This window comes from Luteibacter jiangsuensis, assembly GCF_030812295.1.
Taxonomy (GTDB): domain Bacteria; phylum Pseudomonadota; class Gammaproteobacteria; order Xanthomonadales; family Rhodanobacteraceae; genus Luteibacter; species Luteibacter jiangsuensis_A.
Map to the genome: position 1 here is coordinate 692060 of NZ_JAUSSK010000001.1, position 57671 is coordinate 749730.

Annotated in this window: 48 protein-coding genes, 1 tRNA gene and 1 pseudogene (2 of these 50 running past the window's edge); 18 read left to right on the forward strand and 32 right to left on the reverse strand. The window is 66.8% G+C overall.

The window, feature by feature from the left end:
* From J2T07_RS03005 to J2T07_RS03050, 11 genes and pseudogenes are all read right to left on the reverse strand, one after another.
* A protein-coding gene (locus J2T07_RS03005; protein WP_306847110.1) for a hypothetical protein crosses the window boundary here: on the reverse strand, window positions 1–271 show its 5' end (the start). 422 nt of this gene lie to the left of the window's left edge; the window shows 271 of its 693 coding nt (coding positions 1–271); its start codon is at window positions 269–271; its stop codon lies beyond the left edge, outside the window.
* Between the two features lie 4 nt (window positions 272–275).
* Window positions 276–1493: a site-specific integrase gene (locus J2T07_RS03010; protein WP_306847112.1), complete on the reverse strand. Its 1218-nt coding sequence runs from the start codon at window positions 1491–1493 to the stop codon at window positions 276–278.
* Between the two features lie 21 nt (window positions 1494–1514).
* Window positions 1515–1700 (reverse strand): annotated as a pseudogene (locus tag J2T07_RS19110) (DUF6538 domain-containing protein); the annotation flags it as partial.
* 81 nt (window positions 1701–1781) lie between these two features.
* Window positions 1782–1871, reverse strand: a tRNA-Ser gene (locus J2T07_RS03015).
* A gap of 11 nt (window positions 1872–1882) precedes the next feature.
* Window positions 1883–3163, reverse strand: a complete 1281-nt coding sequence (gene serS, locus J2T07_RS03020) for a serine--tRNA ligase (RefSeq protein WP_306847114.1) — start codon at window positions 3161–3163, stop codon at window positions 1883–1885.
* A gap of 72 nt (window positions 3164–3235) precedes the next feature.
* Complete coding sequence (locus tag J2T07_RS03025) at window positions 3236–3829, reverse strand: hypothetical protein (protein ID WP_306847117.1); 594 nt, start codon at window positions 3827–3829, stop codon at window positions 3236–3238.
* 90 nt (window positions 3830–3919) lie between these two features.
* Window positions 3920–4345: a hypothetical protein gene (locus J2T07_RS03030; RefSeq protein WP_306847119.1), complete on the reverse strand. Its 426-nt coding sequence runs from the start codon at window positions 4343–4345 to the stop codon at window positions 3920–3922.
* 30 nt (window positions 4346–4375) lie between these two features.
* Complete coding sequence (locus tag J2T07_RS03035; protein WP_306847122.1) at window positions 4376–5029, reverse strand: response regulator; 654 nt, start codon at window positions 5027–5029, stop codon at window positions 4376–4378.
* Between the two features lie 138 nt (window positions 5030–5167).
* On the reverse strand, window positions 5168–6499 hold the full coding sequence (locus tag J2T07_RS03040) for a replication-associated recombination protein A (protein WP_306847123.1): 1332 nt from the start codon (window positions 6497–6499) through the stop codon (window positions 5168–5170).
* 64 nt (window positions 6500–6563) lie between these two features.
* Window positions 6564–7916: a DUF3999 family protein gene (locus J2T07_RS03045; RefSeq protein ID WP_306847125.1), complete on the reverse strand. Its 1353-nt coding sequence runs from the start codon at window positions 7914–7916 to the stop codon at window positions 6564–6566.
* Window positions 7906–10695, reverse strand: a complete 2790-nt coding sequence (locus tag J2T07_RS03050) for a DUF2339 domain-containing protein (RefSeq protein ID WP_306847127.1) — start codon at window positions 10693–10695, stop codon at window positions 7906–7908. The genes J2T07_RS03045 and J2T07_RS03050 overlap by 11 nt, the downstream gene beginning before the upstream one ends.
* Window positions 10696–10849: 154 nt before the next feature.
* Here J2T07_RS03050 and J2T07_RS03055 point away from each other — a divergent pair, with 154 nt between their 5' ends.
* The gene (locus tag J2T07_RS03055) at window positions 10850–13870 is read left to right on the forward strand and encodes a sensor histidine kinase (RefSeq protein ID WP_306847129.1); all 3021 of its coding nucleotides are present in this window, start codon (window positions 10850–10852) and stop codon (window positions 13868–13870) included.
* Here J2T07_RS03055 and lolA read toward each other — a convergent pair.
* From lolA to J2T07_RS03075, 4 genes are read right to left on the reverse strand one after another with little or no spacing between them, the layout of a single operon-like run.
* Window positions 13863–14510: an outer membrane lipoprotein chaperone LolA gene (gene lolA, locus J2T07_RS03060; RefSeq protein WP_306847131.1), complete on the reverse strand. Its 648-nt coding sequence runs from the start codon at window positions 14508–14510 to the stop codon at window positions 13863–13865. The two genes, J2T07_RS03055 and lolA, sit on opposite strands and share 8 nt — an antisense overlap.
* 31 nt (window positions 14511–14541) lie before the next feature.
* Window positions 14542–14970, reverse strand: coding sequence for a hypothetical protein (locus tag J2T07_RS03065; RefSeq protein ID WP_306847133.1), 429 nt, complete (start codon window positions 14968–14970; stop codon window positions 14542–14544).
* Between the two features lie 6 nt (window positions 14971–14976).
* Window positions 14977–17322, reverse strand: a complete 2346-nt coding sequence (locus J2T07_RS03070) for a DNA translocase FtsK (protein ID WP_306847135.1) — start codon at window positions 17320–17322, stop codon at window positions 14977–14979.
* 31 nt (window positions 17323–17353) lie between these two features.
* Window positions 17354–18418 (reverse strand): alanine dehydrogenase, encoded by a 1065-nt coding sequence (locus tag J2T07_RS03075; RefSeq protein ID WP_306847138.1) that lies wholly within the window; start codon window positions 18416–18418, stop codon window positions 17354–17356.
* Window positions 18419–18609: 191 nt separating this feature from the next.
* Between J2T07_RS03075 and trxB the strand changes: the two genes are divergently transcribed.
* From trxB to aat, 3 genes are read left to right on the forward strand one after another with little or no spacing between them, the layout of a single operon-like run.
* Entirely contained in the window at window positions 18610–19572 is a 963-nt protein-coding gene (trxB, locus tag J2T07_RS03080) for a thioredoxin-disulfide reductase (RefSeq protein WP_306847140.1), read from the forward strand.
* 42 nt (window positions 19573–19614) lie between these two features.
* Window positions 19615–20748: a GNAT family N-acetyltransferase gene (locus J2T07_RS03085; protein ID WP_306847142.1), complete on the forward strand. Its 1134-nt coding sequence runs from the start codon at window positions 19615–19617 to the stop codon at window positions 20746–20748.
* Window positions 20745–21455 (forward strand): leucyl/phenylalanyl-tRNA--protein transferase, encoded by a 711-nt coding sequence (gene aat, locus J2T07_RS03090; protein ID WP_306847144.1) that lies wholly within the window; start codon window positions 20745–20747, stop codon window positions 21453–21455. Before J2T07_RS03085 ends, aat begins: the two co-directional genes overlap by 4 nt.
* A 373-nt stretch (window positions 21456–21828) precedes the next feature.
* Here aat and J2T07_RS03095 read toward each other — a convergent pair whose 3' ends face one another.
* Together J2T07_RS03095 and J2T07_RS03100 are read right to left on the reverse strand one after the other, a co-directional pair.
* A complete protein-coding gene (locus tag J2T07_RS03095; protein ID WP_306847146.1) occupies window positions 21829–23226 on the reverse strand; it encodes an MFS transporter in 1398 nt (465 codons plus the stop codon).
* 45 nt (window positions 23227–23271) lie between these two features.
* On the reverse strand, window positions 23272–24147 hold the full coding sequence (locus tag J2T07_RS03100) for a pseudouridine synthase (protein ID WP_306847148.1): 876 nt from the start codon (window positions 24145–24147) through the stop codon (window positions 23272–23274).
* Window positions 24148–24207: 60 nt separating this feature from the next.
* Here J2T07_RS03100 and J2T07_RS03105 point away from each other — a divergent pair, with 60 nt between their 5' ends.
* On the forward strand, window positions 24208–25251 hold the full coding sequence (locus J2T07_RS03105; protein WP_306847149.1) for an HDOD domain-containing protein: 1044 nt from the start codon (window positions 24208–24210) through the stop codon (window positions 25249–25251).
* Window positions 25252–25265: 14 nt separating this feature from the next.
* Here J2T07_RS03105 and J2T07_RS03110 read toward each other — a convergent pair whose 3' ends face one another.
* Complete coding sequence (locus J2T07_RS03110) at window positions 25266–25799, reverse strand: hypothetical protein (RefSeq protein WP_306847150.1); 534 nt, start codon at window positions 25797–25799, stop codon at window positions 25266–25268.
* Window positions 25800–25954: 155 nt separating this feature from the next.
* Between J2T07_RS03110 and J2T07_RS03115 the strand changes: the two genes are divergently transcribed.
* The 3 genes from J2T07_RS03115 (at window position 25955) to J2T07_RS03125 (ending at window position 30275) form a co-directional block, all read left to right on the forward strand.
* Window positions 25955–26791, forward strand: coding sequence for a restriction endonuclease (locus J2T07_RS03115; protein WP_306847151.1), 837 nt, complete (start codon window positions 25955–25957; stop codon window positions 26789–26791).
* Between the two features lie 86 nt (window positions 26792–26877).
* On the forward strand, window positions 26878–29244 hold the full coding sequence (locus J2T07_RS03120) for a phosphoketolase family protein (RefSeq protein WP_306847154.1): 2367 nt from the start codon (window positions 26878–26880) through the stop codon (window positions 29242–29244).
* The gene (locus J2T07_RS03125) at window positions 29241–30275 is read left to right on the forward strand and encodes an acetate/propionate family kinase (RefSeq protein ID WP_306847156.1); all 1035 of its coding nucleotides are present in this window, start codon (window positions 29241–29243) and stop codon (window positions 30273–30275) included. The genes J2T07_RS03120 and J2T07_RS03125 overlap by 4 nt, the downstream gene beginning before the upstream one ends.
* Window positions 30276–30506: 231 nt before the next feature.
* Here J2T07_RS03125 and J2T07_RS03130 read toward each other — a convergent pair whose 3' ends face one another.
* Entirely contained in the window at window positions 30507–32024 is a 1518-nt protein-coding gene (locus J2T07_RS03130; protein WP_306847158.1) for a fumarate hydratase, read from the reverse strand.
* Between the two features lie 118 nt (window positions 32025–32142).
* On the opposite strand from J2T07_RS03130, the gene J2T07_RS03135 reads away from it, so the two are divergent.
* The 5 genes from J2T07_RS03135 (at window position 32143) to J2T07_RS03155 (ending at window position 37914) form a co-directional block, all read left to right on the forward strand.
* Complete coding sequence (locus J2T07_RS03135) at window positions 32143–33117, forward strand: thioredoxin family protein (RefSeq protein WP_306847160.1); 975 nt, start codon at window positions 32143–32145, stop codon at window positions 33115–33117.
* A 93-nt stretch (window positions 33118–33210) separates the two neighbouring features.
* Window positions 33211–33819 (forward strand): PadR family transcriptional regulator, encoded by a 609-nt coding sequence (locus tag J2T07_RS03140; RefSeq protein WP_306847162.1) that lies wholly within the window; start codon window positions 33211–33213, stop codon window positions 33817–33819.
* Window positions 33816–34568 carry a siderophore-interacting protein gene (locus J2T07_RS03145; RefSeq protein ID WP_306847164.1) on the forward strand — a complete coding sequence of 251 codons (753 nt, stop codon included), beginning with the start codon at window positions 33816–33818 and terminating at the stop codon, window positions 34566–34568. The genes J2T07_RS03140 and J2T07_RS03145 overlap by 4 nt, the downstream gene beginning before the upstream one ends.
* 116 nt (window positions 34569–34684) lie before the next feature.
* On the forward strand, window positions 34685–36850 hold the full coding sequence (locus J2T07_RS03150; RefSeq protein WP_306847165.1) for an AsmA family protein: 2166 nt from the start codon (window positions 34685–34687) through the stop codon (window positions 36848–36850).
* Between the two features lie 167 nt (window positions 36851–37017).
* Window positions 37018–37914 (forward strand): DMT family transporter, encoded by an 897-nt coding sequence (locus J2T07_RS03155; RefSeq protein WP_306847167.1) that lies wholly within the window; start codon window positions 37018–37020, stop codon window positions 37912–37914.
* Between the two features lie 275 nt (window positions 37915–38189).
* Here the strand turns inward: J2T07_RS03155 and J2T07_RS03160 are convergent, their stop codons facing one another.
* The 4 genes from J2T07_RS03160 to orn all read right to left on the reverse strand — a co-directional run bounded on the left by J2T07_RS03160 (window position 38190) and on the right by orn (window position 42184).
* Window positions 38190–39125: an isopenicillin N synthase family dioxygenase gene (locus J2T07_RS03160; protein ID WP_306847169.1), complete on the reverse strand. Its 936-nt coding sequence runs from the start codon at window positions 39123–39125 to the stop codon at window positions 38190–38192.
* 22 nt (window positions 39126–39147) lie between these two features.
* A complete protein-coding gene (glmM, locus tag J2T07_RS03165; RefSeq protein ID WP_306847171.1) occupies window positions 39148–40551 on the reverse strand; it encodes a phosphoglucosamine mutase in 1404 nt (467 codons plus the stop codon).
* Window positions 40552–40707: 156 nt separating this feature from the next.
* The gene (gene folP / locus J2T07_RS03170; RefSeq protein ID WP_306847173.1) at window positions 40708–41613 is read right to left on the reverse strand and encodes a dihydropteroate synthase; all 906 of its coding nucleotides are present in this window, start codon (window positions 41611–41613) and stop codon (window positions 40708–40710) included.
* A gap of 4 nt (window positions 41614–41617) precedes the next feature.
* Window positions 41618–42184, reverse strand: coding sequence for an oligoribonuclease (orn, locus tag J2T07_RS03175; protein WP_306847175.1), 567 nt, complete (start codon window positions 42182–42184; stop codon window positions 41618–41620).
* Window positions 42185–42264: 80 nt separating this feature from the next.
* On the opposite strand from orn, the gene sbcB reads away from it, so the two are divergent.
* Window positions 42265–43689, forward strand: a complete 1425-nt coding sequence (gene sbcB, locus J2T07_RS03180) for an exodeoxyribonuclease I (protein WP_306847177.1) — start codon at window positions 42265–42267, stop codon at window positions 43687–43689.
* Between the two features lie 6 nt (window positions 43690–43695).
* On the forward strand, window positions 43696–44382 hold the full coding sequence (locus J2T07_RS03185; RefSeq protein WP_306847179.1) for a DUF2461 domain-containing protein: 687 nt from the start codon (window positions 43696–43698) through the stop codon (window positions 44380–44382).
* Window positions 44383–44401: 19 nt separating this feature from the next.
* Here J2T07_RS03185 and gloA2 read toward each other — a convergent pair whose 3' ends face one another.
* The 3 genes from gloA2 to ligA are packed head-to-tail and all read right to left on the reverse strand — an operon-like array spanning window position 44402 to window position 48135.
* The gene (gloA2, locus tag J2T07_RS03190) at window positions 44402–44785 is read right to left on the reverse strand and encodes an SMU1112c/YaeR family gloxylase I-like metalloprotein (protein ID WP_306847182.1); all 384 of its coding nucleotides are present in this window, start codon (window positions 44783–44785) and stop codon (window positions 44402–44404) included.
* Window positions 44786–44791: 6 nt separating this feature from the next.
* Complete coding sequence (epmA, locus tag J2T07_RS03195) at window positions 44792–45742, reverse strand: EF-P lysine aminoacylase EpmA (protein ID WP_306847184.1); 951 nt, start codon at window positions 45740–45742, stop codon at window positions 44792–44794.
* Window positions 45739–48135, reverse strand: a complete 2397-nt coding sequence (gene ligA / locus J2T07_RS03200) for an NAD-dependent DNA ligase LigA (RefSeq protein WP_306847186.1) — start codon at window positions 48133–48135, stop codon at window positions 45739–45741. Before ligA ends, epmA begins: the two co-directional genes overlap by 4 nt.
* 101 nt (window positions 48136–48236) lie before the next feature.
* On the opposite strand from ligA, the gene J2T07_RS03205 reads away from it, so the two are divergent.
* Together J2T07_RS03205 and J2T07_RS03210 are read left to right on the forward strand one after the other, a co-directional pair.
* Window positions 48237–49724 carry an MFS transporter gene (locus J2T07_RS03205; RefSeq protein ID WP_306847188.1) on the forward strand — a complete coding sequence of 496 codons (1488 nt, stop codon included), beginning with the start codon at window positions 48237–48239 and terminating at the stop codon, window positions 49722–49724.
* 56 nt (window positions 49725–49780) lie between these two features.
* The gene (locus tag J2T07_RS03210) at window positions 49781–50968 is read left to right on the forward strand and encodes a cation:proton antiporter (RefSeq protein WP_306847190.1); all 1188 of its coding nucleotides are present in this window, start codon (window positions 49781–49783) and stop codon (window positions 50966–50968) included.
* Here the strand turns inward: J2T07_RS03210 and J2T07_RS03215 are convergent.
* Window positions 50907–52355: a cryptochrome/photolyase family protein gene (locus J2T07_RS03215; RefSeq protein WP_306847191.1), complete on the reverse strand. Its 1449-nt coding sequence runs from the start codon at window positions 52353–52355 to the stop codon at window positions 50907–50909. The genes J2T07_RS03210 and J2T07_RS03215 overlap by 62 nt on opposite strands.
* Window positions 52356–52474: 119 nt before the next feature.
* Between J2T07_RS03215 and J2T07_RS03220 the strand changes: the two genes are divergently transcribed.
* Window positions 52475–52924, forward strand: coding sequence for a glycine zipper 2TM domain-containing protein (locus J2T07_RS03220; protein WP_306847193.1), 450 nt, complete (start codon window positions 52475–52477; stop codon window positions 52922–52924).
* A gap of 156 nt (window positions 52925–53080) precedes the next feature.
* Here J2T07_RS03220 and lpxK read toward each other — a convergent pair whose 3' ends face one another.
* The 5 genes from lpxK to J2T07_RS03245 form a co-directional block, all read right to left on the reverse strand.
* The gene (gene lpxK / locus J2T07_RS03225; protein WP_306847195.1) at window positions 53081–54061 is read right to left on the reverse strand and encodes a tetraacyldisaccharide 4'-kinase; all 981 of its coding nucleotides are present in this window, start codon (window positions 54059–54061) and stop codon (window positions 53081–53083) included.
* Window positions 54062–54065: 4 nt separating this feature from the next.
* Window positions 54066–55841 carry a lipid A export permease/ATP-binding protein MsbA gene (msbA, locus tag J2T07_RS03230; RefSeq protein ID WP_306847197.1) on the reverse strand — a complete coding sequence of 592 codons (1776 nt, stop codon included), beginning with the start codon at window positions 55839–55841 and terminating at the stop codon, window positions 54066–54068.
* Window positions 55838–56266: an ExbD/TolR family protein gene (locus J2T07_RS03235; protein ID WP_306847199.1), complete on the reverse strand. Its 429-nt coding sequence runs from the start codon at window positions 56264–56266 to the stop codon at window positions 55838–55840. Before J2T07_RS03235 ends, msbA begins: the two co-directional genes overlap by 4 nt.
* Window positions 56267–56269: 3 nt before the next feature.
* The gene (locus tag J2T07_RS03240; RefSeq protein WP_306847201.1) at window positions 56270–56932 is read right to left on the reverse strand and encodes a MotA/TolQ/ExbB proton channel family protein; all 663 of its coding nucleotides are present in this window, start codon (window positions 56930–56932) and stop codon (window positions 56270–56272) included.
* A gap of 109 nt (window positions 56933–57041) precedes the next feature.
* On the reverse strand, window positions 57042–57671 hold the end of the coding sequence (locus J2T07_RS03245; protein ID WP_306847203.1) for a GH92 family glycosyl hydrolase. Its footprint extends 2724 nt past the window's final position; 630 of the gene's 3354 nt are visible here — the last part of the coding sequence; its start codon lies beyond the right edge, outside the window — the gene reads right to left on this strand; the stop codon is at window positions 57042–57044.

A 57671-nucleotide genomic window follows, 5' to 3' on the forward strand; every position in this document is an offset into this window, starting at 1 on the left:
ACCAATATTCGGTCGTTTCTTTAGACGTTGTTTCCACCGAAAAAAGTATGCCTACAAAAACGGCGTATCCAAGCGTTACCCAAAATGTAGTCATTACGCCCGAAAACGTGATTTCCGCCTCGAGCTTATCCAGCGCGTGAGGCGACACCGGTAAATTGAGTTTCGGCGCCACCGTGGTCTTTGGGCGATTTGTTCTCGCGCCCCCTTCCCTAGCGAGGGAAGCGACCGCCAGCACGGAAATGCCCACAACCAACCAAGTCGCTTTTCGCATAGCCTCAGCTCCGTTTGTCGGCCAGTGAGTAGCTCAAGGCTGGCCCAATGGCATCAAGCAATTCTCTGGGGGTGAAGCGTCGCGAATACGTCGCATGGTGCTCGTCGTCGAGCAAGTGTCCTACCAGTTGAGCGCGCACCTCGGATGCCACCCCGGCCGTTTGAAGCGTTTGGACGACGGTTTTCCGCAAACTGTGAAATCCCAATTTGCCGACCTTCGGTTTGACGCCGAGCGCCGTGAGGTGCCGGCCAAAAGCAGCGCTTAAAAAATTGCCGCTACCGTTCACGCTACCAACCTTCGCTCGCGGGAAAAGTCGGTCCTTGCCGGCCCGTCGCAGCGCTTCGACATAGGTAAGCAGCCCCAGCCGCACCAGCTCGGGATGGATGGGCACGACACGCTCGCTCGCGTCCGTCTTCAACGACTGCCCCACACCTCTCGCGGTGATGCGAAAGCACGGGACGTCGTCCTCTTCGCAGAAATCTTCCAGTCTTAGCTGACCGATTTCCGATACCCTGGCGCCACTGTATAACCCGAGCCATGCGCCCCAGCGCACGGGTTCTTTAAGCTTCGCGAGGCTCTCCGACGAAAAAATGACGCGCAAGTGCTCATCGGAAAAAGCTTCAAATCCCAGCTTTCGGCGCAGGCGTTTTTCTCTCACACCAAACTTCACCTGGCCGGCGGCAGGGTTGTCGCCCATGGGGTAGTGCCCCGCACCCTGCAACCACGCAAAACACGCTTTCAGATAAGAGGCTTTGTTCGCAATCGTAGGCGTAGCAAGCTCGGATGCACGAAGGCTTTGCACCCACTCGGCAACGTCAGTGCGCGAGCACTGCGCTAGAGGGTGGTTCAATCCCCTCCACTGCGCAAAGCCGTTCACTGCTGCTTTCTTCTGACTGCGGGTCTTGTCCGGCAACAGGGCCGAATCGAGCGTTAGGAGGTATTTGCGGGCGGCCTCTCCAACCGAGATGCCCGGCTTGCTCGGCGAACCCGTGACATCCACGCCCGCACTTGCGTCACCTGACGACACCACCGGTGCCGTGCCAGCGGCAAGCAGCGTCTTCAGCACCTCGATGGCCTGAGCATGCTCCTTAGCCGAGTCACCGTCGGTCGCTAGCTTGAACCCCTCCCGCGTTTTTTCTACACGCCAATTGGGGCTGTGAAGCGGGTTGCGTGGGTCATCCAGCGGGAAGCCGAACGGGTTATCTGGAACGGGCTCGTTCATCCCTATCAGCCTCCGTGCTTCATCGAATGTCGCAGCCACGCGCGCCGACATGACGTAGGCCTGTGCCTGGGCCAGTCGCGCGCTCCGAGTGCCCAGACTACGCTTCACTACGCGTAATCCGAAAGCCCTCTGGAGGGGTATCGGCACCTTTTGCCGGAAATGAAACACGCCTGTGGCGGAACGTACGAGGTGATGCGGAAGACGCATGGAGGTGTCCAAGCGAGTGTCCACGCACCGAATCTGACTGACGCGAAGAAAATCCTTATGCGTCCATCATTTAGCTTGGTCTGGCGGAGAGAGTGGGATTCGAACCCACGGTAGGCTTACACCTACGGCAGTTTTCAAGACTGCTGCCTTAAACCACTCGGCCATCTCTCCATAAACTTTTATCAGGCGATCGCTTCCAACCCCGCCATATACGGCCGCAGCACCTCGGGCACCTCGATCGACCCGTCCGGCTGCTGGAAATTCTCCATCACCGCGACAAGTGTACGACCAACGGCCAGGCCAGAGCCATTGAGCGTGTGCACCAGCTCCGGCTTGCCCGTGGCCGGGTTGCGCCAGCGGGCCTGCATGCGGCGGGCCTGGAAGTCGGTGCAGTTGGAGCAGCTGCTGATTTCGCGGTAGGTGTTCTGGCTGGGCAGCCACACTTCCAGATCGTAGGTCTTGGCGGCGGCGAAGCCCATGTCGCCCGTGCACAACTGCACCTTGCGGTACGGCAGCTTCAGCGCCTGGAGCACGGCTTCGGCATGGCCGACCATCTCTTCCAACTGCTGGAAGCTGGTCTCGGCCGTGGCGATCTGCACCATTTCCACCTTCTCGAACTGGTGCTGGCGGATCATGCCGCGCGTGTCGCGGCCGTAGCTGCCGGCTTCGGCGCGGAAGCACATCGAATGGGCCGTCATGCGCAGGGGCAGTTCGTCGGCTTCGACGATGCTCTCGCGCACGAGGTTGGTCAGGGCCACTTCGGCGGTGGGGATCAGGTAGCGCTTGGTGTCGCCCACCTGGGTGCCGAACAGGTCTTCCTCGAACTTGGGCAACTGGCTGGTGCCCTCCATCGCGTCCGCGTTCACGATCAGCGGCACGTTGTGTTCGAGGTAGCCGTGTTTCGTCGTGTGCAAGTCGAGCATGAACTGCGCGAGCGCACGATGCAGGTGTGCGAGCTGCCCGCGCAGCACGGTGAAGCGCGCGCCGGAGAGCTTCGAGCCGGCTTCGGCATCGAGCCAGCCGTGACGGGCGCCGAGGTCGACGTGGTCCTTCACCGGGAAGTCGAACGGACGCGGGTGGCCCCAGCGGAGCAGTTCCCGATTGTCGTTCTCGTCCTTGCCGAGCGGCACGGATTCGTCGGGCAGGTTCGGGATGCCGAGGGCGATGTCGGCGAGCTTCGCCTGCACCTCGGCCAGGGCATGCTCGTTGGCCTTGAGCTTGTCGCCGATGCCGGCGACCTCGGCCATCAGCGGGGCCACGTCCTCGCCCTTGGCCTTGGCCTGGCCGATGGCCTTGGAACGGGTGTTACGCAGGTTCTGCAGCTCCTGGGTCTCCGTGGAGAGCGCCTTGCGCTCGGACTCCAGGCGCTCGATCGTGCTCACGTCGAGGTCGAAGTTCCGGGCGGCACGGAGGCGCTCCGCCGTCTCGGCGAGGCGGCCGCGCAGGAGTGCGGGATCCAGCATGGTTCGTGTTCCGTGGGGTGTCGAATGCCGGATTATCGCAAATTCGGGAGGCGCGTGAGCGCCACCCGGCTCTCAAGCCATCGGCTTGATCGTCGCGCTGCCGTTGCTCTTGCGACCCAACCACCAGCCGGCAGCCGCACCGGCGATCAACCAGCCGAAGGCCTGCTCGACCAGTGTCCCGGCGGTGAAGGCTCCCGGGAAGCGGTACCAGTTCCAGTACGGCACGCTCAGCGACAGCCAGCTGAAGATGCCGAAGGCCAGGCCCACGTACAGGCCGCGGACCACGCCGGTGCCGGCACGGAGCATCACCAGCACCACGAGCAGCGCGGCCAGGGTGTCGGAGAGCCACTGGTGGAACAGGTTGCCGCCCATCGCCATGGGGTCCTTGCCAAAGGGCGAGTAGACGATGAAGGCGTACGGCGAGGCCTTGGCCTTTGCCGAGAAGGCGGCGACGGCCTTGTCGTCGCCATGCTTGGCCATGTCGTAGTGCGGAAGGACGTAGATGCCGTGTTCGGCGGGCAGGCCGTCATGCAGGGCGGAGAGCACCTTGTCCTCGTCCAGCGGCGCGCGCATGGACATCTCGCCCAGTGGCAGCACCATATGCGCGAAGGCACCCCAGAGGAACATCACGAGGCCGCCGATCAGGGTTGCGATGGCGATGCGCATGGCCGTTCTCCGCGGTGGGTGTGGGCCGAGGGTACGTCGGCACAGCCACCGGGAGTATCGGCCTTTTGGCAGGGGGTACGGTCGCTTTGCTCAGCGATAGTCGGGATCGCGCTCGAGTTGCCCTTTCCACCGGCCTTCCCAGGCCCTGGCGGGAACGACGAAGTCGAGCGTCAGGGCGTCGTCGCCGGCGGCATGGGTCAGTTCCAGGATGTTTCCCACGAGGTCGTAGCAGACCTTTCCCTTGCTCTTGGCGTCGACCTCGGCCTCGGAGAACTTGTAGACCAGCGCGTCGCCATCGGCCTTGTCGTAGCGCGCCTTCACCCTGCACGTGAAGGCGCCGTCGAAAATGAGCTCCGCGCCATTCGGCGTGAACTGCGCATGCACACCGACGTCGTGCCCGCCCTTGTGGATGGATCCCTTCCAGACACCCTCCTCCCAGCCGTGTGCGAAGGCCAGGGTGGGCAGAAGGCAGAGCAGCGCGCCGATGCCGAGGTTCTTCTTGAAGCGCATGACCATGGTGTTCTCCTTGCGTAGTGGATGGTGGTTTCACGGGTCGAGCGTGGTGAGGCCTTCGCGCAGGGCGTAGCGCGTCAGCTGGGCGATGCCGTTGATGCCCAGCTTGGCCATGATGTGTTCGCGATGCGTGCCGACCGTTTTCACGCTGACATGCAGGCGTTCCGCGATGGCCCGCGCACTGAAGCCCTCGGCGTACAACTGGGTGATCTCGCGCTCTCGTGTGCTGAGCAGCCCGCACTGTGCGAAGGCCGGACCGTCGTGTCGACGCGCTCCGCCAACCAGCAAATGGGCGATGTCCGCGCTGACGAAGTACCGCGAGCGCATCACGCGGTCGATCGCTTCGAGCAGCACGCCGAAGCCATCGCGTTTCAGCACGTAGCCGTGTGCACCCGCGTCGAAGGCGGCGCGAACCCATCGCGTGTCTTCGTAGGTGGAAAGGCAAAGCAGCCGCGTTCGTGGGCAGCGCGGAACGATTCGACGTATCGCTTCGAGTCCACTCAATCCACGCATGGCGCAGTCGAATACGATGAGGCCGGGTTGACAGCGCAACGCGGTGCGCATGCATTCGCGCCCGTCGGCGGTGCTTCCAATCACTTCGTAGCAGGACGAACCAGCCAGCAGCGAAGCCACACCCTCGCGCAGTAGCGCCTGCTCGTCGGCCAGCAAAACGGTCACCGGAGTCACGTGGCATGCTCCTGTCAGCTCCCCTACCCGCCCCTTGTCGGGGATGGAGGTGCCACGGTAGTCGCGACACGTCACCGGCCCTATCGGCCAAAACCTGATTTTTCGGAGCGTGTTTGCGAACTAGCGACGGAGTCTCGCTTAGTCCTTCTGGTCCCGTGCCGCGGCACGGGCGGCACGCAGCGCGGTGAGCTTCTCGCGCAGTTTCACTTCCAGTCCACGGTCGACCGGGTCGTAGAAGGTCATGCCGACCAGTTCGTCGGGGAGGCATTGCTGATCGAGGGCCACGCCGCCTTCCACGTCGTGGTCGTACTGGTAGCCGGTGCCATAGCCCAGGCCTTTCATGAGCTTGGTCGGCGCGTTGCGCAGGTGCATGGGCACGTCGAGGCTACCCATCTGCTTCACCGTGGCGCGGGCCTTGTTATAGGCCATGTAGGCGGCGTTGCTCTTGGGCGCGATCGCCAGCCAGATCGCGAGTTGGGCGAGTCCGAGTTCGCCTTCCGGGCTGCCCAGGCGCTCGAAGGTATCCCAGGCATCGAGGGCCATGCGCCAGGCGCGCGGTTCGGCCAGACCCACGTCTTCCACCGCCATGCGCGTCATGCGCCGGGCGAGGTAGAGCGGATCGCAGCCGCCGTCGAGCATGCGGGTGAGCCAGTACACGGCGGCGTCCGGATCGGACGAGCGCACGGATTTGTGCAGCGCCGAGATCTGGTCGTAGAACTGCTCGCCGCTCTTATCGAAGCGGCGCGTGCGGTCGGCCAGCACCTGTTCCAGCGTGATGTCGTCGATGCGGCCGTCCTCGGCCAGTTCGGCGGCGATTTCCAGCAGCGTGAGCGCGCGGCGCACGTCGCCATCGGCGGCGCTGGCGATGAGCTTCAACGAGGCTTCGTCCACGCTCAGGCCCAGGTCGCCCAGGCCGCGTTCCTTGTCGGCGAGCGCGCGATGCAAGGCGGCCACGATGTCGTCGGCGCTCACCGCGTCCAGTACGTGCACGCGGCAGCGCGAGAGCAATGCGGAGTTGAGCTCGAACGAGGGGTTTTCCGTGGTGGCGCCGACGAAGATGATCACGCCGCGTTCGATATGCGGCAGGAAGGCGTCCTGTTGCGCCTTGTTGAAGCGGTGCACCTCGTCCACGAACAGCACGGTGCGACGGCCTTGCGCGAAGTTGCCCTCGGCTTCGGCCAGCGCCTTGCGGACATCCGGAAGCCCGCTCATCACCGCGGAAATCGCGCGGAAATCGGCGTCGGCGTAGCGCGCCACCAGCAGGGCCAGCGTGGTCTTGCCGCAACCCGGTGGCCCCCACAGGATCATCGAATGCACCCTGCCCGCTTCCAGCGCGCGGCGCAGCGGCTTGCCCTCGCCCACCACGCGCTGCTGGCCGACGATCTCGTCGAGCGCGCGCGGGCGCATGCGCTCGGCCAGTGGTTTCAACGCTTCGGGTTCGGCGAACAGGCCGGGAGACTGGAAGGACATGGGGATCGATGCGGTCGGTGAACGGGCATTATCGCGCGTTCACCGTGCACGGCGCCTCAATGGCTCATTCGTCGCCGGGCCGGGGCTTGCGCAGCAGGCTCGCGGCCATGCCCGCCACCAGCGCGGCGCCGAGCAGGAGCACCACCCAGAGCAAGGGGCGCGTCCAGTCGAACGGTGCCCCGCTGTCGTCCAGCGCCTTGCGGCCCGCCAGTTCCTGGCCGGGGCCCGTCGTGGCGGTGGCAGGCCGCCAGCTGGCGCCGCCGTCCTTGCGCAGGGCCGCGATGGCATCGTCGATCGGCCAGGCGGGACGGCGCGCGGCACGGCTGCCGACCAACAGGCGGTATGGCGCGTCGCCTTCCGGCAGGAAGACAAAACGGTCCGGACGCCAGCCCACCGAGAGGCGCGGCGATTCGCGCAGCGGCGTCGCCGAATGCAGGCGCAAGAGTTCACGGCGGCCCCGCGATACCTCCAGCGGATGACGGCCACCGCCATCCTGGCCGGGTGTGACGACGAGGGTGCCGAGTTGCTCGGCGCTCATCGTGCCTTCCACGGCGATGGCGTCGAAACGGGCCACGTTGTCGCTCTTGCCGAGCGTCACGCGCAGCGCGCCCACGGGGAGTGCCGCGGGCAGGCGGTAATCGTAATCGACGCCCTGCCCGCTCGTGCTCGTGTCGGTGGCGGCGAGATCCAGCCAGCGGCGTGGTGCTTCATCCTTTGCCGATGCATCTTCCACCATGCCGGACAGCGTCACCGTGGCCGCGGCACCGTTGGTCCACGGCGCCTCGCCTTCGGTCACGCGCACGCGGTAGTAGCGCGCGGGCGCGCCGGCCAGCTTGACGACACGCGCATCCACCGAGCCGTCGCCCTTGCCCAGCGTGACCACGGAGGCGCCACGCACCAGTGGCGTCCAGTCCTGCAGGTTGCCGCTGGCATCGATGTCCAGCGTGAGGCTGGCGTCACGGTCGAAGGGCGCTAATTCCAGGCGTTCGGGTGCGACGGGCTGGCGTGCGTCGAACAGCCATTCGCGGGGTGCGCCGCTGGCGGGAGCGGCGCCGGGTTCGATGACGATATCGCCATTGGTGTTTCGCTGGATGCGTGGCCCGGCGATGCCGCCCGCGCTTTGCGGCACGGCAAGCAAGGGCGCATCGAGCGTGATGGGATGTGAGGTGGGCGCGGCGGGCGCGTAGGGCCCCGCGGCCACCTGGCGCCCGTGCGCGTCGACGATCACGACATCGGCCAGTCCGGCATCGCGGCTGGCCCAGGCATAGGCGTCCTGCGGCAACGCCACGACGTACGCCTTCGCGCCGGATTCGTGATGGATCGGATAAGCCATCGCGAACGGCGGCGGCGCATCGGCGTGCGTCGCGGTCGCGACGAAAGACAACACGAAGAAACAGCGACGCCAGTCACGACGCATGCGAAGACTCCGCCGAAGAGGCCGCACCCTGCCGTGGCGGCGCGGGCGCGAGATAACCGATGACCGTGCACAACAGGCCATAGGCGATGAACGAGGCGATGCCGAACAGGTTGCCGAGATGGCCCCGGTCGACCAGCAGCAACTTCAACAGCACCAGCGCCATGGTCGCGGCACCGGCCATCCAGAGCAGGCGTTGCCCGCGCTTCGAACCGAGCACCCAGGCCACCACGCCGATCACGCTCCAGACCACGGTGAGCGACAGCTCCGCAAGACTGGAGCCTGGCATGTCGCCGTTCCACGGCACGCCACCCAGGTGGTGCACGGCGCGCAGCGTCATGCTGGTGGCCATGATGAAGAACACCACGGCGAGCAGCGCCGGACGCGTCGCGCGTACCTCGCGCGGGATCGCCTCGTCGGAAATCGCTCTCGCCACGAAGAGCAGCACGGCCACCAGCAACAGGTCCACGGGGTTGAGCACGGGCACGAAGGGCAAGGGTTTCGGATTGCCGGCCGTGCCGAGTGCCGCGATACCTACCGCGATCATCGCCAGCGCCGCGCAGGCGCCGACCGCATAGCGGATGTCACGTGCATGTCCGGACAAGGGCGAGGCCAACCAGCGCACGGCCCACAACACCAGCGCCGCGAGCGACAAGGTCGGCAGCGCGGCGGCGAGCAGGTGCCAACCGTCGCCAAGTGCCGGCGCCGCGTCGAGCGCGAGCACGATCGCCACGGTGAAGATCGCCGCCCAGCGCACCCACCACACGGTGGCCGAGGCCACGGCGGCGACGCGATGCGAGGCGACGCCGCGCAAGGCGAACCAACCCGTGATGGCCATGACGACCACGGCGCCCAGCGGCCAACGAGCCAGCGGCTGGATGTTCGCGTTGGCCGCCGATAGCACCACCACCATGCCGCCCAGCAGGAACAAGGGCACGCCGAAGGCCAGCACCACGCCGAGGTCGAGCTTGCGCGCGCTCGGGCATGCCAGCCCCAGCATGCATGCGGTCACCGACGCCAAGACCAGCCAGCAGGCGGATTCGATCCCGCGATCGACCACGAAGGTATCGATCTCGTTGGCGAAGGCCACCATCCACCAGAGCACCGCCCACACGAGCAGGCCGATGCGTGCGAGCCCCGACACGCCACGCGACATGCCATGCCGGTCGAACTGCCAGACGCCCACGCTCGCGCCGGTCACCAGCAGCAGGCTGCCGATGAAGGTCGCATTGAGCAGCGGCGTATCGTTGTAGTGGTGATGGAAGAGCGAAGCCAGCACCCACGCCACGCCCGCGGCCACTTGCAGGAACACACCCGCCCAGCGCGGCAGGCGTCGTGCCTGGCGGAAGCCCAGCCAGATCAGGCCCGCGCCTTCCAGGGCGAACACGCTTGCCGTCACGCTCGCGCTCAAGGCAAGCGGTACGGCGATGGTGGCGAAGGCCACCGCGAGCACGGCCCATGTCTCGCGCAGCAGCGTCATGTCATCGCGCTTGCGAAGGGCGAAGGCGATGGCCACGTAGATCGCCGCCGCGACCAGCGCCGAGAGCGCCAGCGGCATCGGCTTCCAGTCGAGCAGCGCGCCTTGCAGCAGCAGGCTGACGATCGGGTTGCCGAACATCAGGCAGCCGTCGAGGATGGCCCGCCCGCGCTTCGGAGAACGCAGCACGTGCAACCACGGCACGGCGAGGTAGAGCAGGAAATGCAGGATGAGGAACGGTTCGGTGCTGGCGAACAGTGCCGGCTGGTAGCTCAGGACGCCCCACGTGGTCGCCACGCCGAAAGTAGCGACGAAGCCCAGCACGTTGAGTACCCGCCACGCGCGCTTCCACGCGATGCCGAGGATGCCGAGGTTGAGCACCGCGTAGTACGAGAACAGGGCGACGTGGTTGCCTTCGCCGGTCGACGCGATGATCGGTGCGGCGAAGCCGGCCACGAGGCCGAGCACGGCGAGCGCGAGGGCGTCTTGCAGCACCGCCAGCACGCCGAGGGCACCGACGAACACGATCAGCAACGCGAAGGTCCAGCCGGCGGGGAGCAAGCCATAGAGGCGGTACGCGGCGAAGACGGTCATCACCAGCACGCCGATGGCACCGCCCTGTAGCGAGAGCGCGAAGGCTCGGCGCTTGTCGCGCTGCCACCAGCCGAAGGCCGCACCGGCGATGGCCGCGAGCGCGACGACGACCAGGCGCACCGACACCGGGATGCGCAGCAGGCCGTTGTCGGAGGCGTACTTGAGGAAGGCGGCGATACCGGCGAAGAGCACCAGCATGCCGACCTTCACCGGCACGTTGCCTTCGGTGAACCAGCCTTTGATGGCGCCGGTGAGTCGATCGGTGACGGTGGGGCCGGTGGGGGCTGGCGGTTGGGGGCGCGGCGGTGGGCGGGTATCGCCGACAGAGTCGGCTCCCACCGGGGATGCTGCGGATGCTGCGGATGCCGAGGTTGGTGGGATTGCGGGGGGCCAGGCGGTGGGCGACCAGGAAGATGAGGATGCGCCTTCGCGCGCGGGGCGTTGCTCTGCCGTTCCCTGCGGGATGGGCGGGGGCGTGGCGCGGGTGTTGGCCGCGTTGGTCGCGGTCGCGTCTGGCGTATCCACTACCCGTGCCGGGTCGATGCCGGGGGCAAGCCGGTCGAGTTGCGCGCGGGCATGGTCGAGGTCGCGGCGCAGTTGCGAGGTGCGGCCCCAGAGGAAACCGATGGCGAAGCCGGCCACGGCACCGGCGACACCTTCCCCGACGAAGGCACCGATAACCGCCCCGACGATAGCCCAGACCAGATACATGCCCTTGCTCCCCTGACCACGTCCGATGTTCCGGGGTGAGTCTGGCATGAAACCGCAAGAATGTAGGAGGCGGCTTCGCTGCATCTCCTGTCGGCGATACCGGTTACCCTGACCCCAGCCGATCACCCGCCAAGCCATCCCACCCTCGCCCTGCATGATCCTCCGCCCCCTCAACGCCCGCCACCTCATGCTCTTGCTGGCGTCGTTGCTCGCATGGCTTCCAGCGGCGCATGCCACCGACCCGGCACGCACGCTGGGCCAGCTCCACCACATCGCACTGCGTGCCGAAGAAGGCGCGCCGGCCAGCATCGTGTCGATGGCGCAGACCGAGGACGGCTGGCTCTGGCTGAGCACGCGCATGGGCCTGTTCCGCTACGACGGCTTCGTCTTCGAAAAGATTCCCCTCCAGCCACCGTCGAGCAACGAGAGCGAGGCCACCTGGACGATCTACGCCGCGCCCGGCGGCGATCTCTGGGTCGCCGGCGCGAACGGTGGCGTGGCGCGCGTGCGCGATGGCAAGGCCACGCTTTACGGCGCCGCGGACGGTCTGCCCGACCACGTCGCCATCAACGATTTCGCGACCGATGGCGACGGTGGCCTGTGGGCCACCACCGAGGTCGGCATCTACCGCCTCGACGGTTCCCGCTGGAAGGAAGTGTCATCCGAGTGGGGCATCCCCCGCGAAGTCGACATGTTCCTCGAGGACGCGCGCGGCAACCTCTGGGCCGGAACGGACCGGAACCTCTACGTGCTGCGCAAGGGAACGCACCGCTTCGAGGACACCGGGATACGCAGCGGTTCGGCCAGTCACCTGATGGTGCATCCCGATGGCAGCCTCTGGCAGCGGACCGGCGCCGGTTTCCATCCCCTGCCCGGCGAATGGGGCAAGCCCTTTCCCCATCCGCATCCGCGCCGGGCGAACAGCACCACCACGGCCTTCGACCGCGACGGCAACCTCTGGACGGTGGCCTGCGCGGTGAACCTCTGCCGCATGGCCGCGAAGGACGTCGGCAACACCACCACCGGCGACGTCGGCGAACCGGCGATGCAAACCTTCAGCGAAGACCTCGGCATGACCTCGCAGGCCACCATGACGTTGATGGAGGACCGCGACGGGCACGTATGGGTCAGCACGAAGATGGGGCTGGATACCTTCCGCGACACGTGGCTCTCACGCATTCGTTTTCCCAAACCCGAGGTGTATTTCTCCGTGGTCGAGGATGGCCACGGACAGGTCTGGACGGGCACCGCTGCACGCACCGTCTATCCCGACACACTCTGGAAGCTCACGCCCGACCCGGTCGCGCTGCCGGGCTTCGAGGGCACCATCAATAGCGCTTACCGCGATACCGACGGTTCGCTCTGGCTCGGTGGCAGCGGCAAGCTGTGGCACATGCGCGATGGCAAACCGGCCGAGGTGGACCTGCCGGACGACGCCGCCACGCGCGGAATCACCGTGCAGGCGATCGCACGCGACGGCGATGGCCGTCTGTGGGTGTCCTTGCGGCTTCGCGGGGTGTACCTGCGACACGCCGACGGCTGGTTGCCCGCGTCCTCCATCGCACCCTTCCCCACCCTCGCGCCCGCTGTCATCCACGTCGATCCCGCGGGGAAAGCCTGGTTCGGCTACCTCGACGGCACGGTGGCCATGCTCGACGGGAATACGCTACGGCGTTTCGATGCCGGTTCGGGGCTTGAGCAAGGTCCCGTGACCGCCATCGCCACCATCGGCGACCGCCTCGTCGTCGGTTCGGAACATGGCTTGTCGTTCTTCGACGGCGACCGCTTCCAGCGCCTGGCCGCGCAACCGGCGGACCGCTTCAATTCGATCACCGGCATCGTCCAGAGCAAGGAGGGCTGCGTCTGGGCGTACGGCATCGCCGGCGTGATCCGCTTCACTCCACAGGCATGGAAGGCGGCGCTGGGACAACCAAAGGTGCCCACCGACGTCCAGGTGCTGACCATGGAAGACGGTGCCCCCGGGCCGGCCCAACTGGTGCGGCCCCTGCCGACGGTGGTCGCGACCGGCGGCGGCCGGCTGTGGTTCGCCGGCTCGCAGGGCCTCGCATGGCTCGATTCTTCGGTGCCACCTTCCTTACCGCTCCCGCCGCCGGTCGTCATCAAGTCCATCGTCTCGGGCGCCAGCACGTTCCATCCTGGCGACACCGTGCGGCTGCACGATACCCGCGACCTCGGCGTGACCTATACGGCGCTGGCACCGGGGCGTCCACGGGGCCTCACGTTCCGCTACAAGCTGGAAGGCGTCGATGGCTTCGTCCAGGACGCGGGTAACCGGCACGAAGCGCTGTACACCGATCTTCCACCCGGCCAGTACAGCTTCTGGGCCGAAGCCTCCTACGATGGCTCGCGCTGGAGCCGGTCGACACCGGTCACGGTGACGGTGACGCCGCGCCTGGTCGAGCGCACGCCATTCAAGGTGTTCTGCCTGATGGTCGCGGCGGGACTCGTGTGGCTCGCGCACCGCTGGCGCGTGCGCCTGCTGACGCAACGCCTGCGCCTGCGTCTCGATGAGCGCCACGGCGAGCGCGAGCGCATCGCCCGCGAACTGCACGACACGCTCTTGCAAGGCGTGCAGGGACTCATCCTCAAGTTCCAGGCCTTCGTCGACGGCCTGGCGAAGGAAGACGCGGCGCGTGCCACACTGGAGCGCACCATCGATCGCGCCGAGGCGCTGCTGGTCGAAGGACGCGACCGGGTAAAGGGGCTACGCAGCCATGCGTCCGAGGAAGGCTCGCTCGAAGACCGCATCGCCAGTCTCGTCGATGATGTCGGCATACCCGTGTACTTCGCCGTGCAGTACGGAAACCGGCGGCGCCCGGTCAATCCCGTGGTGATCGACGAACTCCACAGCATCGTGCGCGAAGCGGTGATCAACGCCATGCAACACAGCCACGCGCATTCCATCCGCATCACGGTGGAGCACGCGCGGCGGTCGTTGAAGGTGTGGGTGAGCGACGATGGCGACGGCTTCACGACGGTGCCGGACGCACGCGAGGGCAACGGCCACTTCGGCCTGGTCGGCATGCGCGAACGTGCGCAGCGCATGGGCGGGAAGCTGAAGGTGCAATCGGCGCCACAGCGCGGGACGCTCGTGACGGTGCGTATCCCGGCGCGGGTGGCCTACGCCGGTAACGGGCGCAAGGCGCTTACTTGACCGGCTGGGTCTGCAATACCGGTGCGTCGCCGATCACGTCCGTGCCCGGCGGCGGCACGAAGTTGAATGTATCGGCCGGCAAGGCCGCGTTGCGCTGCCAGCCGGCGAACTGGATCGTCGTGGTATTGCCCAATTGATCCTTGAACACCATGCGGGCCAGGCCGCTGGCATCGAAACCCAGGTCCGCGTAGTCGAACTGCGGGTCTTTCCCCGTGGACTGCAAGCGTAGCCACTGCAGGTCATCCTGCTCGCCCTTCTCCGTGACCTTGAAGTCCTTGTCCATCTGCGACAGATCGGTCAGCACGGTGAGCGGGCTCTGCGCTTCCTCGCTGCTCTGCTTGCGCACCGTGACCTGCTCGAGGTCGGGGTCGTACAACCATACGCGGCTGCCGTCGGCGACGATCGTCTGCTTGTACGGCGCGGTGGTTTCCCAGCGGAACTGGCGCGGTGCCTGCAAGGCCATGGTGCCCGTGCTGGTCTTGCCCGGGTCGCCGTTGGCGTTGGCCATGGTCTGGCTGAAACGCCCGGTCAGCGAGTGCATGCCCTTGGCGAAGGCATCCAGGCGATCGCGCGCCGGGCCGGCGGCGAAGGCCGGCAGGCTGAGGAGGAACAGCGTCGCGGCGAGTAGCAGGCGTTTCATGGCGTGGTTTCCGTGGGTGGCGGCGCGATTGTCAGCGATCGGTTTCGAACAGCGACTTAAGCATGTCGATGGCCTCGCCCGGGGTGATCTCCCCGGCTTCCATCTTCTCGCTGATATCGGCGATGGCCTTGCCGTCACGATGCCAGAACGGCGCATCGCGGGTGGCCGTGTGCACCGGACGGGCCTCCTGGCCCAGCACGGCGATCTCGGCGATCTCCGGTTGCTCGGCGAAGATGACTTCCAGGGCGTCGTCCACCCCGGCGGTATGGCCCTGGGGGTAGTCGCGGGTGACGAAACAGGCGCGGCCGTCGTCGCCGCGCAACTCCAGCCCGGGAATGGACGGGTTGAGTTCGAAGATGCCCACGACCTCGTCGAGCACCTCGGCCGTGGGCACGAGGTCGCCGGTGACGAGCAGGCCCCAGGGGCGCTGGCGTAACGCGCCCGGCTTGATGGCGTTCATGCGGGATCAGTCCTTCGGAGGCGGCGGGGCGAGCACTTCACGGTTGCCGTTGTGCTGCGGCGCGCTGACGATGCCGTCCTGCTCCATCTGTTCGACGAGGCGGGCGGCGCGGTTGTAGCCGATGCGCAGGTGGCGCTGCACGCCGGAGATCGAGGCGCGGCGCGTCTCGGTCACCACGCGCACCGCGCGGTCGTAGAGGGCGTTGTCGCTGTCGCTGTCGCCCTCCGCGTCCTGCGGCAGGCCGGAGTCGTTGATGATCTTGCCGTCGGACGTCGACTGCACTTCCTCGAGCACGCCGTCGATGTAGTTCGGCGTGCCCTGCGCGCGCAGCCATTCCACCACGTTGTGCACCTCGTGGTCGTCCACGAAGGCGCCGTGCACGCGTTCCGGCGTGGCCGTGCCCGGCGGCAGGTAGAGCATGTCGCCGTGGCCCAGCAGGGCTTCCGCGCCGGACTGGTCGAGGATGGTGCGCGAATCAATCTTCGAGGACACCTGGAAGGCGATGCGCGTGGGAATGTTCGCCTTGATCAGGCCGGTGATGACGTCGACCGAGGGACGCTGCGTGGCGAGGATCAGGTGCACGCCCGCGGCGCGCGCCTTCTGCGCCAGGCGTGCGATCAGCTCCTCGACCTTCTTGCCGACGATCATCATCATGTCGGCGAATTCGTCGATGATGATGACGATGTGCGGCAGCGGCTCCAGCGGCTCGGCCACCATGCCCGGCATGTCCGGGTTGGCGCGGAACAGCGGATCGAGCAGCGGCTGGCCGTTGTTCTCGGCGTCCTTCACCTTCTTGTTGAACCCGCCGAGGTTGCGCACGCCCACGGCCGCCATGAGCTTGTAGCGGCGCTCCATCTCCGCCACGCACCAGCGCAGCGCGTTGGCGGCTTCCTTCATGTCGGTGACGACCGGCGCCAGCAGGTGCGGAATGCCCTCGTAGACCGAGAGCTCCAGCATCTTCGGATCGATCATGATCATCCGGACGTCCTTGGGGCTGGACTTGTACAGCAAGCTCAGCACCATGGCGTTCACCGCCACCGATTTACCCGAACCGGTGGTACCGGCCACGAGCAGGTGGGGCATCTTGGCGAGGTCGGTGACCACGGCCTTGCCGCCGATGTCCTTGCCCAGGGCCAGCGCCAGTGGCGACTTCACCTGGTCGTAGCGCTCCGAACGCAGGATCTCGGACAGGTAGACGATCTGTTTCTTGGTGTTCGGGATTTCCAGGCCGATGACGTTCTTGCCCGGGATGACGTCGACCACGCGCACGCTGACCACGGAAAGGCCGCGCGCGATGTCCTTGTCGAGGCTGGAGACCTGGCTGCCGCGCACGCCGGCGGCGGGCTCCAGCTCGAAGCGGGTGATGACCGGACCGGGATACACCCCGACCACGCGGGCGTCGACGCGGAAATCCTTGAGTTTCAGTTCCACCTGGCGCGAGAGCACCTCGAGGGTTTCCTCGGAGTAACCGGGGCCCTGCGGCGGCGCTTCGTCCAGCAACGACAGCGGCGGGATCTCGCCGTCCATCGATGCGCCGGTGAACAGCGGAATCTGGTTCTCGCGGGTGGCGCGTTCGCTCTTGACCACCATCGGCGTCGGCGTCTCGATGCGCACGGGCTCGCGCCTGGCCTGCTTCACCGCGTCGGCCTTCTTGACCACCTCGCGCTCGGCACGGGCCGAACGCGCGGCCATCACGTCGGGCGCGCGGCGCAGCTTGCCGCCGAACCAGCCGGCGACACGCATGACGATCTCGCCGGTGCTGTCCATCACCCGGAACCACGACAAGCCGGTGGCCAGGGTCACGGCGATGAGGCACACCGCCAGCAGCAACAAGGGCGCGCCCTTGTCGCCGAAGGCGTTGTGCAGGCCATGTCCCACCCACTTGCCGACGATGCCGCCCGGACCTTCCGGCAGCACGGTGGCGTCCACGTTGAGGTAGACCAGCGCCGGTGCGGTGATGAAGAAGAAGACGAAGCCGATGAGCCGTAGCGACGGCTCCCAGGGCTGCACGTTGCGCTCGCCGCGATGGCGGATCACCTGGATGCCCAGCGCGAGGAGCAACAACGGAAAACCGTACGACACCAGGCCGAAGATGTACCGGAGCAGGTTGGCGATGTTCGCTCCGACCGCGCCACCGAAATTGGTGGCGCGCTCGGCGACGCCCATGTGGCCCCAGCTCGGGTCCTGGTCGTTATAGCTGAGCAGACAGACGAGGAGGTAAAGGGCGAGCGGGACCAGGAGCAGTGCCCCGGCCTCGCGCAGGCGGCGCTTGAGCTCGTCGCTCAAGCCCTCCCGCTGGGCCTTGACCTGCGCCTTGGCCTGCTTCTTTACGACTTTCGCGCTACGCGCCACTAACGAACGACCTCGGTCCCGGTGTCCGGCATCATGCCATGCCCTGGAGGGCCGGGTGCACGATCTTGCCGTTCTCGATGTTGATGCCGGCGGCCAGCGGGGCGTAATCGCGCCACTCGTTGCCGGCGGCCAGGCGCTGCACATACGGCAGGATGGCGGCCGAGATGGCGGTGGACGAGGTCTGCGGCACGGCGCCCGGCATGTTGGTCACGCAGAAGTGCGTCACGCCGTGGACGTCGTAGGTGGGCTCCTTCCAGGTGGTCGGACGCGAGGTCTCGAAGCAGCCGCCCTGGTCGATCGAGATGTCGACGAGCACCGAGCCCTTCTCCATCGTCTTGACCATGTCCTCGGTGACCACGCGCGGCGCCTTGGCGCTGGGGATCAGCACGGCGCCGACGACGATGTCGGCATTGCGCACTTCCTCGGCCACCGACGACTCGTAGGCGTACAGGGCGGTGACGTTCGGGCCCAGGGCCATCATCTCGGCCATGCGGTCCGGACGCTTGTCGAACACGACCACGTTGGCGCCCGCCGAGGCGGCCAGCGCCGCGGCGTTGCCGCCGGCCGCGCCCGCGCCCAGCACCACGACCTTGCCGCGCGGCGTGGAAGCCATGCCGCCCAGCAGCTTGCCCTTGCCACCATTGGGCTGGTGCAGGAGGGTGGTGCCGATCTGGGTGGCGATGCGGCCGGCGATGACCGACATCGGCAACAGCAGCGGCAGCGCGCCGTTCTCGTCCACGGACTCGAAGGCGACGCCGGTCAGGCCGATGTCCAGCAGGCTGCGGGTGAGCGCCGGCTCGGCGGCCAGGTGCAGGTAGCAGAACAGCAGGTGGTGCTTCTTCAGCAGCTTGAGGTCGCCCTCGATCGGCTCCTTGACCTTGACGATCAACTCGCCCTTTTCATAGACGGCGGCGGCGTCGGGCAGCACGGTGACGCCCAGCGCGGCGTAGTCGGCATCGGCGTAGCCGCTCTTGCTGCCGGCGCCGGCCTGGATGAATACCTCGTGGCCGCGACGGACGAGGTCGGCGGCGGCGGCGGGAATGAGGGCCACGCGGCCTTCGAGGGTCTTGGTTTCGGAGGGGATACCGATGCGCATCGTATGGAGGATCCTGAATGAGCTGACTAAAGTCGGACAGAATAAGCAAATGTCTTGAATCGCACCCCCGTGTTCCCCATTCTTCCGGGTCGACAACGTGACTCGCGGACCTCGATACGGCCTTAGCATCCTGCCGCAAGAGGCGAGCGGTACGACTGAAACACGCTGCAGTTAAACCTCAAGGATTATACATGAGCACCCCCAAGCACAGCCGTCTGCTGATCCTCGGCTCCGGCCCCGCCGGCTACACGGCCGCGGTTTACGCCGCCCGAGCCAATCTGAAGCCGACGATGATCACCGGCCTGCAGCAAGGCGGCCAGCTGATGACCACCACCGAGGTGGACAATTGGCCGGGTGACGAAAAGGGTGTCCAGGGTCCGGAACTGATGCGCCGCATGGCCGAGCACGCCGAGAAATTCGAGACGGAGATGGTTTTCGACCACATCCACAGCGTCGACCTGGGCAACCGCCCCTTCCGCCTCAAGGGCGACAGCGGCGAGTACACCGCCGATGCGTTGATCATCACCACCGGCGCCACCGCCAAGTACCTGGGCATCGCCTCGGAGGAGAAGTTCAAGGGCCGCGGCGTCTCCGCCTGCGCCACCTGCGACGGCTTCTTCTTCCGCGACCAGGACGTGGTCGTGGTCGGTGGCGGCAACACGGCCGTGGAAGAGGCGCTGTACCTCGCGAACATCGCCCGCAAGGTCTACCTGGTCCACCGCCGCGACAAACTGCGTGCCGAAAAGATCATGCAGGACAAGGTGTTCGAGAAAGCCGCCGCCGGCAAGATCGAGCTGCTCTGGAACCACCAGATCGACGAGATCCTGGGCGACGACTCCGGCGTGAATGGCGTCCGCGTGAAGGACGTGAACACCGGCGTCAAGCGCGACCTCGATGTCCAGGGCTTCTTCGTGGCCATCGGCCATACCCCGGCCACCGGCATCTTCGAAGGCCAGCTAGAGATGAAGGACGGCTACATCCAGATCCAGTCGGGCCTGAACGGCATGGCCACGGCCACCTCGGTGCCGGGTGTGTTCGCCGCCGGCGACGTGGCCGATCACGTCTACCGCCAGGCCATCACCTCGGCCGGCTTCGGCTGCATGGCCGCGCTGGACGCGGAACGCTGGCTCGACCAGCAGCACCTGCTGGCCTGACCGGCATCGTCCCGCGCCAATCGGCGCTGGGCCTCCCGCCGCATGTACGAGATCCGCTTCCTCGACGGCATCGGCGGCATCGCAGCCGCCGACTGGGACGCGCTCGTGCCCGACGGCAACCCCTTCGTCTCGCACGCTTTCCTGAGCGGCATGGAGGCCAAGGGCTGCCTGCGTGAGGACTACGGCTGGCGTCCGTACCATCTGGGCATCTTCGAACACGACCGGCTCATGGCCGCCGCGCCCACCTACCTCAAGGGCAACTCGCATGGCGAGTTCGTCTTCGACTGGAGCTGGGCCTCGGCGTGGGAGCGCGCCGGCGGAAACTACTACCCGAAGCTGCTCGTCGCCTCGCCCTACTCGCCTGTACCCGGGCCGCGCCTGCTCGTGCGCGATGGCCTGGACGCCGAGGTGTTGCGCAACCAGCTCACCGCCGCGCTGGTGGACGAGGCCGATCGTCTCGGACTCTCGTCGATCCATGCCAACTTCCTCGCCGATGCCGACCTCGACGCGTTCGACGACCGCTGGCTCGCGCGCGCCGATTACCAGTTTCACTGGCACAACCGTGGCTACGCCGGTTTCGACGATTTCCTCGGCGCGCTGACCTCCAAGAAACGCAAGAACATACGCCAGGAACGCGCGCACGCGCGCGCGGCGGGGCTCACCCTGGAAATGCGTGGCGGCGACGAGCTCAGCGATGCGGAGTGGCGGCAGATCCACGCGCTCTACGAACTCACCTTCGACATGAAGGGCAACCATGCCGCACTCACCGCGCGGTTCTTCCAATACCTGGGCCGCACCCTCGGTTCCAATGTGCAGGTGGCGCTCGCGCGCGACACGCACGACATCGTCGCCATGGCGCTGTTCCTGCGTGGCGGCGATGCGCTTTACGGGCGCTATTGGGGCGCCAGCGTCGAGGTATCCGGCCTGCATTTCGAACTCTGTTACTACCGCGGCATCGACTACGCCATCCGCCACGGCATCGAACGTTTCGAGCCCGGTGCACAGGGCGAGCACAAGCTCGCGCGCGGATTCCTGCCCACGCTCACGCACTCGCGCCACTACATCGCCCATGAAGGCTTCCGCCGCGCGGTCGCCGACGCGCTGGCACACGAAGCCAGCCATCGTGAAGCGTATCGCGAGGAACTGATGGCGCATTCGCCCTACGCCGCCCGATGATCCAGCTGCCGCAACTGCACCGCACGCGCCTGGGGCTGTTTCCGGATCCGGAAAGCGCGCTGACCGATCCGAACGGCCTGCTGGCCTGGGGCGGCGACCTATCGCCCGATCGGCTTCTCGCGGCATACAGCCAGGGCATCTTCCCCTGGTTCAACGCCGATGAGCCGATCCTGTGGTGGTCACCCGATCCGCGCTGCGTGTTCCGCACCGATGCCGTGCATGTCAGCCGCAGCCTGCGCAAGCAGCTGCGCCGATCCAACTGGCGCGTCACCGCCGATACCTCGTTCAGCCGGGTGATGCACGCCTGCGCGGCACCGCGCGATGGCCAGCCCGGTACCTGGATCGGCGACGACATGATCGCCGCCTACGAGGAACTGCACCGGCGCGGGCATGCCCACAGCGTGGAGGTGTGGGATCGCGGCTCGCTGGTCGGCGGCATTTACGGGGTGGCGGTGGGCCGGCTGTTCTGCGGCGAGTCGATGTTCAGCGCACGTACCGGCGGGTCGAAGGTGGCCCTGGCCGCGCTATGCAAGCTGCTGCATGGCTGGGGCTTTCCGCTGCTGGACGCGCAGGTCACCAACGACCACCTGCTGAGCATGGGCGCGATCGAGATCCCCCGGCGCGAGTTCGTGGTGCAGGCGCGGATGCTGTCGGCGTTGCCGGGCGTTCCCGGACCGTGGATAAAGCAGCCCGTCGCCCTGCCCTGAAGAGCATCGCCGACAAGGTCGGCTCCCACCAGAGCGGGATAGCGGCTGACTGGCAATGGCTGTGAAGCTTGGTGGGAGCCGACCCTGTGGCGATGGGTGCTTGCCCCAACAAGCCACAGCGGGAGCCGCTTCACCGTGAGAGCCGCTTCACTGTGGGAGCCCCTTTCACTGTGGGAGCCCCTTTACTGTGGGAGCTCCTTTACTGTGGGAGCTCCTTTACTGTGGGAGCCGCTTCAGCGGCGATGGGTGCTTGCCTTAACCTGGCCCGCTGCCGCGGTATCGCCGCTGAAGCGGCTCCCACAGACTGGCTGACTGGCTGACTGGCTGACTGGTAAGCAGGTAGTCAGGTAGCCAGCAGGCGAGAAGCGCGAAATCACCTCGCGCGGTGCCCACTCATCTCCGCCCCGGCATTCTTCGGCAGCAACGCACACACCGGCGCGGCCACCAGCGACACGAAGGTCACCACCAGGAAGGCCACGCTGAAGTCCGGCAGTTGCGCGTCCTCCCGCCCATGCCACGCCACCGAGGCATGCAGCGCCGCCGATGCCACGCAGATGCCCAGCGACAGCATCAATTGCTGGAACGTCGTATAGAAACTCGTGGCGCTGGAGAAGCGCTCGCTCGGCACGTCCGCATAGGCCACGGTGTTGTACGCGCTGAACTGCAACGACTGGAAAAAGCCGCTCAACAGCAGCACCGTGTAGATCGTCCATAGCGGCCAATCCGGCCGGAAGGCCGCGCACAACGCGACACACAGCATCGACAGCACGCCGTTCCACACCAGCGTGCTGCGGAAGCCCCACATGCGCAGCACGGGTGCCGCCGTCGCCTTCATCAACATCGCGCCCAGCGCCGATACGAAGGTGACCACGCCGCTATGCGCCGCCGAAAGACCGAAGCCCAGCTGCATCATCAAGGGCAACAGGAATGGCACCGAACCGGCGGTGATACGCGTGAGCGACCCCGCCACCACGGATAACCGGAACGTGGTGAAGCGCATCAGCGAGAGGTCGAGGATCGGATGCTCCACGCGACGCGAATGCCACACGTAGAGCGTCCCGACCAGCAGGCCACCGGCGATCAGGCCGGTCGACCCGTAGAACGAGGTCGCGCCATGGCTGACCATTTCAAGCCCGAACACCAGGCACGACAGCGACACACCCGACAGCACGAAGCCGAGCCGGTCGAAGCGGACCTTGTCAGGCAGGCGCACGTCGGGAATGTATTTCGTGGCCAGCCACATGCCGGCGATGCCGATGGGCACGTTGATGTAGAAGATCCAGCGCCACGACGCCCAGGTGACGATGAAGCCACCCAACGGCGGCCCCACCACCGGTCCGATCAGCGCGGGCACCAGCAGCCATGACATCGCGGAGACCAGTTCGGACTTCGGCACGGAACGAAGCAGCACCAGGCGACCCACGGGCACCATCATGGCGCCGCCGATGCCTTGCAGCAGGCGCGAGAGCACCAGCAGTGTCAGGTTGCCCGATACCCCGCAGAGGATGGAGCCGAGGGTGAACAAGGCGATGGCCGTGCGGAAGACGTTGCGCGAACCGTAGCGGTCGGCGATCGCGCCGCTGGCCGGGATGAACACCGCGAGGCTGAGCATGTACGAGGTGAGCGCCACGCTCATGTGCAGCGGCGAGACCTCGAACGATTCCGCCATCGCCGGCAAGGCCGTGGCGAGGATCGTGCCGTCCAGTTGCTCCATGAACATCGCGCTGGCGATGATCAGGGCCACGGTGCGGAAGCCTGGGGCGGAAGTCATCCGGGGAACGGCGGCGAGGGAGCGCATAGTTTGCGCCCGCAACCTTCAAAGGTCGAGATGCCGCTCGCTGCGGAAGACACGCTCCGTGCCGGTCAGAGGGTCGACGAAGCGGAGTTCGCGGGCCAGCAGGCGCAACGGGTCCGTGAAACCGGCGGCCTCCTCGCGCAACACCGGATAAAGCGGATCGCCCGCGATGGGCGCGCCCAGTGCGGCCATGTGCACGCGCAACTGGTGCTTGCGCCCAGTCACCGGTTGCAAGCGATACAACCAGTGCTGCGCACCGCGTTCGATCACGTCGATGCGGGTGCGCGCGTTCGCCGCGCCCTCCACTTCCCGCATGCGGAAGAACGGCTCGCCCGGTTCGAGGCGGCTTTCGTGGACGAAGGGAAAGTCGTCTTCCGTGCGGCCAGGCATCGGCGCGGCGACGGCTTCATAGGTTTTCTCGATGGCGCGGTCGCGGAACAGGCGCGTATAGCCATCCCGGCTGGACGGCCGGGCCGAGAACACCACCAGGCCCGCCGTGGCCCGGTCGAGGCGGTGCAAGGCGACAAGGTCGGGGTTGTCGAGGCGGCGCACCAGGCGGACAGACAAGGTTTCCTCCACGTAGCGTCCCGCCGGCATCACCGGCAGGAAATGCGGTTTGTCCACGACCACGAGGTCGTCATCGATGTGGAGAATGGTCTCCTCGAAGGGAATGCGGGGTTCGTCAGGCACTTCCCGGCGATAGGTGACGACAGCGCCGGGACGGTACGGCGCCAGTCGATGCACCTCGACGCCATCCGCCGTGACGGCACCGCGCTCCATGCGCTCGATCCAGGCCTCGCGGTCGACGGCGGGGAACCGCTCGCAGAGGAAGTCCACGATCGAAGCCCAGCCCCCGGGAGGGAGGACGATGCGGCTGGTCGGCTGGTGCGGGTCCATGGGGGGATTGTAGAAGCATATACTCCGGCCATCGTCCCACCCCCAGCATCGGAGCTCCCCGTGATCGGCCGGTTCTTCAGGAAGTGGTTCGGCGGCGCCAGAGGGCGTGCCGCCATCGCGCAGGATCGCCCCCCTCCGTTGCAGTCCCTGCCGTCGACCACGATCGATGGCGCGGCGCCGCCCGGCGCACTCGCCGCGGACGACGTCGAAGACCGCTTCTACCGCCTCGTCTTCGCCATCGGCCCATCGCGCGATCCCGGCTTGTCGCCGGCCGAGCAGACCGTGCTGCGGCGCGTTCGCGAGACTTTCGGCGGCGAACGCTTCGACGTCGGAACCCTGCCCCGCCTGCCGGCGGTCGTGCCGCAATTGATGCGCTCGCTGCGCAACGACGATGCGGACAGCCGCACCCTGGCCGAACAGATCGCCCGGGACACGGTGCTGGTGGGCGAGATCATCCGCGTGGCCAACAGCGCGTACTTCCGCACGGCACGGCCAGTCACAAGCCTGCCCCAGGCCATCACCCTGCTCGGCCAGGATGGCTTGCGCCGCGTGGTGATGCAGATGGTGATGCGGCCCATCCTGCGCAGCGATGACAGCGTGGCCAGCCAGCAAGCCGGCGAGAGGCTGTGGGAGCACGCCGAGCGCTGCGCCCGCGCGTGCATCTTCCTCGGCCGCGGTGCATGCGATCCGTTCGAGGCCTTCCTCGCCGGGCTGGTGAGCCAGACCGGTGCGCAGGCGATCCTGCGCGAAATCGAACGCCTGCCGGACGCGGCGTCGATCGCCTTCAGCCGCCCCTTCGTGGCGGCACTCGCGCAGCAGGTCGAGCGCCTTTCACTGCACGCCGCACGGCACTGGAACTTCCCGTTGCGCGTGGTGCAGGCCCTGGCCGAGCGGGCCGATCCCGCCGATGCGGGCGCGCGCACGCCGCTGGGTCGGGCATTGCTCGCCGCGAGCCGCGTCGCGATGCTGGACGTGCTGACCGAACATGGTGTCGCCGAGGCGGATGCCGTGCTGCTGGCGACACCGGCCCAGGGCTTCAGTCAGGATTTGCTGCTGGCGTGCCGCGACGAACTTCGCAGCGCGACGACGCCCGCGGAGGCCTGACCGCCCGGTCAATCCTAGCGCCGGACCCCGGTGGCCAGGACATCCGCCCAGAGCTGATCGGCAAGCTGGGTCGAGGCCCCATCGATCAGCTTCGGCACCAGTACGTCCAGACGCGGTGCGGCCGGATCGACCGGCAGCGACTGGTGGATGCGGTAACCCTTCGCTGACACGAGTCCGCGCGCCACGATGCGGCAGCTCGCCGACATCTCGAGGTTCGCCACCGGCGGCTCGGCGTCCTTCGCCACCGAAACGGCAAGCTCCAGCCCGCGGCAATGGATGATCAGGTCGGTGATGTAGTTCGGCTGCAACGCCGTGCGCAGACGCGCCTGCACGGCGGAGGCGATATCGGGCGTCACTTGCACCTTCGCCGCCGAATCCAGGCCGGTCACCGTCACCACGGTCTCGCCACGGTTATCCACCGTCAACCAGGGCGAGGCCGGGCTGGCGGAAACCAGCCGGCTCATGTCGCTCTGGATCATCGTCTTGCCGCCACAACCGGACAGCACCAGGACCGCGGCCACGGCCAGTACGTACTTGATCACCTTCATTCCCCAGAATCCCCCATCGGACAACCTCCCAATGTACCGGCAGCGCCGGGGGGCGGCAACATCGTCACGAATGTGAAGGCGTGTGAAACGCCGTCACGATCGGCGCGCGCAGCGGTTATCATGCGATTTCACCCTTGGCAGGGACATGATGATCGATGTTTTCGGCGCGACAGACTCCGGCCACGGGCACGGATGCCCTCGCTCGCTTGGGCTGGCATGATTTCGAGCATCTGCTCGCCGAGCACTACCGTGACCAGGGTTGGCGGGTGGAATACCACGCGCCGCCGGCGTCGCTGAAGCACCTGGGCAGCAGCCTCGACCTGCGCCTTCATCGCGGCAACGAGACGGTGATCGTCCAGTGCAAACACTGGGACACCGTGGAAGTGCAGCTGGCGGAAGTGAACGAACTGCTCAGCACGATGCTCAACGAGGCGGCCACGCGCTGCGTGTTGGTGACCCGTGGACGCTTCAGTGCCGAGGCGCGCGCCGTGCCTCGGCGCCAGCCGCGCCTGCAACTCGTCGATGGCGATGTATTGCGGGTGATGTTGAAACTGCCTGGTCACCTCGATACCTCGGCCCCAAGCATGGCGTTGCCCAGCGTGGCCGCGCGCAAGGGGGCGTCCGCGGGTCGCGCATCCGGCGAGCCCAACGCCAGGTTGCTTCCCATACTTCTTTTCGTGGTGATCGCCGCGCTGCTCGCGATCTTCGTGTGGCGGATGATGACACCTCGCCATGACGCCGCCATGTCTTCGGCGCCGACGGATGAAGCGGCCGCGGCGACACCTCCGCCGCCCGTGCAAGCGATATCTCCCCCGGTACAGCCGGCTCCCCCGGTCGCACCCGCCGAAGCACCGTTGTCGCGCGAGCTGGCCGAACGTGAGCGCCTGCGCGAAGCGGCATCGTCGGGCTCGACGCGCGATGCGCACCGCCAGGCCGACGACGCCATCAAGGTCATGGAACGCAACACGCGCGAGGTCGGTAACGCGGATTGAGCGCACAAACGGCGCTGCGTTCTTTCACGCTGACGAAATCCCGTCCAGTCTAAGCTGAAGCGAGACCCCGTCGCCTGGAAGCACCCATGACCGAGACGCTCTCGCCCGACCTCCTGCGCCGCATGCATGCCTACTGGCGTGCCGCCAACTACCTGTCCGTCGGCCAGATCTACCTCCGCGACAATCCCCTGCTCGAGAAGCCGCTGGGCAAGGAGCACATCAAGCATCGCCTGCTCGGCCACTGGGGCACGACCACCGGCCTCAACTTCATCTATACCCACCTGAATCGCGCGATCGTCGAGCGCGACCTCGACATGATCTACGTGATCGGGCCAGGCCACGGCGGACCCGGTCTCGTCGCCCATACCTACCTGGAAGGCTCCTACACCGAGGTGTATCCGCATATCGAGCGCAGCGCGGCGGGCATGCGCGAACTGTTCCGGCAGTTCTCCTGGCCTTACGGCATACCCAGCCATGTCGCCCCGGAAACGCCGGGCTCGATCCACGAAGGCGGTGAATTGGGTTATTCGCTCTCGCACGCGTTCGGCGCGGCCTTCGATAATCCCGACCTCGTCGTGACCTGCATCGTCGGCGACGGCGAAGCAGAAACCGGCGCGCTGGCCACGAGCTGGCATTCCAACAAGTTCCTCAACCCGGCGCGCGACGGCGCCGTGCTGCCCATCCTCCACCTCAACGGCTTCAAGATCGCCAATCCGACGGTGCTGGCGCGCATCGAGCCGGAGGAGTTGCGTGACCTCATGCGCGGCTACGGCTATGAACCGCACTTCGTCGAAGGGCACGAGTTCGAGCCCATGCACCAGGCCTTCGCCACGGCGCTGGATCATTGCCTCGACGAGATCCGTCGCATCCAGGACGAAGCGCGCGCGGGCGGTGCGGAAACCGCGAAGCGGCCGCGCTGGCCGATGATCGTCCTGCGCAGCCCGAAGGGCTGGACGGGCCCCAAGGAAGTGGATGGCAAGCCGGTGGAAGGCACCTGGCGCGCGCACCAGGTGCCGATCGCCAAGTTCGACACCGAGGACCACGTCCGCCTCCTCGAGGACTGGATGAAGAGCTACCGGCCCGAGGAACTGTTCGACGAGCGCGGGCGCTTCCGCGAAGAGTTCGCTTCGCTGGCGCCGACCGGCCGGCGCCGCATGGGCATGAACCCGCATGCCAACGGAGGCTTGTTGCTGAAACCCCTGCACATGCCGCACTTCCGCGATTTCGCCGAGCAGGTGAAGACCCCCGGCGACCACAAGGCCGAAGCCACGCGCGTGCTCGGCAGGTTCCTGCGCGAGGTGATGCGTCAGAACATGCAGACCTTCCGTCTGTTCGGCCCGGACGAATCCGCATCGAACCGGCTGGAGGCCGTCTACGAGGCCAGCGGCAAGACGTGGATGGCCGACATCGAGGCGGTGGACGAGAACCTCTCGCCGGCCGGACGTGTCATGGAGGTATTGAGCGAACACCAGTGCCAGGGCTGGCTGGAGGGCTACCTGCTGACGGGACGGCACGGCTTCTTCTCGTGCTACGAGGCCTTCATCCACATCATCGATTCGATGTTCAACCAGCATGCGAAGTGGCTGAAGGTCACCCGCACGATGGCGTGGCGGCCACCGATCGCCTCGCTCAACTACCTGCTGAGTTCGCACGTGTGGCACCAGGACCACAACGGTTTCTCGCACCAGGACCCGGGTTTCATCGACCATGTCGCCAACAAGAAGTCCGAGATCGTGCGGATCTACCTGCCGCCGGACGCCAACTGCCTGCTCTCGGTCACCGACCATTGCCTGCGCAGCCGTCATTACGTCAACGTGATCATCGCCGGCAAGCAGCCCGACTGGCAGTGGCTGGACATGGAAAGCGCGGTGCGCCATTGCACGGCGGGCGCCGGCATATGGGAGTGGGCCGGCCGCGGTGGCGACGATCCCGACGTGGTGATGGCCTGCGCGGGCGACGCGCCGACGGTGGAGGTGCTGGCGGCGGTCATGCTGCTTCGTGAATATGTGCCTGACATTCGCATCCGCGTGGTCAACGTCGTCGACCTGATGTCGCTGGAGACGCCCGACGAGCATCCGCACGGCATGGACGACGACCAGTTCGACGACTTGTTCACCCGCGACAAGCCGGTGATTTTCGCCTTCCATGGCTACCCCGGCATCGTGCACCGCCTGACCTATCGCCGGCACAACCACGACAACATCCACGTGCGTGGCTACAAGGAAGAAGGCACGACCACCACGGCACTGGACATGATGGTGCTGAACAACATGGACCGTTTCCAGCTCGCGCTGGACGCGATCAACCGCATTCCGCGCCTGGAAAGCCAGCGCGAGAAGGCGGCGCAGCGTTACTGGGCGGACATCGAACGGCACAAGCTCTATGTCAGCGAACACGGCCAGGACCTGCCCGACGTGCGCGGCTGGCAGTGGAAGGCCGAGGAAACCGCATGACCGACGGCACCGGCCACGTATTGGCCCTCAACACGGGCTCGTCGTCACTGAAGTATGGCTTGTACCGCGTGTCCGGCGAGACCTGCGAGGGCCTGCTGGCCGAACAGACGGAAATCCCGGACGGCGATGCCGATCCCGTGGCGGCGATCGTCGGCACCTTGACGCAACGCGGCCTTCCCAGGCCCGATGCCATTGGCCATCGCATCGTCCACGGCGGTCCGAACATTCGCGATCACGCGCGGATCGACGACGCGTTGATGGTGCATCTGGAAGAAGCGAAGGCGTTCGCGCCGCTGCACGTACCGGCTGCCGTGGAGATGGTGAAGCTCGCTTCCCGCGCGTTTCCGGATGCACCGCAAGTGGCTTGTTTCGACACGGCGTTCCACGCTTCCATGCCGGCGGTGGCGAAGGCCCTGCCCTTGCCCGCCGACCTGCGTGAAGGCGGCATCGAGCGCTACGGTTTCCACGGCTTGTCGTACGAGTCGATCGTGCGCCAGCTGGGCGGGTCGATTCCGTCGCGTGTCGTCATCGCGCACCTGGGCAACGGCGCGAGCCTGTGTGCCGTGCGCGAAGGCAGGTCGGTCGATACGACGATGGGACTGACGCCGACGGGAGGCATCGTGATGGGGACGCGCCCGGGCGACCTGGACCCTGGCGTACTGCTCTATCTCATGCGCGAGCGTGGTTACGACGCGAAGCGGCTGGAGTTGCTCGTCGACCGGGAATCCGGATTGAAGGGGTTGTCCGGTGGCACGAGCGACATGCGCAAGCTGCATGCGATGGGCAACGCGGCGTCGAAACTGGCGCAGGACGTGTTCGTGCACGTGGCGCGCAAGCATGTCGCGGCGATGGCGGCTTCGCTTGGCGGCATCGACCTACTGGTGTTCACCGGGGGGATCGGCGAGAACGATGGCGTGACGCGCGAGGCGATCGTGGCGGGGGTGCGCTGGATGGGTGGGTTCGAGGTGCGCGTCATGGCGACCGAGGAAGACGAGCAGATCGCGAGGCATACCTGGCGCCTCGCTTCGTAGCCATCGCCGACAAGGTCGGCTCCCACCAGGCAAGGCACACCCTGTCTGCGGAGCATGGTTCCCATCGAGCAAGGCACACCCTGTCCAGCGGAGCGTGGCTTGGTGGGAGCCGACCCTGTCGGCGATGGCGGGAACCACCTAAGCAGCGACGTGTAGAAGCCGCTTGTGTGGGAGCCGCTTAAGCGGCGATCCGCGCAAAGCGCGGCCCGCCGCCCCAGCCCCCCAACACCGTCAAACAACCACCACCGGAATCTTCCCGATCTTCGACCGCCACTCCTTCGGCCCCGTCTCATGCACCGACGTACCGGCGCTGTCGACCGCGACCGTCACCGGCATGTCCTTCACCTCGAATTCGTAGATCGCTTCCATGCCCAGGTCCTCGAAGGCCAGCACGCGCGAGGCCTTGATCGCCTTCGACACGAGATAGGCGGAGCCGCCCACGGCCATCAGGTACACCGCCTTGTTGTCGCGGATCGCCTCGATCGCCGCCGGGCCGCGCTCGGACTTGCCGACCATCCCCAGCAACCCCGTGGACTCCAGCATCTGCCGGGTGAACTTGTCCATGCGCGTGGCCGTGGTCGGGCCGGCGGGACCGACCACTTCATCGCGTACCGGATCGACCGGGCCGACGTAGTAGATGAAGCGGTTGGTGAAGTCCACCGGCAACGTCTCGCCGCGGTTCAGCATGTCGATCATGCGCTTGTGCGCGGCATCGCGGCCGGTGAGCAGCTTGCCGTTGAGCAGGATGGTCTCGCCCGGCTTCCAGCCCTGCACTTCCTCGCGGGTGATCGTGTCGAGGTTCACCCGGCGCCCCTTGGAGGCGTCGTAGGTAAGCTTCGGCCAATCTTCCAGCGACGGCGGATCGAGCGCGACCGGGCCGGTGCCGTCGAGCACGAAGTGCGCATGGCGGGTGGCGGCGCAGTTGGGAATCATCGCCACCGGCAGGTTCGCCGCGTGGGTCGGGTAATCCTTCACCTTGATGTCGAGCACGGTGGTGAGGCCGCCCAGGCCCTGCGCACCGATGCCCAGCGCATTGACCTTCTCGTACAATTCCAGGCGCAGTTCCTCGGCGCGATTGGACGGACCGCGAGCGATCAGGTCGACGATGTCGATCGGCTCCATCAGCGCCTCCTTCGCCAGCAGCATCGCCTTCTCTGCGGTGCCGCCGATACCGATGCCGAGCATGCCCGGCGGGCACCAGCCGGCACCCATCGTCGGCACGGTCTTGAGCACCCAGTCGACGATCGAGTCGGAAGGGTTGAGCATGGCGAACTTGGATTTCGCTTCCGAGCCGCCACCCTTCGCGGCGACGATCACGTCCACCTTGTCACCGGGGACGATGGAGACGTTGACGACGGCCGGCGTGTTGTCGCGCGTGTTCATCCGCTTGCCCGCCGGATCGGCCAGCACCGAAGCGCGCAGCTTGTTGTCCGGATGGTTATAGGCGCGGCGCACGCCCTCGTTGACCATGTCCTCGACGCCCATGGTGGCGTCGTCCCAGCGCACGTTCATGCCCACCTTGAGGAAGACGGTGACGATGCCGGTGTCCTGGCAGATCGGCCGGTGCCCTTCGGCGCACATGCGCGAGTTGATAAGGATCTGCGCGATGGCGTCCTTCGCCGCCGGGGATTCTTCTCGCTCATAGGCGGCCGAGAGGTTCCGGATGTAGTCCACCGGGTGGTAGTACGAAATGTACTGGAGGGCGTCGGCGACGCTGGTGATGAGGTCGTCCTGCTTGATCGAGGTCATGGCGCTACGGCTGGCTCGCGAGGCTGGCAAAACAGCGATTTTAGCGCACCGGGCCGGTGTAAGGTGCCGGGGCACCGGCCGGTCTGTTCCAGGCACCCCCGAGAACCACGGAGTTCCCATGCGCCACCCGTTCCGCATCGCCCTCTTCGCCTGCGCCCTCGCCGCCACCGCCCTGGGCGTCGCGCGGCCGGCCGTCGCCGCCCGGACCGCTCCCGAATTCGCCGGCATCGCCACCTGGCAGAACTCCAAGCCGCTCACCATGCGCCAGCTTCGCGGCAAGGTGGTGTTGATCGATTTCTGGGCCTATTCCTGCATCAACTGCCTGCGCACCCTGCCCCACGTCACGCGCTGGTACGACCAGTACAAGGACAAGGGCCTGGTGATCGTCGGCGTGCACTCGCCGGAGTTCCCGTTCGAGAAGCAGGAAGGCAACGTGCGCGATGCGATCAAGCGCTATGGCATCCGGTATCCGGTGGCCCAGGACAACGACCTGGAAACCTGGGATGCCTGGGACAACCAGTACTGGCCGGCGGAATACCTGGTGGACCAGCGCGGCAATGTCGTCGCCCACCACTTCGGCGAGGGCAACTACATGGAGATGGAGAACGCCACCCGCACCTTGCTCGGCCTGCCACGCCTGACGGACGAAAAGGCTGCCGGAAGTGACAAGGACGCCCCGGATTTCAACCAGTTGGGTTCGCCGGAGATGTACTTCGGCAGCGACCGCAGCAAGAACAGCGCGAGCCCGGAAGGCTCGGACAAGGGCACGCGCGACTTCACGGCGCCGTCGAGGCTGGAACTCAACCAGTTCGCCCTGGTGGGTCGCTGGGAGATCGGCCGCGACAACGCCAGCCTGGTCGGCGCCCGTGGCGAGATCCGCCTGCACTTCAAGGCGAAGAAGGTGCACATGGTGGCCAGCGCGAACGACCCGGTGACCGTGGAGGTGCTGGTCGACGGCAAGCCACAGGCGCCGGTGACGATCCAGGCGTCACAGTTGTACACGTTGTACAGCGCGGCGGACTACAAGGATCACGTGCTGACGATTCGCATCCCCAAGGCCAATTTCCACGCGTTTACCTTCACCTTCGGGTAGGGCATCGCCGACAGGGTCGGCGAAACACTCTTGCAAGAGTGTTTCTTAAGATATATCGTACGACCACTACGTACGATATATCGGAGTACACCCATGCACCTTTTCCACCATGCCCGGCATCGTTTCCACGAGCACATGGCTGCCATCGGACGCGGCGGCGCTGGCCGTTTTGGCGGCGGCCCCTTCGGTTTCGACGACCGTGACGGCATGCGCGGCGGTCGCGGCGGCGGGCGCTTCGGCGGTCGGATGTTCGGCACCGGCGACCTGCGCCTGCTCCTGCTCGCCCTGATCGAGGAACAGCCCCGCCACGGCTACGAACTGATCCGCACCATCGAGGAAATGTTCGACGGCCAGTACAGCCCGAGCCCGGGTGCGATCTACCCGACTCTCACCATGCTCGAAGAATTGGGCTACGCCCGCGTCGAAGCCGAGACCGGCGGCAAGAAGCTCTACGCCATCACCGACGTCGGCCGCGCCTTCCTCGCCGAGAACCGCGACAGCCTGGACGCCCTCACCGAACGTCTGCAGGTGATGTCCCGGCACATGCGCCGGATGACCGTGCCCAATCCCGTGCGCGAAGCCATGCATGTGCTCAAGCACCAGCTGATGAACCATCACAAGGCCTGGGACGACGCCGAGATGAAACGTGTCGCCAAGCTGATCGAAGCCGCCGCGAAGGCGGTCGCGGAGCGCCAGGGATGAGCGAACGCCATGCGATCACGCGCGTGCGCCACGCGCTGACGATGCGTCGGCTCGACGTGGTCCATGTGCGGCGCCTCACGCCGCACATGGTTCGCGTGACGCTTGCCGGCAAGGACCTGGAAGGCTTCGTGTCCGCGTCGCCGGACGACCACGTGAAACTGTTCTTCCCGGTCGCCGACGGGTCGATCAATCCGCCGGCGTTCGGCCCCGACGGCCCGGTCTACCCTGAAGGCGTCGAGCCTTCGCCCGCTCGCGACTACACGCCACGCCGCTACGACGCCACGCGCAACGAACTCGACATCGATTTCGTCCTGCATGGCGAAGGCCCGGCATCCACCTGGGCGGAAAACGTCAAGCTGGGCGATACCCTCGGCGTCGGCGGCCCGCGCGGCTCGATGATCGTACCGGATGACTTCGACCACTACGTGCTCGTCGGCGATGCGACCGCCCTGCCCGCGATCGGCCGGTGGCTGGAAGAAATGCCCGCGGCCACCCCGGTGACGGTGCTGGCCGAGATCGCCTCGAACGAAGAACGCCAGGCACTGAGGCGCGACGTCCGATGGTTCGTCGCGGGCGAATCACCCAGCCTCGACGACGCGCTGGCCGCGTTGCCGATTCCCGCGGGCGATACCTTCTGGTGGGTCGCGACGGAGTCGAAGCGCGCCCGCGCGCTGCGTGCCTTGCTGGTCGAGGAGCGGCGCATCGACAAGGAATGGGTCAAGGCCACTGGCTACTGGCAGGCCGATTGATCCCGCGGATGTACTCACGCCAGCTCCACCTCGCTTAACCTTCACCTCCCAAGAACACATAACCTTGGCGGGCTTCAGGTTAACTCTGGGCCCGTTGCAGGAGCGGAGGCGGCACGATGCGGCGAGGCAGGAAAATACTGGCGTGGGTACTCGGGATACTGATCCTGCTCATCGTGGCGATCGTGTTGTTCGTCGCGTTCTTCGACTGGAACCGGTTGAAGCCCCCCATCAACGAGAAGGTCTCCGAGGCGATCGGCCGCCCTTTCGCGATCAACGGCGACCTGTCCGCCCACTGGTCGCGCGAGCCGGGTGAAGACGGGCTCGTGGGGCTCGTCCCCTGGCCGCATTTCACGGCGCGCGACATCACCGTGGCCAATCCGGACTGGGCGAAGTCGAAGCAGTTCGCCACGCTGGCCACGCTGGATTTCCGCCTTTCACCCTTCCCGCTCATCGCCCACCGCATCGTCGTGCCGGAGATACGCCTCGGCCAGCCGCAGATCGCCCTGGAGCGCGTGAAGAACGGCAACAACACGTGGACCTTCAAGCTCCCCGAAAGCAGCGGTCCCTCGGAATGGCAGCTCGAACTCAATGCCATCGCCTTCGACAAGGGCCACATCGACTTCTCCGACGCGACGAACCAGATCGTCATGGGCATCGACGTGACGCCGCTCGGCAAGGGCATCCCGTTCGACGAGATCATGGCGCAACAGGAAAAGGATTCGCGCGCGCAGGCCAACAAGATCACCGGGGCCAGCGCCCGGACGATGGCGAAGAGCGATGCCGACGAAAAGGACCGGCAGGACGAGACGAAGAAGAAGCAGGTCTACTACTTCGCCTGGGACGCCAAGGGCACGTACAAGAAGTCGACCGTGGCGGCCAAGGCACGCACCGGTGGGGTGCTGGCGCTGCGGGATGCCAACCGGCCCTTCCCCGTGCAGGCCGATGCACGCTTCGGCGACACGCGCATCGCCTTCGTGGGCACGCTCACCGATCCGCTGAACATGGGCGCGCTCGACGTGCGCCTGTGGTTCTCCGGCACAAGCATGTCACACCTCTACGATCTCACCGGCGTGGCCCTGCCGGATACCCCGCCGTTCGCCACCGAAGGCCACCTCAAGGCCAACCTGAAGAAGGGCGCGAGCGTCTACACCTACGAGAACTTCACCGGCCGCGTGGGCGGCAGCGATCTCGGCGGTAGCCTCGTCTTCGATACCGGCGGCCAGCGCCCGAGCCTCACCGGCAAGCTGAAGTCCAACCAGTTGCTCTTCAGCGACCTGGCACCGCTGATCGGTGGCGGCTCCAACGAGGAAAAGGCGCAACGCGGCGATTCGATGAAGCAACCGGCGGACAAGGTGTTGCCCGTGGAGCCGTTCAAGACGGACCGCTGGAACGCGATGGACGCCGATGTGCAGTTCACCGGCGTGAAGATCGTCCATGGCGAACGCCTGCCGATCGACAACCTCTCGACCCACCTGGTGCTGAAGGACTCCGTGCTGGTCCTCGACCCGCTGAAGTTCGGCGTCGCCGGTGGCACCGTGGGCAGCAACATCCGCCTGGACGGCACGAAGACACCCATGAGGGGCGGCTTCAACCTCGGCGCGCGCCACCTCAAGCTGAAGGAACTCTTCCCCACCTTCGCGCCGATGCAGACGAGCTTCGGCGAAATGAACGGCGACGCCTCCCTCACCGCCACCGGCAACTCGCCGGCCGCCTTGCTGGGCAGTTCGAACGGCGAGGTGAAGCTGCTTATCAACGACGGCGCCATCAGCAGTTCGCTGCTGGAACTGGCGGGGTTGAATGTCGGCAGCTACGCGGTCAACAGGTTGTTCGGCGACGAGGTGGTGAAGATCAACTGCATGGCCGCCGACCTGGTCTCGACCAACGGCGTGATGGAGTCGCGGTTGTTCGCCTTCGACACCGAGAAGGCGCTGATCAACGTCACCGGCGACATCGATTTCCGCGAAGAGAAGCTCAACCTCGATATCGTGCCGCATACGAAGGGCTTCCGGCTGTTCTCGCTGCGCTCGCCCTTGTACGTGCACGGCACGTTCAAGGATCCCGCGCCGGGCGTGCATGCCGGTCCGTTGATCCTGCGCGGCGGTGGCGCGGTGGCGCTGGCGGTGTTCGCCGCACCGGTCGCGGCGCTCGCCGCCCTGGTGGTTCCGGAAAGCGGCAAGGCGGATGCGACGCAATGCAAGCCGCTGCTGGACGACCTGCGCAAGAATCCACCGAAGGCTCCGCCGGCAGGGAAGGCGCCGCCAGCGGGGAAGGCGCGCGGCTGATCTGGCGCCGCCGCCGCGAGCACCCATCGCCGACAAGGTCGGCTCCCACCAAAGAGCGGCCAGCTCGGTGGGAGTGGCAAGCTCCGGTGGGAGCCGACCCTGTCGGCGATGCTCTTGCCGGGTGCCAGCTCCTACAAAACATCCCCGCCTTCGGGCAAGCTGTGCCGATGTCTCCCTCACGCAAAGCCCACCTGCAGATCCACTTCTGCGTCCTGCTCTGGGGCTTTACCGCCATCCTCGGTAAGTTGATCACGCTGCCAGCGCTGCCACTGGTGTGGTGGCGCATGCTGCTGGTGTCGGGCACCCTGCTCTGCGTGCCCAGGGTCTGGCGCGAATTGCGCGCGATGCCACCACGCCTGCTGTTGTCCTATGCGGGTGTCGGCGTGATCGTGGCGCTGCACTGGCTCACCTTCTACGGGGCCATCAAGCTCGCCAACGCATCGGTCGCCGCCACTTGCATCGCCCTGTGCCCGATATTCCTCGCGATCGTCGAACCCTGGGTGGCGGGGCGCCGTTTCGATCCACGCGAATTGCTGATCGGCGCGGCGGTGGTGCCAGGCGTGGCGCTCGTGGCCGGCGGATTGCCTGGCGACATGCGCCTGGGCCTCGCCGTCGGCGTACTCTCCGCACTGTTCGTGGCCTTCTTCAGCGCGCTGAACAAGCGCCTGGTCGAGCGGGCTGACGCGTTGACGGTGACCTGTGTGGAACTCGGCACCGGCACGCTCTTCCTCACCGCGCTCGCCCCCTTCCTCGCCTCGCCCGCGTTCGTCCTGCCCGATGCGCACGACGGCGCACTGATGCTCGTGCTCGCCTATGGTTGCACGCTGTTGCCCTTCGCACTGGCGCTCGCCGCGCTACGGCATCTCTCCGCGTTCGCGACGCAAATGGTGACGAACCTGGAGCCGGTGTACGCCATCGTCCTGGCGATTCCGCTCCTGGGCGAGCAGCGCGAACTGGGCTGGACGTTCTACGCCGGCGTGGCGGTCATCCTGGCCGCCGTGTTCGCGCATCCCTGGCTGCATCGTGGGGAAAAGGCGGAAGCGGCGGACCTCGTGACACCGTGACGCGCCCGCATAAACCCCGGGCCCGCTGCCGCGGAATCGCCGACAAAGTCGGCTCCCACGGCGACTAGCTCACCATGCTTTCAGGCGCGGCCGCGGGCGCGCACGGTGCGCTGGCGGCGGGTGCGTTGGGCCACCGAGCGCACGGCGGATTTTTTACGGGGCGACGAGCGCTTGGCTCGCGAAGGCGGGCGTGAGGGTGTCACTGGTAACTCCGGAAACGGAACCGGGAGGGTGGATGCTCTCCCCCTCCCGGTGAAAAACCCGCTAAGACGCGATCAGATCAGCTTGATCTCGCGCAGACGTTCCTGAAGGTACTCGTGCGCCGTGATCGGCTCCGGGTAACGCTTCGGGTTGTCGGGCGTGACGCAGGACGGCAGCACGTCGAGCACCACGTCGGGGTTGGGGTGCAGGAAGAACGGCACGGAATAGCGCGGCTTGCGCGCGTTCTCGTTCGGCGGGTTGGTCACGCGGTGGGTGGTGGACGGATACACGTGGTTGGTCAGGCGCTGGAGCATGTCGCCGATGTTGACCACGATGGCGTCGCCCTCGGTGGTGATCGGCAGCCATTCGCCTTCGCGCGTGAGCACTTCCAGGCCTTCGGCGCTCGCGCCGACCAGCAGCGTGATGAAGTTGATGTCCTCGTGCGCACCGGCGCGCACGTTCGGCACGTCGGCCTGCTCGATCGGCGGGTAGTGGATCGGGCGCAGGATCGAGTTGCCCGAGTCGATCTTGTCGTCGAAGAAACGCTCCGGCAGCTCGATGTGCAGGGCCAGGGCGCGCAGCACACGGGCGCCGAGCTGGTCCAGCGCCTCGTACAGCCCGTAGCCGTGTTCCTTGAAGTCCGGCACTTCGGCCGGCCACACGTTGGGCGGCATCACGTCGGCGAACTTCGAATCGCGCGGGATCTCGCGGCCGATATGCCAGAACTCCTTGAGATCCGCGAACTTGCTGTCCTTGGCGGTCTCCACCTTGAACGGCGTGTAGCCGCGCGCGCCGCCACCACCGGGGATGTGGTACTTGCGCTTGGTCTCGTCCGGCAGCGCGAAGAAGCGCTTGAAGGCGTCGTAGGCGCCGTCGATGGCCTCTTTCGCGATGCCGTGTCCGCTGATGCAGCAGAAACCGAATTCGCGGTATGCCGCGCCCAGCTCGGCCACGAAGGCCTCGCGGTCGGTGTCGTAGCGACGGATATCGAGGGTGGGAACCTTCTTCATGCTGTTTCCGCTGGTCGGAGGATCAGGCCGTGGCCTGGGCCGCCGATTTTACGGCGTCGGCCAGCTGCGCCGCCAGCCGTTCCACCTCGGCCGCGTCGGCCGCCTCGATGGTCACGCGCACGAGGGGTTCCGTGCCGGAAGCGCGCAGCACCACCCGGCCGCGGCCTTCCAACGCCGCTTCCACTTCGGCCAGCGCCTGCTTCACCGTCTGCGTGCCGAGCGCCGCCTTGGCGCCCTCGACCCTCACGTTGAGCATCGTCTGCGGCAACTTGACCAGCCCTGCGCGAGCCTCGGCGAAGGTCTCGCCCGCGTCGGCCAGTGCTTCGAGCAAGGCCAGCGCCGCGACGATGCCATCGCCCGTGGTGAAGCGGTCCAGGCACAGCACATGGCCGGAGGTCTCGCCACCGAGGACGCCACCATGTTCCTTCAGCTGCTGCAGGACGTAGCGATCGCCCACGTTGGCGCGGACGAAGGGAATGTCCATGGCCTTGAGCGCGCGCTGCAGGCCGTAGTTGCTCATCAGGGTGCCGACCACCGGGCCGGGCAACGCGGCGCGCCGCTTCCAGTGCCGGGCGATGACGTAGAGCATGTCGTCGCCATCGGTGACGGTACCGTCGGCGTCGACCACGCGCACGCGGTCGCCGTCGCCATCGAAGGCGATGCCGAGATCGGCACCGCGCGCGACCACGGCCGCGGCGAGCGCGGCGGGATCGGTGGAGCCCACCCCGCGGTTGATGTTCAGGCCATCCGGTTCGGTGCCGATGGTCGAGACCTCGGCGCCCAGTTCGCGGAACACTTTCGGCGCCACCTGGTACGTGGCGCCGTGCGCGCAGTCGAGCACCACGCTCAGGCCGCGGAGCGAGAACTCGTCGGCCACGGTGGACTTGCAGAATTCGGCGTAGCGGGTCACGGCATCGTCGATGCGGCTTGCCTTGCCCAGGGCGTCCGAGGCCACCGTGACGAAATCGGCCTCGATCTCGGCCTCGATCTCGGCTTCCAGCTCGTCGTCGAGCTTTTCGCCCTGGCCGGAGAAGAACTTGATGCCGTTGTCCTGGTGCGGGTTGTGCGATGCGCTGATGACGATGCCCGCGTCCGCCCGCAGCGAGCGGGTGAGGAAGGCGACGGCGGGCGTGGGCATCGGGCCGAGCAGACGCACGTCGGCACCGGAGGCGACCAGGCCGGCTTCCAGGGCGGATTCGAACATGTAGCCGGACACGCGGGTGTCCTTGCCGATCACCACGGTGACCTTGCGGCTATGGTCGCGGCGATCCGGCCCGGCGGCGGCACCGCGACGGTCGGCGGCGCGGCGGCGCGCCAGCACGGCACCGGCGGCGCGGCCCAGGCGGAGGATGAAATCCGCACTGATCGGATAGGTACCGACGTGGCCGCGGATGCCATCGGTGCCGAAATACTTGCGTTCACTCATGGTCTTATCGTCCTTGCAGGATCGGCAAAGGATACTCCGGCGGGGTGAAAGTGCCGGATATCCCGGAAGGGCTAGCCGCCTGGTGGGGCTATCGCCGACGGGGTCGGCTCCCACCAGGACGCGGTGCCATCGGGAATGCGGTGCCCACCCGGAGGGTCAGTCGTCGTCGGGCCAGCGGGGCATCGAGGGCTTGTCGTGGCGGGGCGCGGTGTCGCCGGCCTTGACGGCGGCCCATACGGCCAGGGCGTCGACCGTGGGCGCCACGTCATGGACGCGGACCATCACCGCGCCGCGCTGCACGGCGATCAGCGCCGCGGCGACCGAGCCGTGCACCCGCGCGGCCGGGTCCTGCCGGCCGGTCATGGCGCCGATCATGCCCTTGCGGGAGACGCCGACGTACGCGCCCGCGCCGAGCTCGGCGAAGCGTGCCATCGCCCGCAACAGGGCCAGGTTGTGCTCGAGGTTCTTGCCGAATCCGAAGCCGGGATCGACCAGTACCCTGCGCCGCTCGATGCCCGCCAGTTCGCAGGAGAACAGCCGGTCGGTGAGGAATCGGTGGACGTCGCCCACCACGTCGTCGTAGTCCGGCGCGTCCTGCATCGTCCGCGGCTCGCCCTGCATGTGCATGAGGCAGACCGGCACCCGCAGTTCGGCGGCGGCATCCAGCGCGCCTTCGCGGCGAAGCGCGTACACGTCGTTGATCATGCCCGCGCCCGCGCCGATGGCGGCACGCATCACCTCGGGCTTCGAGGTATCGACGGACAACGGCAGCGTCGTGCCCGCCGCAAGGCGTTCGATCAATGGCACCACGCGGCGGATCTCTTCCTCCACGGATACCTCGCCGGCACCCGGGCGAGTGGACTCGCCACCGATGTCGAGCATGTCCGCGCCCTCTTCCGCCAGCTTCATCGCATGCGCGTAAGCGGCTTCGAGGGTGTCGTGGCGGCCACCGTCCGAGAACGAATCCGGAGTGGCGTTGACGATGCCGACGACGCGCGGCCGATCGAGCACCAGTGCGCGGCCGTTGCAGTCGAGTACCGTGGCGAAGGGATCGGTATTCATGGGGTCAGCCCGGCTGTTGGCCGCCGAGCGCGCCCATGAAGTGGCGGTAGTAGCGCAGCTCGTCGATGGAATCGCGGATATCGGAAAGCGCGGTGTGCGCCGAGTCCTTGGCGAAACCACGGAGGATTTCCGGCGACCAGCGCCGCGACAGCTCCTTGAGGGTGGAGACGTCGAGGTTGCGGTAGTGGAAGTAGCGCTCCAGCTTCGGCATCTCGCGATGCAGGAAGCGGCGATCCTGGCAGATGGAATTGCCGCACATCGGCGACTTGCCGGCGGGAACCCACTGGCGCAGGAAAGCGATGGTGGCTTCCTCGGCCTGCTCCGGCGAGGTATCCGATTCCACCGAGCGCCCCCACAGGCCCGAGCGCATGTGCTGGTTGCGATTCCATGCGTCCATCTGCTGCAGACGGGCGTCCGCATGCGAGATGGCGAAGACCGGTCCCTCGGCGAGCACGTTCAGATCCTTGTCCGTCACGATGGTGGCGATTTCCAGGATGGAATCGTTATCCGTATCCAGGCCGGTCATTTCCAGATCGATCCAGATAAGGTTGTCTTCGTTCGCTGGCGTCATGGGCGCTCCTTGAGTACCGCGCAGTCTAACCCGCGAGGCCACCGCCCTGCAGGAACACCGGAACGTGAGATCATCGCCGGATGGCCGAACCGACCTTCTTCTGGCACGACTACGAAACCTTTGGCGCCGACCCTCGGCGGGACCGTCCCAGCCAGTTCGCCGGCATCCGCACCGACGCCCACCTCGAGGTGGTCGGCGAGCCGCTGATGATCTACTGCAAGCCGCCGCGCGACATGCCCCCGCAACCGGCCGCCTGCCTCATCACCGGCATCGCTCCCCAGCTGGCCGAGCGCGAGGGCCTGAAGGAAGCCACGTTCGCCGCGGCGATCCACGAGCAGCTCGCCCTGCCGGGCACCTGCACCGTCGGCTATAACTCACTGCGGTTCGACGACGAATTCACCCGACACCTGCTGTACCGGAACTTCTACGATCCCTATGGCCGTGAGTGGGAAAACGGCAACTCGCGCTGGGACCTGATCGACCTGGTGCGCATGTGCCAGGCACTGCGGCCGGAAGGCATCGTCTGGCCCACCCGCGACGACGGCACGCCGAGCTTCAAGCTGGAGCACCTCGCCACGGCGAACGGCCTGAAGCAAGCGCGCGCGCACGACGCGCTCTCGGACGTCGAAGCGCTGATCGCCCTGGCCCGGCTTATCCGGCGGAAACAGCCGAAATTGTGGGATTGGTACTTCGCCCTGCGGCGCAAGCAGCGTGTCTTCGAACTACTGGACGTGGCGGCGATGACGCCCGTGGTCCACGTGTCGTCGCGCTACCCCGCGAGCCGGCAGTGCCTGACCGTGGTCGTGCCGCTGGCGGCGCATCCCTCGCGAGCCGGCGAGATCATCGTCTACGACCTCACCGCCGATCCCTCCGACCTGCTCGCGTTGGACGACGGGGACATCGCCGACCGCGTATTCACCACGCGCGCCGACCTGCCGGAAGGCGTGGAACGGATCGCGCTGCGCACCATCCGGGCAAACCATGCGCCGGCGCTTGCACCGATGTCGGTGCTCAAGGGCGTCGACCACGCGCGCCTGGGGCTCGACATGGATGCCGTGGAACGCCATCTCGGCGCCCTGCGCCATGCCAGCGGACTGGCCGAGAAGCTGCGCCGCGTCTATGGACACGCCGCCGCCATGCCGCCGGCCGAAGACCCCGAACTGGCGCTGTACGGTGGCTTTCTGCCGGATGCCGACCGCCGCCTGCTGGCCGAGGTACGCGCCACGCCGCCGGAGCAGCTGGGCACCCACCGTTTCAACTTTCGCGACCCCCGCTATCCGGAACTGCTGTTCCGTTATCGTGCGCGGAACTGGCCGGACACGCTCACCCTGGAGGAACACGAGCGCTGGGAAGCGTTCCGCGCCGACCGCCTCACCCGCCACGGCCCGCTCACGACGCTCACCCTCGACGATTACAACGCCGAACTCGCCACCCTGCGCGCCCTGCCCGGCGCCCCCCTCGCCCTGCTCGACGAGCTGGAGGCCTGGGGCCAGGAACTTCGCTGAAGACCCATGCCAAAGACCTATTTCACGCCTGCCACCTTCCGCTTCTTCAAGTCGCTGGTCCGCAACAACAACCGCGAGTGGTTCCAGGACCACAAGGACGACTACGAGCGCCACGTGCGCGAGCCGTTCCTTGAACTGATCGGCGACCTCGCCGCGCCGCTCGGCAAGATCAGCCCGCACTTCCGGGCCGATCCGCGCAAGGTGGGTGGTTCGTTGTACCGCCTGCATCGCGATACGCGCTTCGCCAACGACAAGCAGCCATACAAGGGCTGGCAAGGCGCCCGGTTCTTCCACGAGCGCCGGCACGAGATCCAGGCGCCGGGGTTCTACCTGCACATCCAGCCCGGCGAGTGTTTCGTCGGTGGCGGCATGTGGCATCCGGAGCCGCCGGTGCTGAAGAAGCTGCGCGAGTTCCTGGCCGACAATCCGGGAGCCTGGAAGCGTGCCACGCATGGGAAGGCGTTTCAGGAGCGCTTCGCGTTCTGGGGCGAGAGCCTGTCGCGGCCGCCGCGCGGATTCGATGCGAACCACGAGTTGATCGAGGACCTGAAGCGGAAGAACTTCGCCGCGGGGCGGGATTTCGACGAGGCCATGGCGTGCTCGCCGGCGTTGCTGCCGTTCGTGGTGGACCACTTCAAGCGGCTGGCGCCGATGGTGGATTATTTGTGCGCGGCGCAGGAACTGGAGTTCTGACCGAGGCGGGCCGGGGCCCTCAGCGTTCGTAGAGTTCGATCGGCAGTTCATCCGGGTCGGCAAAGAACGTGAACCGCCGCCCCGTATATTCATCCACACGAATCGGCTCGCACACCACGCCTCGCTCACCCAGCGTCGCCACGACCGCATCGATGTCGCTCACCGAAAACGCCAGATGGCGCAGCCCTTGCGCCTCCGGCCGCGAGGGCCGTTTCGGTGGCGACGGGAACGAAAACAACTCCAGTTGCACGCCGGGGCTCACCTCCAGGTCCAGTTTCCACGAGTCGCGCGCTTCGCGATACGCCTCGTGGATCACCTTCAGCCCCAACACCTCGGTATAGAACGCCTTCGAACGCGCGTAATCGGAGCAGATCAGCGCTACGTGGTGAATCGCTTCAAGCATGACCGGTCACGCCTCGGAAAAAGGAAATGCGAGCACATCGGCGATCGCGTCGGTGCGGGCCAGAACCATCAGCAGGCGTTCGACGCCGAGCGCCACACCGGCGCAATCGGGCATGCACCCCAGCACCGCGAGCAGGTTCTCATCGATCGGCATGTCGTCCTGCCCGCGTGCGCGCCGCTTCACGTTGTCACGTTCGAACCGCGCGCGTTGCTCCACCGGATCGTTGAGTTCGTGGTAGCCGTTGGCCACCTCATACGGACCCACATACGCCTCGAAACGCTTCGCCACGGGCGGATCGCCCTCGCGGACGCGCGCCAACGCGCACTGGCTGGCGGGATAGTCGGAAACGATGGTGATCCGGTCGCGCGGAAAGGCCGGCTGGATCTTGTGCGTCATCAGCAGGTCGAGCCAGTCATCGCGTTCCAGCCCCTCCGGATCGATGCCGCTACTGGCCAGGGGTGCCTGCAGGCGCTCCAGCGGGTCCGTAAGGGGATCGATATCGAGCGCTTCGCGGAAGAGGCCCCGGTAGGTGGTTTCCACGACGTCGAAGATATGCCCCGCCTGCACCAGCAAGCGCTGGAGCAGGTCGATCACCTCGCGTGCGAGCTTCGCTTCATCCCACCCCACGCGGTACCACTCCAGCATGGTGAATTCGGGATTGTGCCGGCCACCAGCCTCGCCGTCGCGGAATACCCGGCCCAGTTCGTAGCAATCGCCCAGGCCCGCGGCGAGCAGGCGCTTCAACGGAAATTCCGGCGACGTGCGCAGCCAGCGTTCGCGCGCGCCGGCATCGACATGGCCACTGAACCGCGTGCGAAAGCTCTGGATGTTCGGGTCGGTGTTGCCGGCGGCCGAGAGGATCGGCGTCTCCACCTCCAGTACGTCGCGCGCCGCGAAGAAAGCGCGTATATGGGCATACGTCTCCGCACGCAGGCGCAGGTTTTTCAGGTCGTTCACGGGGCCGCTCCGTGCTCCTGCAACAAGGCGACGAGATCGGCCTCGGTGTAAACGGGTATGCCGAGTTCGTTCGCCTTGTCGAGCTTGGAGCCCGCCGCCTCGCCGGCGAATACGCCGGTGGTCTTCTTCGATACCGAACCGGCGACCTTGGCACCCAGCGATTCCAGGCGTTCCGTGGCATCGTCGCGCCTGAGTGTTTCCATCGTTCCGGTAATCACGTAAGTCATGCCTTCCAGCGGAAGTGCGGATGCCAGCTTCGCCGGCAGCGCCTCGGCAAGCCTGCGCATGGCATGGTCCGCGCGGCGTAACCCGGCCAGCCGTTCACTGTCGGCAAGACACACGGCGAGGTTGGCGGCGGCGGCCTGCGGCACGCCCGCGACGATCCACTGGTGCTCGCCGGCCTTCACCAGTGCGTCGAGGGTCGCGTAGTTCTTCGCGAGGATGGCCGTACTCTTTGGACCGAGCTTCGGCACCTTGGCGGCATCCAGGAGCACATCCAGGCCCAGTCGATCACGCAGCTTCGGCGAAGGCGCGCCTTCGTCGGCGAACGTGATGCCCGCCGCCAGCAGCGCATCCACCACCTGCTGGTTGCCGTCCTGCTCGAAGAAGGCCGCGATGGAGGTCGCGACCTCGTCGCCGATATCGGGCAGCACGCGCAACACCGGCGCCGGTGTGTGGCGGACGTGTTCCAGCGAACCCAGCCAGTTGGCCAGCGTCTTGGCCGTGCTTTCGCCGATGTGCATGATGCCCAGGGCGAACAGGAAACGCGGCAGGGTGGACCGCTTGCTGGCCTCGATGGCCTGGACCAGGTTCTCGGCCCACTTCGTGGCGACCTTGCCCTGCTTGACGGTTTCCGGTGTCGACCCGTCGCGCTCGTCGGCGAGTGTCTTCATCCGCACGAAGCTCTCGACGGTGAGCCCGTAGAGATCGGCCGGGGTATGCACCATGTCGAACTCGACCAGGGCGTCGACGAAGCGGTCGCCGAGTCCGTCGATGTCCATGGCACGGCGCGAGGCGAAATGGATCAACGCCTCTTTCCGCTGCGCCGCACAGATGAGCCCACCCGAACAGCGGAAGGCGGCGGCGCCTTCCTCGCGCAGCAACGCCGAACCGCAGACCGGGCAGGTCTCCGGCATCTTCCACGGCACGGTCTTCGGCGGACGGCGTTCCTCGACCACGCGCGCCACTTCGGGAATGACATCGCCCGCGCGGCGCACGATGACGGTGTCACCGACACGCACGTCGAGCCGCGCCACCTGGTCGGCGTTGTGCAACGTGGCGTTGGTCACCGTGACGCCGCCGACCTGCACCGGCGTGAGCCTGGCCACCGGCGTCGCCGCACCGGTACGGCCGATCTGGATCTCGATCGCCTCGACCGTGGTCATCTGCTCCTGCGCGGGATACTTGTGCGCGATGGCCCAGCGCGGTGCACGCGAGACGAAACCCATCTCTCGCTGGCCTTCGTAGTCGTCCAGCTTGTAGACCACGCCATCGATGTCGTACGGCAAGCTGTCGCGCTTCGCGCCGATCTTGTGGAAGTACGCGATGAGGCCGTCGAATCCCTTCGCCGTGGAGACCTCCGGTGACACGGGGAAACCCCACTCGCGAAGCTTCTTCAGCGTGGCCGAATGCGTATCCGGCAAGTCGCCGCCTTCGACCCGGCCCACCGCGTAGGCGAAGAAGGCCAGCGGCCGTTTCGCGGTGATGGCGGGATCGAGCTGGCGCAGCGAGCCCGCCGCGCCATTGCGTGGATTCGCCAGCGGCCGCTCTCCCGCGGCGCGGGCCCGTTCGTTGAACGCTTCGAAGGCCGCACGCGGCATGATGACCTCGCCGCGCACCTCCAGCACGCGCGGCCATCCTTCGCCGCGCAGGCGCAGGGGAATGGCCTTCACCGTGCGCAGGTTGGCCGTGACGTCCTCACCGACCGCGCCGTCGCCTCGCGTGGCGCCCTGCACGAAGACGCCGTTCTCGTAGCGCAGGCTGATCGCGAGGCCATCGAGCTTGGGTTCCACGGAGAACACGGGGTTCCTGCGACCGAGGGTCTGCTCGATGCGCCGCTCGAAATCCGCGACCTCGCGGTACTTCTCGCGATCGGTATCGCCTTCCTGCTCGAACGCGTTGCCCAGCGAAAGCATCGGCACCGCATGGGTGACTTCGGCGAAACCGCCCTTCGCGCGGGCACCGACCCGGCGCGTGGGCGAATCGTCGCTGGCGAGGTCGGCATACTCCGCCTCCAGCGCTTCCAATTCCCGCATGAGCCGGTCGTACTCGGGATCGGCGATATCGGGATCGTCGAGCACGTGGTAGCGGTAGTTCGCGTCCTCGATGAGGCGACGCAGGGTCTGTGCGCGCTCGACGGCTTCGGCGGGTGCAGTGGCGGTGGCTTGTGGCATGTGCAGGGTCCGTGATGGCGCGCGCGTCACCGACGCGACCCTGAACTGTCGGCCGAAGAGGCGGCAAAAGCAAGATTCCCATCGGCTATAATCGATCGGCCATGCCCCCCCACGACGTCATCGCCACCCCAGATCCCACCGACGTCCACGCCCTACCCACCGACCGGCCGGCGCTTGCCCCGGCGGAACCGTCCAGCAAGGCACGTTATCGCGGCCTGATCTGGCTCGTTTCGGCCGCGTTCTTCATGCAGGCGCTGGATTCGACGATCATCAACACCGCCGTCCCCGCCATCGCGGGCGCGCTCGACGTGACGCCGCTGAGCATGCGTACGGCCCTGACCAGCTACGTGCTGACCCTGGCCATCTTCATCCCGATGAGCCCCTGGTTGTGCGACCGCTTCGGCACGCGCCGCGTGTTCGGCGGCGCGATCCTCGTTTTCGCCCTCGGCTCGCTGCTCTGTGGCGTGGCGCAGAGCCTGCCGCAACTGGTGGCATCTCGGATCGTCCAGGGCCTCGGCGGTGCCGCGCTGATGCCGGTCGGCCGCTACGTGCTGGTGCGCAGCATCGATCGCCGCGAGTTCGTCAGTTCGATGACCACCGTGGCCACCTTCGGCCTGCTCGGTTCGGTGTTCGGTCCATTGCTGGGCGGTGCGCTGGTGGAGTTCACCAACTGGCGCCTGATCTTCCTCATCAACGTGCCCGTGGGCATCGTCGGCCTGCTGCTCAACCGCCGCGAAATGCCGGATTACCGCCTCGATCGCGCGCACCGCTTCGATACCCTGGGCTTCCTGCTCTTCGCCGGAGCCTCGGCCCTCTGCCTGATGGCGGCTGAAACGTTGGGTGGTGATGGCGCGGGTGCCGGGCACGGCCTGGCCGTCGCGGGCTACGCCCTGGGCGGGGTCGCGTTGGCCTCGCTTTACGTACGCCACAGCCGGCGTACCGAGTTCCCCGTGAGCGACCTCTCGCTGCTGAAGGTGCGCAGTGTCTGGGTGTCGCTGGCAGGCAACCTGTTCACGCGCCTGGGCGTGTCGGGCATGTACCTGCTGCTGGTGCTGTTCCTGCAGATCGGCTGTGGCTGGTCGCCGCTTGCCGCCGGCCTGATGATGGTGCCGCAGGCGATCGGCTCGATCAGCGTCAAGCCCTTCATCGACCGCCTGCTCACCTATTTCGGCTACCGCCGGTTGTTGCTGGGCAACACCATCGCCGTCTCGGTGGTGCTGTGCTCCTTCGCCCTGCTCACGCCGGACTCGCCACCGTGGGTGATCGTGGCCTTCGTCTACGTGTATGGCGCGGTGATGTCGCTGCAGTACACTTCGATGAACACGCTGGCCTACGTGGATCTCGACGTCAAATACGCCTCCATGGCCTCGTCCATGGCCTCGACCGCGCAGTATCTCTCGATGAGCTTCGGCATCGCCCTGGCGTCGCTGCTCATGGGCGGATTCCTCGGCACGCACAACGCCCAGGGATACGTGTGGGCGTTCCGCTGGTCGGTGATCGTCCTGGGCATGATCACCCTCGCCGCGAGCTGGATCTTCGGGCAGCTGCGCGAGACGCGGGCGCCGAAAACTACGGAGACGGCCCCGTAGAGGTTACCCTCAAGGACACCGCGCCTTCCTTCGCGGCTTCGATCTGGACCGATCCCATGCATGACTCCGCCGGCATCCTGCTGACCCTGTTCATCATCTTCGTCGCCGCGCAGATTGGCGGCGAGATCGCGCAACGCCTGCGCCTGCCCTCCGTGGTGGGCGAAATCGCCGCCGGCTGCGCCGTGGGGCCCTCGGCGCTGGGCTGGGTGACCCTTCCCGATATCGCCACCGGCACGCCGCTGGATGTGCTCGCCGAGATCGGCGTCATCCTGCTGCTGTTCTCGGTGGGCCTGGAAACCCGGCTCGACGACCTGAAGAAGGTCGGCGCCAGCGCCTTCCTCGTCGGCGTACTGGGCGTGGTCATTCCGTTCGCCCTCGGTTCGCTATGGGCGCATGGCTCCGGTTTCGACTGGATTCGTTCGATGTTCGTCGCCGCCGCCTTCGTCGCCACTTCGGCCGGCATCACCGCGCGGGTGTTGCAGGAGCTGGGCGTGCTGCAACGGCGGGAGGCACGCATCATCCTCGGTGCGGCGGTGATCGACGACATCCTCGCCATGCTCCTGCTCGGCGTGGTGTCGTCCCTGCAAGGCGGCGGTGCGGTCGACGTCGGCAGCCTGGTCGGCACCTTGCTCGGCGCGATCGGTTTCGTCGCGGTCATCGGCTGGGGCGGTGCGCGTGTGATGCGTCGTGGCTCGGGCTGGCTCGACAAGCCCAGCAACCCGATGTCGCCGCTGGCGATCGTGCTCTCGCTGTGCCTGGGCCTGGCCTTCCTCTCGATGAAGTTCCACCTCGCGGCCATCATCGGCGCCTTCCTGGCGGGCATGATCGCCTCGGAAACCAGCCAGCGCCACCAGTTGGAGGAACAGACCGCGCCCCTGCTCGCCTTTCTCACGCCATTCTTCTTCGTCGTCACCGGTGCCAAGGTGAACCTCGCCGAGCTGGGCAGCGCCAGCGCGTTGTGGATGCTCGCCGTGGTCACCGTCATCGCCATCGTCTCGAAACTGGCCGGCGGATTCCTCGGCGCGATCACGCTCGGGCGGCGCGGTGCCACCATCGTCGGCTTCGGCATGGTCCCGCGCGGCGAAGTCGGCGTGGTGATCGCCAGTCTCGGTCTCGCCGCGGGGGTATTCGACGAGCGAATCTACGCGGTGATCGTTGCGATGTCGCTGTTGACCGCCATGATCACTCCGCCCGTGCTGGCCCTGCTTCTGCGCGACCGCCACGCATCGACTGGTACGCCATGAGCGCGCTGTCCCGCGACGCCTTGAGGTCGACGATCGGCGGCGGATAGCCGGAGCTTTCCAGGAAGGTTTCGTCCTCCCACGGCGCGTGGACGAGTCGCCCGGGTGCCTTTGCCAACTCGGGCACCCAGCGGCGGATATAGGCACCTTCCGGATCGAATTTCTCCGATTGGGCCACCGGATTGAATATCCGGAAGTACGGCGCGGCATCCGCGCCGCTGCCGGCCACCCATTGCCAGCCCATGGCGTTATTGGCGAGGTCGGCGTCGACCAGCGTGTCCCAGAACCACTTCTCGCCGAGCACCCAGTGCTGGCGCAGATTCTTCGTCAACAGGCTCGCCACGAGCATGCGCACGCGGTTGTGCATCCAGCCCGTTGCCCAGAGTTCGCGCATGCCGGCGTCGACGATGGGAATGCCGGTGTGCCCCTTTTTCCAGCGGCGAAGCGCGTGCGCATCGGGCTTCGCCCAATGGAAGGCGTCGAATTTCGGATTGAAGTTTTCCTTCGGCGTCCTCGGAAAGTGGTAGAGCAGGTGGTGGGCGAACTCGCGCCACCCCAGTTGGCGCAGGTAGGGCTCGATGTCGGCGGCCTTCGGTCGTCTGGCCGCATGCGAACGCAGCCCCGCGGCCACCTGCGCCGGCGAGATTTCGCCCCAGTGCAGGTGCGGCGACAGACGCGAGGTGCCATGGCGGGCCGGAAGGTCGCGGCCTTCGACGTAGTGGCCGACCGCGTCGTCGGCGAAAAGCGCGAGCAACTCGTGCGCCCCCTTTTCACCCGGCGTCCACCCGGCAAACCCCCGCGCCCAGTCGCGCTTCGGCAACAAGCCCAGGTCCGCCACTTCCAGCGGCCCGTCCCGCAGGTACCGCTCTTGTGGGAGCCGCAAGGGCGGCTCCGGCAGGACCTCGATCTCGTCGATCCGCGTGCGCGCGTTCCGCCAGAACGGCGTGAACACCCGGTAGGGTTCATCCTGCTTCGTCGCCACATCCCACGGCTCGACCCAAAGCGCCGCGTTGAACGACTTCACCTCGATGCCATCGCCCTCCAGGGCCCGCCTGACCGACTTGTCGCGCTCGATAGCCTTTGGCTCGTACAGCCGGTTGAAGTACACGGCAGCGGCGCCGGTGGCCTCGATGGCGGCACGGAGCCCGTCGATGCTGCGCCCCCTGAGGATCTCGAGCCGGCCACCCTGCCTCGCCAGCGACGCGTCCAGCGCCTCCAGGGAATGATGCAGCCACCAGCGGCTGGCCGCGCCTGGCGCCCATTCCCCCTCTTCCCCCGGGGCATGCACGTATAGGGCAACGACACGTTCGTGCCGCCTGGCGGCCTCGGTGAGCGCGGGATTGTCGGCGAGGCGTAGGTCGCGGCGAAACCAGACGATGACGGTACTCATCGGCGTAGTATCCATGCAACGCGTGAAATGAGAATTGCGCTCGATCTCCGTTCAGTCGACATGCTTAGACTGGTGTCGCTGACGGCCACCTCCCATCCGGTCGTCCCTAAGGAGCTTCCATGAACATCAAGACCGTCCTCGGCCTCCCGCTGGCCGCCCTGCTCGCCAGCGCTGTCGTCGCCCCCGTGTCGGCCGCCACGCTGACGCGCAGCGACGGCATCTATGTGCGCTGCGACCAGTGCGGCGTGGTCCAGAGCATCGAACACAACGTCACCGCCGGCCGCGACCACGGCACCGCGGGCGCGGTGATCGGCGCCATCGCCGGCGGCGTGCTCGGCAACCAGGTCGGCAAGGGCAAGGGCAAGACCCTCGCCACCGTCGGCGGCGCGGTGGGTGGCGGCTTCGCCGGCAACGCGATCGGCAAGGGCGGCGGCAGCGACAGCTATACCCTGCGCCTGAAGATGGGCACCGGCGGCTACACCAACGTGCAGGTCAAGGACGCTTCGGCGATCCGCGAAGGCGACATCGTGGTCGTCGACGAACAGGGCAACGTCTCGCGCGTGCAGTAAGCGCCGCCAGTCACCTGGTGTAGTGAGAAGGCCGGCCCGCAAGGGCCGGCTTTTTTTGGTGGGAGCCCCTGGACTTGGAAAAGCCCCCATCGCCGCTGAAGCGGCTCCCACAACGGCTTTCACTCCTGGCCAGGAAACGGAAGAGGTGGACGCCTACTACGTGCGGGTTTGGACCCGTTCCGCCACCGCGTCGTAGAACGACTCCGGCAGCACCGCGTGCACCGGCACGCGCCACCAGTTGTCGCGCGCGAAGCCACGGCACTTCACGGCATCCTTGTCGGTCATCAGCACAGGACAACCGTCGGCGAAGGTGAAATCGTCGCGGGTGAAGGCGTGATGGTCAGCGAAGGGGTGACCATGCACCGCGATGCCTTGCGCGGTGAGGCTGGCGAAGAAGCGCGCGGGATTGCCGATGCCGGCGACGGCGTGTGCCGGCCGGCCCGCGAAATCCGAGAGCGGCGCGATCAGCGACGATTCGCGCATGTTCACGGCGACGCCACCCTCCAATCGCATCGCGATTTCACCGGCCGTGGGCACGCCGCCGTTGACGACGACGAAGTCCACCTCGGCAAGCCGGCGGGACGGTTCGCGCAACGGCCCCGCCGGGAGCAGGTGCCCGTTACCGAGGCGGCGTTCGCCATCGATGACGCATATCTCGACGTCGCGGCCCAGGCGGTAGTGCTGCAAGCCATCGTCGGCGAGGACCAGGTCGCAGCCCGCATCGACGAGCAGGCGCGCCGCCTCCGGCCGCTCGCGCCCGATCGCCACCGGCACGCCACTCTGGCGGATGAGGCTGGGCTCATCGCCGACCCGTGCCGGGTCGTCGTCTCCGGACAATAGATAAGGCCCGCGCTCGCTTCCGCCATACCCGCGACTGACGATTCCCGGCATGAAACCGCGCCGTTCCATCGCCTTGGCCAGCGCGACGATCAAAGGTGTCTTGCCTGTCCCGCCTACGGTGATGTTACCGACGACGATCACCGGTACCGGCAGGCGGACGATCGCCGAGGGATCGTTGCGAAAGCGCTCCGCGCGACGGCGCGTCACGTTGCGATAAAGCGCCTCGAAGGGAAGCGTCCACCATGGCGGCGACCCTCCGCCATACCAACGTCGCTGCAACGACGTACCGAGGCCCACCCGGTCAGCCCGCCGTGACCTGCTCGTGGAACTGCATGCGATGCAGCGCCGCGTACTGGCCGCCCTTGTCGATGAGTTCGCGATGCGTACCCAGTTCGACGATCCGCCCCTGGTCCATCACGGCGATCTGGTCGGCGTGCTCGATGGTGGACAGGCGGTGGGCGATCACCAGCGTGGTGCGATCGCGCATCAGCCGGGTCAAGGCGTCCTGGATCAGGCGTTCCGATTCGGTATCGAGGGCGCTCGTGGCTTCGTCGAGCACGAGGATCGGCGCGTTCTTCAGGATGGCCCGCGCGATGGCGATGCGCTGGCGTTGGCCTCCGGAGAGCGAATTGCCGCCCTGCCCGATCCGGGTGTTCAACCCTTCCGGCAGACGCTCGATGAACTCCATCGCGTTGGCGGCCTGTGCCGCGGCGGCGATTTCCGCTTCGGACGCGCCGGCCATCTCGCCGTAGGCGATGTTCGCGGCGACGGTATCGTCGAACAGCACCACGTGCTGCCCCACCCACGCGATCTGCTTGCGCAGCGACGGGAGCTTGTACTGACGGTAGTCACGGCCGTCGATCAGGATGCGACCATCGGACGGTTCGTAGAAGCGCGGCAACAGGCTGACGAGGCTCGACTTGCCACTGCCCGAGCGCCCCACCAGCGCCGTGACCGTGCCCGGTGCGCAGGCGAGGTCGACGCCGCGCAAGGCCACGTGGTTGTTGCGCTCGTAAACGAGCTTGACGTCCTCGAAGCGAATATCGCCCTTCGTACGGACGAGTTCTTCCGTACCGGTGTCCACCTCGGCGGGCTCGTCGATGATCTCGAAAAGATCCTCCGCGGCGGTGACACCCTTCTGCAGGCTGGCCTGGATGCCCGCAAGACGCTTGAGCGACGGCAACATGGCGCCCATGGCCGTGAGCACGGCCGTGAACACGCCGGGCGTGATGCTGTTGAGGACGTGCGGACGCGTACCAAGGAAGACCAGCGTCGCGAGGGCCACGGCGCCGGTGGTCTGGATCGTCGCGCTCGACATCGCGCTGGTGGACGACACCTTGAGGTTCAATCGGCGCTGCCGCTCGGCGACGTCACCGAAACGCGCCGTCTCGCGGACTTGGCCGCCATAGATGCGCACTTCGCGATTGGCGGCGACGGCTTCCTCCACCGCGCTGGTCACGGTGCCCATGTTGCCCTGGATGCGCTTGCTGATCTTTCGATAGCGCCGGCTGATCACGGTGACGATCACGACCACGCAGGGCACCAGCACCAACAAGGCCATGGCCAGATAAGGGCTGTGGTAGAGCATCACGCAGAGCATGCCGACGACGGTCAGGCCTTCGGTCACGGCGACCTTGAGCGAATCCGCCGACGCCGAGGCAACCTGCTCGCTGGTATACGTGATGCGCGAGATCTGCTGACCAGAGGGCTCGCGCGCGAAGAAGGCGGCCGGCAGGCGCAGGTAGGCGGCGAACACGTCGATGCGGATCGCCTGCACCACGTTGCGGCCGACATAAGCGATGCCGTAGTCGGTGGCGTATGAAGCCACGCCGCGAACCAGGAAAATGCCCACGATCCAGATCGGCATCCAGAAGATCGTGTAGGGGTCCTTCTCGACGAACAGATTGTCGATCAACGGCTTGAGCATGCCGGTGAACACCGACAGGCAGACCGGGTCGATGATCATGCCGACGATCGCGATGTATCCCGCCGTACGGAACCGCCGGGTATAGCCGAGCAGGCGCTTGTACGTGCGCCAGGTGCGGACGTCCCAGACAGAAACCTTCTGTGTGCTCACTTGCTCGCCGCCGCCTCGGCCGGCGTGGTGGCGATCGAGAGCCGGGTGAAGCCGAGCTGGCCCAGCGCGTCCATCGCGCGCACCACGTTCTGGTGCGCCGTCATCGCGTCGGCGCGGATCACCACCAGCCGGCCGCGATCGGGGCCGGCCACGCGCTCGATGGTGGACTTCAGCGGGTCGATGCCCTCGCCCATCACCTCGTCGCTACCGACCGAGTAGTGGCCGTCGCGGTCGACCACGAGGGTGAGCGCGTTGTCGGCGGTGTCGCGCGCCTCGCTATCCGCCTTGGGCAGGTCGACCTTGAGGCGCGAGTGCTCGATGAAGGTCGTGCTGAGCACGAAGAACATCAGCAGGGTGAGCAGGACATCGATCAGCGAGATCACGTTGATCTCGAAGTCGTCCTCGCGACGGGAACCGATGCGCATGGATCAGCCGGCCTGCGTGGCGGCGGCTTCCGGCGCGGCGGCACGGCGGCGCGGCGGCGCCGGACGCGGGGCCGAGAGATCGTCCAGCAGTGCCGTGGCTTCCTTTTCCATCTGCACGACATAGCCGCTCACCTTCGAGCGGAAATAACGGTGCAGCACGTACGCGGGAATGGACACCACCAGGCCGAAGGCCGTGCAGATCAGGGCCTCGCCGATGCCGCCGGCCATCTTGGTCGGATCGCCGATCCCGCCCGCCATCACATTGAGGAACATGCGGATCAGGCCGATCACGGTACCCAGCAAGCCCAGCAGCGGGCCGATCAGGGCGATGGTGCCGAGGGTGTTCAGGTAGCGCTCCATGCGGTGGACCACATGGCGGCCGGTATCCTCGATGCGTTCCTTGATCAGCTCACGCGGACGGTCGCGCACGGCCAGGGCGCCGGCGAACAACTCGCCCAGCGGCGAACCCTTCTCCAGAGCGGCGAGGTGTGCGGCGTCGAGCCTGGACGAACGGGCCCATTCGCGAACCTCGGCGCCCAGCCCCGGTGGCAGCACGGCCGCGCGGCGGAGAGCCCAGAAGCGTTCCAGTACGATCGCCAGCGCCGCCAGCGAGCAGATGAGGATCGGCAGCAATGCCCAGCCGCCAGCCAGAAGGATCTCGAGCACGTGAACCCCGGGAGTACCAAAAAGTCAGGCGGGCATCATAGCAGGGCCCGCGATCCGGACTGAGGCGGCCTTGGCAGTCCGGATCGCGGGCCCCTTCGCTATCGCATCCTCACGGCGCCAACAGCTCCAGCTCGGCCACGCTACTCGGACCCGCCCCGTCGAAGGTCAGCCGGTACCGGCTGTACGCCGCCGGCTGGGCCACCACGAAGGCGCGGGTCTGGCGATGCCACGGGAAGCGCTCGTCGTGGCGTTCGTCCAGGGTCGTCCAGTGCTTGCCGTCGGCCGAGCCCTGCAAGGTCCATCGTGACGGCGCCTCGGCGGACGCGGGCGAGGTCACCGTGTAGACGGTGACGCCCGCCGGCTTGTCCAGGCGGTAGGCGACGACCGCCTTGCCAGCCGGCAACGCGAATTCCGTGGACGAGTCGTTGTCCGCCAACGCGGCCAGCTTCGCCTCCCGCTTGCCGCCGAGGGTGACGGCATCGGCGCGCGTCAGATCGCGCAAGGGCGCCGGCTTCGAGCCTTCCGCTGTGAGCGAAGCGGGCAAGGCGTCGGCACCGGTGCCCCATGTCGAGGGCTTGGGACCCATCTCGAACTCGAGCGTCGCGCCCTTCGCGAGCAACGCGTGTGGCAAGCTGAGCTTGTTCCACGGCTGGCCGTCGACCTTGAGCGACTGCACGTAACGGTTGGTGTCGCTCACGCCCGGTGCACGGATATCGATCTTCGCCCCGCCTTCCAGGGT

Bases quoted from the DNA above. Each gene is read 5' to 3' on its own strand.
- J2T07_RS03205 (WP_306847188.1), top strand. From the start codon at position 48,237: ATGCCCCCCCACGACGTCATCGCCACCCCAGATCCCACCGACGTCCAC.
- J2T07_RS03010 (WP_306847112.1), bottom strand. From the start codon at position 1,493: ATGAACGAGCCCGTTCCAGATAACCCGTTCGGCTTCCCGCTGGATGAC.
- sbcB (WP_306847177.1), top strand. From the start codon at position 42,265: ATGGCCGAACCGACCTTCTTCTGGCACGACTACGAAACCTTTGGCGCC.
- orn (WP_306847175.1), bottom strand. From the start codon at position 42,184: ATGACGCCAGCGAACGAAGACAACCTTATCTGGATCGATCTGGAAATG.
- J2T07_RS03125 (WP_306847156.1), top strand. From the start codon at position 29,241: ATGACCGACGGCACCGGCCACGTATTGGCCCTCAACACGGGCTCGTCG.
- J2T07_RS03185 (WP_306847179.1), top strand. From the start codon at position 43,696: ATGCCAAAGACCTATTTCACGCCTGCCACCTTCCGCTTCTTCAAGTCG.
- J2T07_RS03140 (WP_306847162.1), top strand. From the start codon at position 33,211: ATGCACCTTTTCCACCATGCCCGGCATCGTTTCCACGAGCACATGGCT.
- J2T07_RS03120 (WP_306847154.1), top strand. From the start codon at position 26,878: ATGACCGAGACGCTCTCGCCCGACCTCCTGCGCCGCATGCATGCCTAC.
- J2T07_RS03065 (WP_306847133.1), bottom strand. From the start codon at position 14,970: ATGAACGCCATCAAGCCGGGCGCGTTACGCCAGCGCCCCTGGGGCCTG.
- J2T07_RS03110 (WP_306847150.1), bottom strand. From the start codon at position 25,799: ATGAAGGTGATCAAGTACGTACTGGCCGTGGCCGCGGTCCTGGTGCTG.
- J2T07_RS03075 (WP_306847138.1), bottom strand. From the start codon at position 18,418: ATGCGCATCGGTATCCCCTCCGAAACCAAGACCCTCGAAGGCCGCGTG.
- J2T07_RS03100 (WP_306847148.1), bottom strand. From the start codon at position 24,147: ATGGACCCGCACCAGCCGACCAGCCGCATCGTCCTCCCTCCCGGGGGC.
- J2T07_RS03045 (WP_306847125.1), bottom strand. From the start codon at position 7,916: ATGCGTCGTGACTGGCGTCGCTGTTTCTTCGTGTTGTCTTTCGTCGCG.
- J2T07_RS03235 (WP_306847199.1), bottom strand. From the start codon at position 56,266: ATGCGCATCGGTTCCCGTCGCGAGGACGACTTCGAGATCAACGTGATC.
- ligA (WP_306847186.1), bottom strand. From the start codon at position 48,135: ATGCCACAAGCCACCGCCACTGCACCCGCCGAAGCCGTCGAGCGCGCA.
- J2T07_RS03025 (WP_306847117.1), bottom strand. From the start codon at position 3,829: ATGCGCATCGCCATCGCAACCCTGATCGGCGGCCTCGTGATGTTCCTC.
- J2T07_RS03085 (WP_306847142.1), top strand. From the start codon at position 19,615: ATGTACGAGATCCGCTTCCTCGACGGCATCGGCGGCATCGCAGCCGCC.
- J2T07_RS03130 (WP_306847158.1), bottom strand. From the start codon at position 32,024: ATGACCTCGATCAAGCAGGACGACCTCATCACCAGCGTCGCCGACGCC.
- J2T07_RS03210 (WP_306847190.1), top strand. From the start codon at position 49,781: ATGCATGACTCCGCCGGCATCCTGCTGACCCTGTTCATCATCTTCGTC.
- lolA (WP_306847131.1), bottom strand. From the start codon at position 14,510: ATGAAACGCCTGCTACTCGCCGCGACGCTGTTCCTCCTCAGCCTGCCG.
- J2T07_RS03150 (WP_306847165.1), top strand. From the start codon at position 34,685: ATGCGGCGAGGCAGGAAAATACTGGCGTGGGTACTCGGGATACTGATC.
- serS (WP_306847114.1), bottom strand. From the start codon at position 3,163: ATGCTGGATCCCGCACTCCTGCGCGGCCGCCTCGCCGAGACGGCGGAG.
- J2T07_RS03160 (WP_306847169.1), bottom strand. From the start codon at position 39,125: ATGAAGAAGGTTCCCACCCTCGATATCCGTCGCTACGACACCGACCGC.
- J2T07_RS03050 (WP_306847127.1), bottom strand. From the start codon at position 10,695: ATGTATCTGGTCTGGGCTATCGTCGGGGCGGTTATCGGTGCCTTCGTC.
- J2T07_RS03095 (WP_306847146.1), bottom strand. From the start codon at position 23,226: ATGACTTCCGCCCCAGGCTTCCGCACCGTGGCCCTGATCATCGCCAGC.
- J2T07_RS03135 (WP_306847160.1), top strand. From the start codon at position 32,143: ATGCGCCACCCGTTCCGCATCGCCCTCTTCGCCTGCGCCCTCGCCGCC.
- J2T07_RS03030 (WP_306847119.1), bottom strand. From the start codon at position 4,345: ATGGTCATGCGCTTCAAGAAGAACCTCGGCATCGGCGCGCTGCTCTGC.
- J2T07_RS03215 (WP_306847191.1), bottom strand. From the start codon at position 52,355: ATGAGTACCGTCATCGTCTGGTTTCGCCGCGACCTACGCCTCGCCGAC.
- J2T07_RS03155 (WP_306847167.1), top strand. From the start codon at position 37,018: ATGTCTCCCTCACGCAAAGCCCACCTGCAGATCCACTTCTGCGTCCTG.
- J2T07_RS03145 (WP_306847164.1), top strand. From the start codon at position 33,816: ATGAGCGAACGCCATGCGATCACGCGCGTGCGCCACGCGCTGACGATG.
- J2T07_RS03115 (WP_306847151.1), top strand. From the start codon at position 25,955: ATGTTTTCGGCGCGACAGACTCCGGCCACGGGCACGGATGCCCTCGCT.
- folP (WP_306847173.1), bottom strand. From the start codon at position 41,613: ATGAATACCGATCCCTTCGCCACGGTACTCGACTGCAACGGCCGCGCA.
- J2T07_RS03220 (WP_306847193.1), top strand. From the start codon at position 52,475: ATGAACATCAAGACCGTCCTCGGCCTCCCGCTGGCCGCCCTGCTCGCC.
- aat (WP_306847144.1), top strand. From the start codon at position 20,745: ATGATCCAGCTGCCGCAACTGCACCGCACGCGCCTGGGGCTGTTTCCG.
- glmM (WP_306847171.1), bottom strand. From the start codon at position 40,551: ATGAGTGAACGCAAGTATTTCGGCACCGATGGCATCCGCGGCCACGTC.
- J2T07_RS03055 (WP_306847129.1), top strand. From the start codon at position 10,850: ATGATCCTCCGCCCCCTCAACGCCCGCCACCTCATGCTCTTGCTGGCG.
- J2T07_RS03040 (WP_306847123.1), bottom strand. From the start codon at position 6,499: ATGTCCTTCCAGTCTCCCGGCCTGTTCGCCGAACCCGAAGCGTTGAAA.
- gloA2 (WP_306847182.1), bottom strand. From the start codon at position 44,785: ATGCTTGAAGCGATTCACCACGTAGCGCTGATCTGCTCCGATTACGCG.
- trxB (WP_306847140.1), top strand. From the start codon at position 18,610: ATGAGCACCCCCAAGCACAGCCGTCTGCTGATCCTCGGCTCCGGCCCC.